Source organism: Flaviaesturariibacter aridisoli, assembly GCF_004343705.1.
GTDB classification, from domain to species: Bacteria; Bacteroidota; Bacteroidia; order Chitinophagales; family Chitinophagaceae; genus Flavisolibacter; species Flavisolibacter aridisoli.
On the sequence record NZ_SKFH01000030.1, the window covers coordinates 1 to 45,704 of the forward strand.

At 58.6% G+C, this 45,704-nt stretch carries 35 protein-coding genes and 1 tRNA gene; 16 read left to right on the forward strand and 20 right to left on the reverse strand.

The window, feature by feature from the left end:
• Positions 1 to 243 (forward strand): BON domain-containing protein (locus E0486_RS14655; protein ID WP_131853095.1); only part of this gene is annotated, 243 nt, incomplete at its 5' end.
• A 6-nt stretch (positions 244 to 249) separates the two neighbouring features.
• Positions 250 to 669, forward strand: a complete 420-nt coding sequence (locus tag E0486_RS14660) for an SH3 domain-containing protein (RefSeq protein ID WP_131853097.1) — start codon at positions 250 to 252, stop codon at positions 667 to 669.
• 99 nt (positions 670 to 768) lie between these two features.
• On the opposite strand, the gene E0486_RS14665 is transcribed toward E0486_RS14660, so the two are convergent.
• The 3 genes from E0486_RS14665 to E0486_RS14675 form a co-directional block, all read right to left on the reverse strand.
• Entirely contained in the window at positions 769 to 1,830 is a 1,062-nt protein-coding gene (locus tag E0486_RS14665) for a formimidoylglutamase (RefSeq protein WP_131853099.1), read from the reverse strand.
• Between the two features lie 38 nt (positions 1,831 to 1,868).
• Positions 1,869 to 3,107, reverse strand: a complete 1,239-nt coding sequence (gene hutI / locus E0486_RS14670) for an imidazolonepropionase (RefSeq protein ID WP_131853101.1) — start codon at positions 3,105 to 3,107, stop codon at positions 1,869 to 1,871.
• 510 nt (positions 3,108 to 3,617) lie between these two features.
• On the reverse strand, positions 3,618 to 4,067 hold the full coding sequence (locus E0486_RS14675; protein WP_207906270.1) for an endonuclease domain-containing protein: 450 nt from the start codon (positions 4,065 to 4,067) through the stop codon (positions 3,618 to 3,620).
• Between the two features lie 260 nt (positions 4,068 to 4,327).
• Here E0486_RS14675 and treS point away from each other — a divergent pair, with 260 nt between their 5' ends.
• Entirely contained in the window at positions 4,328 to 7,645 is a 3,318-nt protein-coding gene (treS, locus tag E0486_RS14680; protein ID WP_131853103.1) for a maltose alpha-D-glucosyltransferase, read from the forward strand.
• Here treS and E0486_RS14685 read toward each other — a convergent pair.
• From E0486_RS14685 to hutH, 4 genes are all read right to left on the reverse strand, one after another.
• Positions 7,625 to 9,850 (reverse strand): bifunctional alpha,alpha-trehalose-phosphate synthase (UDP-forming)/trehalose-phosphatase, encoded by a 2,226-nt coding sequence (locus tag E0486_RS14685; RefSeq protein WP_131853105.1) that lies wholly within the window; start codon positions 9,848 to 9,850, stop codon positions 7,625 to 7,627. The two genes, treS and E0486_RS14685, sit on opposite strands and share 21 nt — an antisense overlap.
• 152 nt (positions 9,851 to 10,002) lie before the next feature.
• Positions 10,003 to 10,488, reverse strand: coding sequence for a DUF1648 domain-containing protein (locus E0486_RS14690; protein ID WP_131853107.1), 486 nt, complete (start codon positions 10,486 to 10,488; stop codon positions 10,003 to 10,005).
• A complete protein-coding gene (hutU, locus tag E0486_RS14695; protein WP_243697451.1) occupies positions 10,488 to 12,170 on the reverse strand; it encodes a urocanate hydratase in 1,683 nt (560 codons plus the stop codon). Before hutU ends, E0486_RS14690 begins: the two co-directional genes overlap by 1 nt.
• Positions 12,171 to 12,285: 115 nt before the next feature.
• Positions 12,286 to 13,851, reverse strand: a complete 1,566-nt coding sequence (hutH, locus tag E0486_RS14700) for a histidine ammonia-lyase (RefSeq protein ID WP_131853109.1) — start codon at positions 13,849 to 13,851, stop codon at positions 12,286 to 12,288.
• A gap of 64 nt (positions 13,852 to 13,915) precedes the next feature.
• On the opposite strand from hutH, the gene E0486_RS14705 reads away from it, so the two are divergent.
• From E0486_RS14705 to E0486_RS14715, 3 genes are all read left to right on the forward strand, one after another.
• Positions 13,916 to 14,446 (forward strand): hypothetical protein, encoded by a 531-nt coding sequence (locus tag E0486_RS14705; RefSeq protein WP_131853111.1) that lies wholly within the window; start codon positions 13,916 to 13,918, stop codon positions 14,444 to 14,446.
• A 59-nt stretch (positions 14,447 to 14,505) separates the two neighbouring features.
• Positions 14,506 to 14,577, forward strand: a tRNA-Arg gene (locus E0486_RS14710).
• Between the two features lie 81 nt (positions 14,578 to 14,658).
• The gene (locus E0486_RS14715) at positions 14,659 to 15,042 is read left to right on the forward strand and encodes a response regulator (protein WP_131853113.1); all 384 of its coding nucleotides are present in this window, start codon (positions 14,659 to 14,661) and stop codon (positions 15,040 to 15,042) included.
• Between the two features lie 5 nt (positions 15,043 to 15,047).
• Here E0486_RS14715 and E0486_RS14720 read toward each other — a convergent pair whose 3' ends face one another.
• Positions 15,048 to 15,812, reverse strand: coding sequence for a DUF3307 domain-containing protein (locus E0486_RS14720; RefSeq protein WP_165917353.1), 765 nt, complete (start codon positions 15,810 to 15,812; stop codon positions 15,048 to 15,050).
• Positions 15,813 to 15,816: 4 nt separating this feature from the next.
• Positions 15,817 to 16,422: a hypothetical protein gene (locus tag E0486_RS14725; protein ID WP_131853117.1), complete on the reverse strand. Its 606-nt coding sequence runs from the start codon at positions 16,420 to 16,422 to the stop codon at positions 15,817 to 15,819.
• A gap of 102 nt (positions 16,423 to 16,524) precedes the next feature.
• On the opposite strand from E0486_RS14725, the gene E0486_RS14730 reads away from it, so the two are divergent.
• Positions 16,525 to 17,589 carry a winged helix DNA-binding domain-containing protein gene (locus tag E0486_RS14730; RefSeq protein ID WP_131853119.1) on the forward strand — a complete coding sequence of 355 codons (1,065 nt, stop codon included), beginning with the start codon at positions 16,525 to 16,527 and terminating at the stop codon, positions 17,587 to 17,589.
• A 48-nt stretch (positions 17,590 to 17,637) separates the two neighbouring features.
• Here E0486_RS14730 and E0486_RS14735 read toward each other — a convergent pair whose 3' ends face one another.
• Positions 17,638 to 19,854, reverse strand: a complete 2,217-nt coding sequence (locus tag E0486_RS14735) for a T9SS type A sorting domain-containing protein (protein ID WP_165917354.1) — start codon at positions 19,852 to 19,854, stop codon at positions 17,638 to 17,640.
• Between the two features lie 560 nt (positions 19,855 to 20,414).
• On the opposite strand from E0486_RS14735, the gene ung reads away from it, so the two are divergent.
• Both ung and E0486_RS14745 read left to right on the forward strand, forming a co-directional pair.
• Positions 20,415 to 21,086: a uracil-DNA glycosylase gene (gene ung, locus E0486_RS14740; protein WP_131853123.1), complete on the forward strand. Its 672-nt coding sequence runs from the start codon at positions 20,415 to 20,417 to the stop codon at positions 21,084 to 21,086.
• 88 nt (positions 21,087 to 21,174) lie between these two features.
• On the forward strand, positions 21,175 to 21,915 hold the full coding sequence (locus E0486_RS14745; RefSeq protein ID WP_131853125.1) for a lysophospholipid acyltransferase family protein: 741 nt from the start codon (positions 21,175 to 21,177) through the stop codon (positions 21,913 to 21,915).
• A gap of 31 nt (positions 21,916 to 21,946) precedes the next feature.
• Here E0486_RS14745 and E0486_RS14750 read toward each other — a convergent pair whose 3' ends face one another.
• Positions 21,947 to 24,409 carry a putative LPS assembly protein LptD gene (locus E0486_RS14750; protein ID WP_131853127.1) on the reverse strand — a complete coding sequence of 821 codons (2,463 nt, stop codon included), beginning with the start codon at positions 24,407 to 24,409 and terminating at the stop codon, positions 21,947 to 21,949.
• Between the two features lie 334 nt (positions 24,410 to 24,743).
• Between E0486_RS14750 and E0486_RS14755 the strand changes: the two genes are divergently transcribed.
• The 3 genes from E0486_RS14755 to E0486_RS14765 all read left to right on the forward strand — a co-directional run bounded on the left by E0486_RS14755 (position 24,744) and on the right by E0486_RS14765 (position 28,610).
• Positions 24,744 to 25,748 (forward strand): N-acetylmuramoyl-L-alanine amidase family protein, encoded by a 1,005-nt coding sequence (locus E0486_RS14755; protein ID WP_131853129.1) that lies wholly within the window; start codon positions 24,744 to 24,746, stop codon positions 25,746 to 25,748.
• A 121-nt stretch (positions 25,749 to 25,869) separates the two neighbouring features.
• Positions 25,870 to 26,880 carry an MlaD family protein gene (locus tag E0486_RS14760; RefSeq protein WP_165917355.1) on the forward strand — a complete coding sequence of 337 codons (1,011 nt, stop codon included), beginning with the start codon at positions 25,870 to 25,872 and terminating at the stop codon, positions 26,878 to 26,880.
• Positions 26,880 to 28,610, forward strand: coding sequence for an OstA-like protein (locus tag E0486_RS14765; protein WP_131853133.1), 1,731 nt, complete (start codon positions 26,880 to 26,882; stop codon positions 28,608 to 28,610). The genes E0486_RS14760 and E0486_RS14765 overlap by 1 nt, the downstream gene beginning before the upstream one ends.
• Positions 28,611 to 28,848: 238 nt before the next feature.
• Here E0486_RS14765 and E0486_RS14770 read toward each other — a convergent pair whose 3' ends face one another.
• Positions 28,849 to 30,336, reverse strand: a complete 1,488-nt coding sequence (locus E0486_RS14770; RefSeq protein WP_131853135.1) for a nucleoside recognition domain-containing protein — start codon at positions 30,334 to 30,336, stop codon at positions 28,849 to 28,851.
• Positions 30,337 to 30,513: 177 nt separating this feature from the next.
• Here E0486_RS14770 and ychF point away from each other — a divergent pair, with 177 nt between their 5' ends.
• Entirely contained in the window at positions 30,514 to 31,611 is a 1,098-nt protein-coding gene (ychF, locus tag E0486_RS14775) for a redox-regulated ATPase YchF (RefSeq protein ID WP_131853137.1), read from the forward strand.
• A 374-nt stretch (positions 31,612 to 31,985) separates the two neighbouring features.
• Positions 31,986 to 32,462, forward strand: coding sequence for a GNAT family N-acetyltransferase (locus E0486_RS14780; RefSeq protein WP_131853139.1), 477 nt, complete (start codon positions 31,986 to 31,988; stop codon positions 32,460 to 32,462).
• Between the two features lie 104 nt (positions 32,463 to 32,566).
• Here E0486_RS14780 and E0486_RS14785 read toward each other — a convergent pair whose 3' ends face one another.
• Positions 32,567 to 36,055 (reverse strand): hypothetical protein, encoded by a 3,489-nt coding sequence (locus tag E0486_RS14785; RefSeq protein ID WP_243697452.1) that lies wholly within the window; start codon positions 36,053 to 36,055, stop codon positions 32,567 to 32,569.
• 490 nt (positions 36,056 to 36,545) lie between these two features.
• Complete coding sequence (locus E0486_RS14790) at positions 36,546 to 37,085, reverse strand: helix-turn-helix domain-containing protein (RefSeq protein WP_243697453.1); 540 nt, start codon at positions 37,083 to 37,085, stop codon at positions 36,546 to 36,548.
• Positions 37,086 to 37,676: 591 nt separating this feature from the next.
• Between E0486_RS14790 and E0486_RS14795 the strand changes: the two genes are divergently transcribed.
• Entirely contained in the window at positions 37,677 to 37,967 is a 291-nt protein-coding gene (locus E0486_RS14795) for a hypothetical protein (RefSeq protein WP_131853143.1), read from the forward strand.
• 114 nt (positions 37,968 to 38,081) lie between these two features.
• Here E0486_RS14795 and E0486_RS14800 read toward each other — a convergent pair whose 3' ends face one another.
• The 5 genes from E0486_RS14800 to E0486_RS14820 all read right to left on the reverse strand — a co-directional run bounded on the left by E0486_RS14800 (position 38,082) and on the right by E0486_RS14820 (position 43,431).
• On the reverse strand, positions 38,082 to 38,831 hold the full coding sequence (locus E0486_RS14800; RefSeq protein ID WP_207906271.1) for a succinate dehydrogenase/fumarate reductase iron-sulfur subunit: 750 nt from the start codon (positions 38,829 to 38,831) through the stop codon (positions 38,082 to 38,084).
• Between the two features lie 44 nt (positions 38,832 to 38,875).
• Complete coding sequence (locus E0486_RS14805) at positions 38,876 to 40,849, reverse strand: fumarate reductase/succinate dehydrogenase flavoprotein subunit (protein WP_131853147.1); 1,974 nt, start codon at positions 40,847 to 40,849, stop codon at positions 38,876 to 38,878.
• Between the two features lie 70 nt (positions 40,850 to 40,919).
• Positions 40,920 to 41,645: a succinate dehydrogenase cytochrome b subunit gene (locus E0486_RS14810; protein ID WP_131853149.1), complete on the reverse strand. Its 726-nt coding sequence runs from the start codon at positions 41,643 to 41,645 to the stop codon at positions 40,920 to 40,922.
• 211 nt (positions 41,646 to 41,856) lie between these two features.
• Positions 41,857 to 42,423, reverse strand: coding sequence for a hypothetical protein (locus E0486_RS14815; protein ID WP_131853151.1), 567 nt, complete (start codon positions 42,421 to 42,423; stop codon positions 41,857 to 41,859).
• Between the two features lie 159 nt (positions 42,424 to 42,582).
• Positions 42,583 to 43,431 (reverse strand): N-acetylglucosamine kinase, encoded by an 849-nt coding sequence (locus E0486_RS14820; protein ID WP_131853153.1) that lies wholly within the window; start codon positions 43,429 to 43,431, stop codon positions 42,583 to 42,585.
• 53 nt (positions 43,432 to 43,484) lie between these two features.
• Between E0486_RS14820 and E0486_RS14825 the strand changes: the two genes are divergently transcribed.
• On the forward strand, positions 43,485 to 45,077 hold the full coding sequence (locus tag E0486_RS14825) for a S41 family peptidase (protein WP_131853155.1): 1,593 nt from the start codon (positions 43,485 to 43,487) through the stop codon (positions 45,075 to 45,077).
• A 96-nt stretch (positions 45,078 to 45,173) separates the two neighbouring features.
• Here the strand turns inward: E0486_RS14825 and E0486_RS14830 are convergent, their stop codons facing one another.
• A complete protein-coding gene (locus E0486_RS14830) occupies positions 45,174 to 45,512 on the reverse strand; it encodes a DUF6249 domain-containing protein (protein WP_131853157.1) in 339 nt (112 codons plus the stop codon).
• Positions 45,513 to 45,704 lie beyond the last annotated feature (192 nt).

Below are 45,704 nucleotides of genomic sequence, written 5' to 3' on the forward strand. Positions count from 1 at the left end.
TACCCGGGCCAGGAGACCACCACGAATCCGCCGGTGAACCAGCCGGTGACCATCTCCGCCGATGATTCGCTGCGGCAGCGGCTCCCGGCAGTGACGAAAGATTACCCGAACGTGCAGGCGACCGTCAGCAACGGCGAGGTAACGCTTACGGGCACGGTTGAGCGCGAACGTCTACCCCGCCTCATGCAGGCCGTACAGGCGATGAACCCGCGCAAGGTCAACAATCAGTTAACCATCAAATAAGCAGCTATGGCAGTACAGGAGAAATACGGGCGCCTTGTGCAGGCCGCTCAGCAGGCCGGCGTGCGCAACTTGGCAGTACGCGAGCAGAACAACGTTTTGTACATCGACGGGGAGGCGCCGAACGGGCAGGTAAAAGACCAGCTCTGGCAGATCTACAACGAGATCGATCCTGACTTCCGCGCCGGCGACCTCGTGCTCGACGTCAACGTGGGGGCGTCGGCTGCGGGCAGCCGTGCCAAGGTGACCACGCAGGAGTCGAACCTCAACATCCGCAAGGGCCCCGGCACCGACCAGCAGGTGGTGGGCAAGGCGGCGCACAATGATTACGTGACCCTCATCAGCAAGGCCAACGAACAGTGGTGGCTGGTGCGCACCAGCAACGGTGTGGAGGGTTATGCGTCGGCGCAGTACCTGTCGCCGGAGTAAGAAGTTTGTAGTGGGTGGTTTGTAGTTTGTAGTTCCGCAATGCGGCGTCCGATTCTTTTCGTTCGCCAGCCAACTACCAACTACAAGCCTCCAACTATTTTATTGCTTCTCCGCGGAATGCATCTTGATGAAATCCGACACGAGGTAGGCGATCAGCTTCCCGGTGGACTCATCTGTTCTTCCATTCGAAAGACGTACCGCCCCTTCGCAGATGTGGAGGTAGGCGCATTTGGCGTTGCCGGCGCAGAGGTTAATAAACTGGCGCGCATGTAACGGCAGCAGTCCCGATGGCGTAGCCGCACTCGTGAGGGCGCCCTGCACGGCGTCGAGGTCGACCTCGATGCCGCACCAGGTGTCGTCGGTAAACTCAATGGCGTGCGCAATGGCTTGCTGGAACGTGCGTTTGCCGTGGATAAAAATGTCCTCGTACGTAATGCAGTCGAAAAACGGGTTGTTGACGATGTCGACCCAGACATTTTGCTGCAGGTAATTTTCGTGTATCCCCACCACGCAATACTTCTGGAGGAATCCGTCGTCTTCGGCATAACGGAATCCATTGCCGCTGTGGCGTCCTTCGGCGGGCCTGTAATCGGTGTGGGCATCGAGGTTGATGGCGTTGATCTGGGGCAGGCCGATCTGCAGGTCCTGGTGCAGGCCTTTGGCACTGCCCTTCAATAGCGGGTATGCATTATTGTGACCGCCACCAATCACCACCGGCACCTTTCCGGAACTCACGATCGCCTTCACAATTTTTTCCACCTCTTCATCGATGGTATTGACGGCATGGCGAAACGCCTCGATGCGCTCGTCCTCGCTTTGCGCGTTTGCCTCGATCAGCTTTTGCATATCGCTGAAGTCGAAGTGACCGGCCACGCAGATGTCGTCGCCGGTGAGGAAGTCGTTGCTCTGGATATTGAGGAAGGAGTGCAGGAACGCCGTCCAGCCGGTAGCTGCGCCGCCGGTGCCTGCATTGGCCTGAACGCCGATGTCTTCGGGAATGCCGAGCACCACGTAGCGTGCATCGATCTTCTGGAACGCTTCGGGGCCGTGGTCTTCGGTGAGCACGTGCACCTGTTCGCCCAGCTTTGTTTCAAAGCGGCGGATCTTTGTGAGGGCCAGGATATCGTTCTTGGTATAGAAGCGGAAATGAGGTGTTTGCATTGTTGTAGATGGCTTTGCGGTCAAAGTTTGTTCCTGTATCATATGGGTGTTCCGTTCAGCAGCACGGTTTCGATGAGGTTGCTGCCGAAGGCGTAAGGAAGGTACGCCAAAGACGGTATCGGTTGCGTTAAAATGAGCTGTGCTTTTTTCCCCACCGCGATCGAACCGACCTCACGGTGCAGCTCCAACGCAACCGCCGCGTTGACGGTGGCGGCGTTGATCGCTTCTTCGGGCAGCAGCTTCATGCCGATGCAGGCCATTGATACTACGCCGTTCATATTTCCCGAGGGCGAAGAGCCAGGGTTGAAGTCGGAAGCGAGGGCGATGGCGCAGCCGGCGTCGATGAGACGGCGGGCCGGTTGGAACGGCATGCGGAGAAAATAGGCGGCCGTGGGCAGCAGGGTGCCGATGGTGCCGGAAGCAGCGAGTGCTTGCGTGGCTGCATCGTCCATGCTTTCGAGGTGGTCTACCGACAGGGCGCCGACGGCAATGCCGGCCTCCACCCCACCCGATACGGCGAGCTGGTTGGCGTGCAGCCGCGGCTTCAGGCCGAGCGCTTTGCCGGCCGAACAAATACGGATCGTCTGCTCCGGGGTGAAAAAGCCTTCTTCGCAAAACACGTCGATATAATCGGCGAGCCCTTCGGCGGCAACACGTGGCAGCATTTCCTCTATGAGAAGGCGGATGTAGCCTTCGCGGTCGTCGCGGTACTCGGCGGGAAAGCTGTGGGCGCCGAGAAAGGTGGCGCGGATATCGATCCCGCTCTTTTCCCGGAGGCGCCGGATCACGCGCAGCATTTTCAGTTCGCCCTCCACCGTCAGGCCATAGCCGCTTTTGATCTCGAGGGTACCGGTGCCGAGGCGCGTTACCTCCTGCAGGCGGGTCCAGGATTGTCGGAACAGCTCGTCCTCGGAAGTTTCGTGGAGCACGCGGGCCGAGTTGAGAATGCCGCCGCCGCGGGCCGCGATCTCGGCATAGCTGAGCCCGCGGATCTTGTCGACGAACTCCGACTCCCGGCTGCCGGCGAACACGAGGTGGGTGTGGCTATCGACCCAGGCGGGCAGCAGGAAGCGGCCGGTGGCGTCGATATGGGTGCGGAAGTCTGCCGGTTTCTGGCGAAGCGCGCTCATCGGGCCGAACTCGGCGATGCGGCCGCCCTCGCAGACGAGGTAGGCGTCGTTGACAACCGGCAATTCGGATAAGGCCGCGCTGCGTAGCGGCCCGTCTATAGTGCGGGTATTGACGAGTTGCTTGATGTTGGTGATCAGTACATCCATGGGGGCTAATGTAGCCGATTATCGGCTATGGATCCATAGTAGGAGTCCTTCCTGGCCGTAAAAACCGGGAAGGGGCGCTACGGTGCGTAGGATGGTACCCGGTGTTTTCCGGGTGACCGGCTACGAGGCGTAGGATGCCGTTCGGCGTTTTCGGGTGGGGAGGCTACGGTGCGTAGGATGCCGTCCGGGAATTTCCGGGGGGCATCCTACGGTGCGTAGGGTGGTGTAGGGAGATTTCCGGGTGGCATCGTACGGTGCGTAGGGTGGTAGCCGGAGAATGGCGGTTGGTATGCTACGGATTTTATGGGGTTAAGAGGGTGGTAGTCAGGGGGTTGTGGAATGTGGGGCGTTGCCCCCTGGCGGACCCATCCCCCTAACCCCCTTCCCAAAGGGAAGGGGGAACCAACCTCACCCCTGGCCCCTCTCCAAAGGAGAGGGGAAAAAACCTCACCCCCTACCCCCTCTCCACCAGATGCACTGGCTTAACATCACGTACCGGGGAGTCGCCCTTTACAAAGGGGGGTGTCCTTTCAGCCGGTTCAGGATCCGGAAGCAGACCCATTCTGTCTGGTTGATCACTTCGTCGTTGGTGAAACGGATGACCTCGAACCCGGCTGCCTCGAGATCGGCCGTGCGATCCTTGTCCCGTTGCGGGTTTTCTCCTTCGTCATGCACCTCGCCATCAATTTCCACCACCAGTGCGCGTTGCAGGCAAACGAAATCAACAATGTAAATCCCGATCACATGCTGGCGGCGGAACTTGTAGCCGCCCAGGTGGCGGCCGCGGAGCTCCTGCCAGAGCAGATTTTCAGCTTCTGTCGGGTTGTGCCGGTTTTCGCGGGCAAAGGCGAGGCGATTCCGGTATTTCCGGTAGGAAGAATGATGGTAGGCGTAGTGGCGTCCGGGTGCTTTCATAGGGCAAAACAACCGCCTGCCTTGCCCGGAAACAAAGGGAAACACGCCGGTTTTCCGGGGATTTTTCTGGGGCTTTGGTGTTTAAAACATCAGGGCGGGCCCGTGCCGGACGTGTACCTTGGCCGGCGGATCATTGAATTTCCCGGAGAGGGGATAAAGGGGTGAGGGAAACTCCCCTCTCCTTTGGAGAGGGGTCGGGGGTGTGGTCTGCTCCCCTTCCCTTCGGGAAGGGGCTGGGGGATGGGTCGGCCCGGCCCGTCCCGGAACGATTTTTTCTACGCTCCCCCCAGCGACTCCATCTATCTATGCCAACACAAACCCCTAATGACCTCCTCTGGTACAAAGACGCGGTCATCTACGAACTCCATATCAAAGCCTTCCGCGACTCCAACGGCGACGGCATCGGCGACTTCGGAGGCCTCCTCGAAAAGCTCGACTACCTCCAGGAACTCGGCGTTACGGCCATCTGGGTACTCCCCTTCTACCCCTCACCCCTCCGCGACGACGGCTACGACATCGCCGACTACTATAGCATCAACCCCCGCTATGGCGACCTCGAACAGTTCAAATCCTTCCTCGACGAAGCCCACCGCCGCGGCCTCAAGGTCATCACCGAACTGGTGGTCAACCACACGTCCGACCAGCACCCCTGGTTCCAGCGCGCCCGCCACGCCCCCAAAGGCTCGCCCGAACGCGACTACTACGTCTGGTCCGACGACCCGACGCAATACAAAGACGTCCGGATCATCTTCCAGGACTTCGAGGCCTCCAACTGGACCTGGGACCCGGTGGCCCAGCAATACTACTGGCACCGCTTCTTTCACCACCAGCCCGATCTCAACTTCGATAACCCGCAGGTGCAGCAGGAGATCTTCAACGTCATGGATTACTGGTGCGCCATGGGTGTGGACGGGTTCCGCCTCGACGCGATCCCGTATTTATACGAACGGGAAGGCACCAACGGCGAAAACCTCGCCGAGACCCACGCCTTCCTCAAACGCCTGCGCGCGCATGTGGATCAAAAATTTCCCGGGACGCTCTTTCTGGCCGAGGCCAATATGTGGCCCGAAGAAGCCGCCTCCTACTTCGGCGATGGCGACGAGTGCCACATGAACTACCACTTCCCGGTAATGCCCCGCATGTTCATGGCCGTGCAGCAGGAAGACCGCTACCCCATCACCGATATCTTTGAGCAAACGCCCGCCATCCCCGAGAATTGCCAGTGGGCGATGTTCCTCCGCAACCACGACGAGCTGACGCTCGAAATGGTCACCGACGAGGAGCGCGACTTTATGTACAAGGTGTATGCAAAGGATCCCAAAGCGCGCATCAACCTCGGTATCCGCCACCGCCTCGCGCCGTTGATGGACAACAACCGCCGCAAGATCGAGCTGATGAACTCGCTCCTCTTCTCCCTGCCCGGCACGCCCGTGCTGTATTATGGCGACGAGATCGGCATGGGCGATAACTTCTACCTCGGCGACCGCGATGGCGTCCGCACACCGATGCAGTGGTCGGCCGACCGCAACGCCGGCTTCTCGGAGGCCAACCCACACCAGCTCTACCTCCCCGTGATCCTCGATCCGGAGTATTCCTACGAATCCGTGAACGTGGAGATGCAGCAGCGCAACACCTCTTCGCTGTTCTGGTTCATGAAGCGGCTCATCTCGCTGCGCCGTTCCTTCAAGGCGTTCAGCCGCGGCGACATGCAGTTTCTCAACGTTGAAAATCCCAAGGTGCTGGCCTTCACCCGCACCTTCGAGGAAGAGACGATCCTCGTGGTGGTCAACCTCTCGAAATACGCGCAGCCGGCCGAGATCGACCTGCGACCGTTCAAAGGCTATCAGCCCGTGGAGCTGTTCAGCCGCAATAAGTTCCCGGCGGTGAAAGAAGACGTGCCTTATTTCTTCACAATGGCGCCGCACTCGTTCCAGTGGTTCCAGCTGGAGAAGGTGCGTACCCGCGCCGACGAGGAGCGCACCATTCCAACCCTGGAGATCCAGGGCAACGGCATCCTCGATGCCTTTGAGCGGACGCAGCTCGAGCAGGACATCCTGCCGGCCTACGTGTTCAGCCGCCCTTGGTTTGCCGGTCGGCACCGCACTGTGTACAGCCTGACCATCACGGATCACTACGTGCTGGAAGAGAATGGCCGGCGTGCCTGGTGGCTCCTGCTGGAGGTGGCTTATGAAAGCGGTTTGCCCGAATGGTACCAGCTGGCGGTGAGCATCGTGTCGCCGGATACGGGCCGCGAGCTGGCGGCGACCCATCCCGATGCGGTCATTGCACACGTGCAGGGTGCCGGCGAAGGCTCCATGCTTTGTGATGCCTTCTACCTCAAAGGACTCCAGCGTTCGCTGCTGCGGCGCTTCGTGCAAAGCGAGCAATTGAAGCTCGATGACGGCACCGTGTTTTTCGACGCGGTGGAAGAACTGTCACGTTACAACTGGGAAGAATCCACGCCCCGACTGTTTGAGCAGAATAAATTCAATACATCGATCGTATACGACAACCGCCTGTTCCTGAAGTGGTACCGGAAGGTGGAGTTCTTCACCAACCCCGACGTGGAGCTGAACCGCTACCTGTCGCTGGAGGCCGGCTTCCCGTATACGCCAACGTACTTCGGGTCGGCGGAATGGCAATCGGGCCGCGGACGCATGGTGCTGGCCATCGTGCAGGAGCTTGTGGACAATCATGGAAACGGCTACGATTACATGCGTGAACGGGTCAACAACTTCATTGAGCGCCTGCTCGCACGGCCCAATGCGTCGGTACTGCTCGAATACGAACTGCAGCCCTGGTCGAAGCCCGTTGCGATCGACGAGTTGCCCGAAGTGATGCAGGACCTGCTGGGGGGGCGTGGTGCGGAGCTGATGCGCCTGCTCGGTGAGCGCACTGCCCAAATGCACAAGGCCTTTGCCCGCAACCACGCCCAGAAAGAATTTGCACCGGAAGACTTCTCCCTCCATTACCAGCGCTCGCTTTTCTCCTCGATGGTGTCGCTGGTGCGGGATGCCTACCACCAAATGAACCGATCGGAAAACCTCCCGGAGCCGGCAGCCGTAAAAATACGGACGCTGCTCGGGCGTCGCACCGAACTGCTCGGACTGCTGAAGCGGGTGTATGACCACAAGCTCGACGTGGTAAAAGTGCGTACGCACGGTTCGTTCGACCTGTACAAGGTGCTGCTCACCGGGAAAGACATTGTCCTGTACGACTTTGGCGGAAACATATTCAAAAGCTTCTCCGAACGGCGCATCAAACGCTCGCCCGTGCGCGACCTGGCACAGATGGTGGCCGGCATTTACAACGCCACCTTCGACGGTTTCGCCAACAGCGGGCACATGACCGGCGACGGGGAAGCGTACCTGCCCTATGCCGAGCGCTGGGCCTACCTGATGAGCGGCTTTTTCCTGCGCGCTTATTTCGATTGCGTAAAGGAGGAAGCCTTCCTGCCCAAAGACGCCGAAGACTGCACGATGCTGCTGCACACGTTCCTGGTTGAACGCTCGCTGCGCCACCTGGCACAGGACCTCCAGTCCGGCGGCGACCGGGTGCTGGGACCGCTGTACCTTATCGACTCGGTATTTGCGCAAACCGCCTCAACGGTCGGTGACGGCTGAGGAGCGCGGCTGCAGGAACTTTCTTAACAACGGCAGCACGGCACTCTGCGCCCAGAGGTTGTACCGGGCGGCCGTTTTGTTTTTCCCTACACGGATGGTTACGGCTTTGTCGCGCAATACGCGGAACATATCCTCGTCGGTGGTGTCGTCGCCGATACACAGCATGAAGTCGGGGGCGAAATGGTCCAGCACCTTTTGCGAAGCCGTTCCCTTGTCGATGCCGATAAGCCGCACCTCCAGCACTTTATTCCCATCGATCACCTGCAGCGCTGTGTTGGTGGTCAGCTGCAGCAGGCTGTTGCGCAGCTCGCGCGAACGGCTGAAGCCCAGGTCGGGGTGCGTGTTGCGGTAGTGCCAGGCGAGCGTGTTGTGCTTTTCTTCAATGAACGAGCCCACGCAACGCGTGACGAACAGTTCCATCAGCGGGCGGATCTCCCCTTTCCATTCCGGCGACATTGAGACCTGCGATTGCCAATCGGCGTCACCCCGGTAGCGGATGTAGGCGCCGTGTTCGGCTACAAGTCCCAGCGGCAGCTTGCCCAGCCAGCCATGCAGCGTTTCCGGGTCGCGGCCGGAGATGATCACTACTTCGGTGTTCGGCAGGTTACCCAGCTCTTCGAGCAACTGCAATACTTCCTTGCTCGGAACGGCCATCGAAGGCAGCTTGGCATAAGGGGCCAGCGTTCCGTCGTAATCCAGCAGGATGCAGCGCTTCGACGCGGCGCCGAATTCTTCCAGCAGCAATTGCGTTGTCGGTCCATCGAGGAAGTTGGACTGTTCCTGCTCCTGTTCTTTCTTTACTTCAAATAAGCTTTCAAGGTTATCGTCGATCCAGTGCTGCACGTCGTAAGCGGCGAGGCGCCGCTGCATAAAGCTCAGGCGGTTGCGCTGCTCGGTGAGCGGCATCGTCAGCGCCAGATGAATGGCTTCGGCCACCTCGGTGGTATCGGTGGGATTCACCAGCACCGCTTCACTCAGCTCGGAAGCGGCCCCGGTGAGCTCGCTCAGGATCAACACTCCCTTGTCGAGGCAGGAGGCGACGTATTCCTTCGCCACGAGGTTCATACCGTCACGCAGCGGGGTGATGAGCGCCACGTCGGCCGATTGGTACAGGGCGCACAACTCCTCGAAGCTGAGGTGGTTATAACGGTACATCAGCGGCTGCCAGTGCAAGGAGGAAAAAGTCCCGTTGATGGTACTCACCTGCTGTTCGATCTGGCGACGCATTTCCGCATACGAGGCAATGTTGGCGCGCGAGGGGATGATGTTGAAAATGAACACCACCTTGCCGTGCCATTCAGGATAGCGCTGCAGGAATTCGTGAAAGCCTTCGAGCCGGTAGCTGAGGCCCTTGGTATAATCAAGTCGGTCTATCGAAAAAATGATCTTCTGCCCCCGGAACTTTTCCTCCAGCCCCGTAGAAATACGGGTGGACAGCTCGTTGAGCAGGGCATCGCGGAACTTCTGGTAGTCGATCCCGATCGGGAACATGTCCACCCGAATAAGCCGGTTGTCGTAGTACAGTACATTGAACTGGTTTTCGAGCTTCAACACCATTTTGGCTGACTGGATGAAATGCTGCACGTAATCGTAGGTATGAAATCCCAGCAGGTCGGCGCCAAGAAGGCCCTGCAGCAGCAGTGTCTTCCAGGCCGTGGGCAGCAGGCGGAAGATCTCGTAGGACGGAAACGGGATGTGCAGGAAAAAGCCAATCGTGGCATCGTTGAGGCGGCGGCGCAACAGTTGCGGCAGCAGCATCAGCTGGTAGTCGTGCACCCACACCACGTCGCCGGGACGGTAGATTTCCGCGATCCGTTCGGCAAAGAGCGCATTCACCTGCAGGTAAGCGTCGAAATCGTCGCCGTGGAACTCTGCCAGCTGCGGAAAATAGTGAAACAACGGCCAGAGCGTGGCATTCGAAAAGCCGTTGTAATAGCGGTCGTATTGTTCCCTGGGCGGAAACACGGCCTCGATGCCGAATCCAGGCGGGAAGGCGCCTTTATCGGTCGCTTCCTGCCAGTCGGCGCGTGCGGCATCTACACTTCCCACCCAAATACGGGCATCGAAATCCCGGTGCTCTTCCTTCTCGAAAAAACTTTTGATCGCCGATACCAGTCCGCCTGAGCTCTGGCGAACCTGCAGCCGGCCCTCTACGCGTTCCAACGAATAGGGCAGCCGGTTGGAAACCACAATCAGTCTTGCCATGCCAAAGCTCGTCCAAAAATTACGCCACCGCACCTGGCGCCGGGCAATGCTAAACCGGTATGGCCCGCTCCGTCTTTTTTTGCAGAAACGTATGAAAACGACCGATTCGCTGACGCTGATGGTTGCTTTCGGACCCTCAGGCGCTCCGCGGCCTACCCCTTCTGGGCAGGCTTCCGGGGCCGTGTACGGAGCATGCGAAACAGCAGCAGCAGCGTCGGCGCCAGCAACACCAGCGTGATAAACGGCACCAACCCTCCTGGTTCTGTGCTGGCCTTTCCCAAGGCTGCCTGCAGACTGTAAAAAATGCCGAGCGCCATCACCAGCACGATCGCGAAACGTAACTGCAGGAAGAATGCGCGGAGTAATCCCAGGTTTGCCTGCCGGTCGCCGGTGCCGGCTTTTTGCGGCAGCCGATCGGCATAGCGGTACAACAACGAAAAGAGGCCATAGAGCGCGCTGGCCAGCACGGGCAGCACCCAGATGCCCGCCTTTGGCGCCCAGTTGTCGGGCTTCCCGGCACCATCGAAATGTATCGGGATCGTTGTTGGCAGCGACTCAAAGCTGCGGATGACCATCAGCCAGCAAAAAAGGAGCAGGCCGCCCGAAAGCCAGCCCAATAAACGCGTGGATGCCGCCATCAGGATTGAATTCTGGTTTGAAGATCAAGACCGTGCTCGGCGGCGGTGCGGCGGGCGATCTCGTAGCCGGCGTCGGCATGGCGGATGACCCCCATACCCGGGTCGTTGCGCAGCACCCGTTTGAGGCGCTCGTGGGCGTCGGCAGTACCATCCGCCACAATGACCATCCCCGCATGAATGCTATAACCCATGCCAACGCCACCCCCGTGGTGAAGGCTCACCCAAGAAGCCCCGCCGGCGGTGTTCACCAGCGCATTCAGAATCGGCCAGTCGGCAACGGCGTCTGATCCGTCCAGCATTGCTTCGGTTTCGCGGTTGGGCGAAGCCACGGAGCCGGTGTCCAGGTGGTCGCGGCCGATCACGATCGGGGCTTTCACCTTACCCGTGCGAACAAGCTCGTTGAAGGCCAGTCCCGCTTTTTCGCGTTCGCCCTGCCCCAGCCAGCAAATGCGGGCGGGCAGCCCCTGGAAGGCGATGCGCTCTTTGGCGAGTTTCAGCCAGCGTTGCAGCGAGGCATTCTCGGGAAACATGTTGGCGATGAGTTCGTCGGTGACGGCGATGTCGGCGGGGTCGCCGCTCAGCGCCGCCCAGCGGAAGGGGCCTTTGCCTTCGCAGAACAGCGGTCGGATATAGGCGGGCACGAAGCCGGGGAAATCAAAAGCGTTTTCGAGACCGCGCTCCTTGGCGCGGGCGCGGATGTTGTTGCCGTAATCGAAGGTGATGGCGCCGCGCTTCTGCAACTCGAGCATCAGTTCTACGTGGCGGTACATCGAGTTGTAGGCATAATCGGTATACAGCTGTGGGTTTTCGGTGCGCAGCACACGGGCCTGCTCTTCGCTCAGTTGGTGCGGCCAGTAGCCGATCAGCGGGTCGTGGGCCGAGGTTTGGTCGGTGAGCGTGTCGGGAACGACGTCGCGGGCCAGCAGCCTTTCCAGTAGTTCTACGGCATTGCAGTGCACGCCGATCGAAAGGGCTTCGCCGTTGCGCCTGGCTTCGAGTGCGCGATCGATGGCTTCGTCCACGTTCTCGATCATGACGTCGAGGTAACGCGTTTCAAGGCGCTTTTCAATACGCCATTTTTCCACTTCCGCCACGAGGGCCACGCCTTCGTTCATGGTGATGGCCAGCGGCTGGGCGCCGCCCATGCCGCCGAGGCCGGCGGTAACGTTGAGCGTTCCTTTCAGGCTGCCGTTGCAATGCTTGTCGGCCAGCGCCGCATAAGTTTCATAGGTGCCCTGCACGATACCCTGCGAGCCAATATAGATCCACGAGCCGGCGGTCATCTGCCCGTACATCATGAGGCCCTTGCGCTCCAGTTCCTCGAAGTGCTTCCAGTTGGCCCAGTTGGGCACAAGCTGCGAGTTGGACAGCAGCACGCGCGGAGCGTCTTTATGTGTTTTGAGAATGGCTACCGGCTTGCCGCTCTGGATCAGCAGGCTCTCGTCGTTTTCAAGCACCTTGAGGCCGGCGATGATGTTGTCGAGGGCTTCGAAGTTGCGGGCGGCTTTGCCGCGGCCACCGTAGACAATAAGGTCGTCGGGGCGCTCGGCCACTGCCGGGTCGAGGTTGTTGAGCAGCATGCGGAGGGCCGCTTCCTGTATCCAGCCTTTGCAGGAGAGCTGTGTGCCGGTGGGCGTCTTGTATTTAATCGGGTCGTATTTCGATTGGGTCATTTGCGGCATAGAGCAAGCATTTAATTAAGTGCTGAAGTTTCCGATAGTCCTGATTGTTTTTGGGTTCGGGCTCCCCGTAGAGCCCAACATTTAGAACCCTAAAAACTTTAAGAACCTTAAAAACCTATTTCAAAGTAAAGTTATCGAAGCCTTTATTCAGGTGAACTTCCTGGGCGCGGGCGCATTCATTCACATGAGAAACAAGGCTGCCGTCCGCAACGATGCGGTGGGCCTTCTGAATATCGTCGGCGAAGATGCGGTCTTCCTCGGCGAAGCCCACGGTGCGCCGCAGGTAGTCGTGCGCACATTCGAGCAGGACGCTGCTTTTCAGTGGCCGGCGAAACTCGATCGCCTGGGCCGCGCTCACCAGTTCAATGGCAAGAATATATTCGAGGTTATCGAGCACTTTGCCCAGCTTGCGTCCGCTGATGGAGCCCATGCTCACATGGTCTTCCTGCCCGAGCGAAGTTGGTATACTGTCGGCCGAGGCGGGGAAGCAAAGGGTCTTGTTTTCGGTTACCAACGCTGCGGTGGTATACTGCGGTATCATGAAGCCGCTGTTGAGGCCTACGTTCTTCATCAACAGCAGCGGCAGGCCCCACTTGCCCTCAAGCAGCAGGTAGCAGCGGCGGTCGGAGATGTTGCCGATCTCGGCGGCGGCGAAGCAGGCGTAGTCGAGCGGCAGCGCCAGCGGTTGCCCGTGGAAGTTACCACCGCTGATGGTATCGTCTTTTCCCAGCACGATCGGGTTGTCGGTCACTGAGTTGGCTTCGATCGTGGTGAGGTCTTTCAGGTGTAGCCAGGCATTGCGCGAAGCGCCGTGTACCTGCGGCATGCAGCGTAGCGAATAGGGATCCTGCACACGGCCGCAATCCACGTGGCTTTGCATAATGTCCGATCCGCCGAGGAGACCGCGGAGGCGTTGCGCCACCAGCAGATTGCCGGCATACGGGCGCAACCGGTGCAGGCGTTCATCGAACGGCGCCTTCGTGCCGGTCAGCGCTTCCAAACTCATCGCACCAATGATGTCGGCGGCTTCCAGGCAATTGTGCAGGCGCTGTACGCCCTTAAGCGCAAAGGCCAGGATAAACTGTGTGCCGTTGATAAGGGCAAGACCTTCTTTGGGGCCGAGCGCGATGGGCTCGAGGCCTTCGGCCTGCAACACTTCCGCCGACGGCTTGCGCACACCTTTATGATACACCTCGCCGAGGCCGATCAGCGGGAGGCATAGGTGCGCCAGCGGGGCCAGGTCGCCGGAAGCACCCACCGATCCTTTTTCGGGCACCACCGGGATGACGTCGTTTTCGATATGCCAGATGATGCGCTCGAGCGTGCTGAGCTGCACGCCCGAAAAGCCCTGCACGAGGGCCTGCACCTTGCAGATGAGCATCAGCTTGGCCACTTCGGCGGGAATGGGATCGCCCACGCCCACGCTGTGGCTTTGCAGGATCTTATGCTGCAGCAGGCGTGTGTCTTCTTCGTTGATGGCCGTATCGGCGAGGATGCCAAAGCCGGTGTTGATGCCGTAAACGGTGCGGCCTTCGCGCACGATGGCCTGCACGTCGTTCTGACTTTGCAGTACCCGCCGCGTGGCTGCTTCGTCCAATCGGCCGATAGAGTGGCCTGCGGCCAGCGAAAGAGCGCTTTCGACGCTTAAAGCGTCCGTTCCGTAGAAAAATGGAGTTCTCATAACAGTGGGTAGCGAAAATAACGTTTAACTTAGAGCGACAAGCTTTTACCACATAATCCGCCCTATGAGCAACCTGTTTACCGCACTTACGTCGGCTCTTTTCGGCCGCTTTGCCCCGCAGAACGATACACCCCGCCGCTTCCGCTGCAGCAGCAACGGCGCCACTCTTCAATTCTATAAAGCGCCTTTTGTGCACCAGTCGTACGACGCGGAAGGTAATGAGCTGTTTACGGGCCAAAGCATCGATGGCAAGGCTACGTACGGCTTCGTCACCTGCCGCCTGGCCTGCCCCCTTTCGGACCGGATGCTGGCCGAGCAACGCCTCTTCCTTTTTATGGAGCACCTGCACCCGCACTACGGCATCGAATGCACCACCGGCCTCGATACGGGCCTGGAGCACCGCGCCTGTCGCGACGCCGTCGGGATGAGCGAATACTGGCAGGATGCGGATGGAAAAGACTGGAAAGTCATGGGCTGGACCGACGGCACGCTGGTGACGGTCCTTTATATCCGCAACATCTCCATAACCGACTTCCGCCGCCAGGACGCTTTCTTCGAATCTTTCCGCTTCGCCCCCGCCCGAAAGTTGGCATAATGGCGTCGTAGCCTATCTTTGCTGCCTTTCGGCAGGAATGTGCGCATTCTTGCCGTTTGGGCTCCATAGCTCAATGGATAGAGCGCCTGCCTTCTAAGCTGGTGATCTAGGTTCGATTCCTAGTGGGGCTACGACCAATAGAATTACCCCGGCCAACGCGCCGGGTTTTTTTTGTGCTATATTGTAGGATAACTGCCCACAAAACATTCCACATGAGTCCTTCCAAAATCTATTACGTCGAAGACGATATCGATGATGCGCAGCTGCTCTCCGAGGTCTTTTCTGAAAAGGGCTATGAGATACGCATCTTCCCCGACCCGGTGGAACTCTTTCACCAGCTGCATGCCGACGAGCTCCTGCCAACGCTGATCATACTCGACCTCAACCTGCCCCGGATGACCGGTGCCGAAGCATTACGTTTGCTGAGCCAGGAGCCGAAATTTTACCGCATCCCGGTCGCCATTCTTTCTACCAGTCCCCGCTCGGGCCAAAGCGTGGACGAGAAACAATTGTATTTTATGAAACCCGCGGAATACGGCGATTATGGCGCAATCGTGTCGCGCCTGCTGGCCTACGCGGGTCATGTTCCTTCGTGATCCGTTCAGCCGAGCAGCTGGAGCGCTTTCAGTGTCAGCAGCCCCGTGCCCAACGCCAGCAAAACGCTGCTGAGTGTGCCGATGAGCAGGTATTCGGTCTTCGCCTCCGTGCGCTGCGAATCGGAAAAGCGGATGATGCTCTTCGCCGCCAGCAATAATCCAAAGGCTTCGTATTGCCCTTTCAGTACAAGGATCAGGATGATCACGCGCTCCGCCATTCCGATCCAGGAGCCTGCCGTGGCCAGCGAGTCGTCACTGACCGCTTTCGCGCCGAATGGATCTTCCGTATTTTTTGCGGGCACCACCTCCATCGTCAGGCGGGCACGCCACTTTGCTGTGAACAGGCCGATAAAAATACCTAAAGGTTTTGTGACGAATACAAAAGCAGTAAGCAGCACAACGTTGCGGGTCGACAGTATCCGGTCCCAGTCGGGCAGCAGTGAGCCTTTGTAATTCCACACCGCGAACCAGCAACCGACAAGCACGAGCAGGTGCGCCAGTTGGTCGGCGAGGAAATAGCCGATCTTTTCGGGCAGGTAGGATTTGATGCCGTCGATAGCGGTATGCGACAGTAGGATTACGGGTGCTACCCACCAGGGATTGAACCCGATGAGCAGCCCGGCGACCGCGGCCGTTACCAGTCCGTGCGCATAGAGTTGCGGCGCACGGAAATGCATCCGGCTTCGTGCGGCGATCCAGCTTTTGGGCTGAAGCAGGAAATCGGTGAGCAGGTGGGCGAGCAGCAACTTGCAGAGCCAGGTAAGTTCCATACGATCAGTTTTTGAGCGAAGCGCAGAGCGCCTCGTATTCGGAAAGCAGGTATTCGATCTCCGTCCAGCCGGCCGATTGCGCATGGCTGCTGACGGTTGCTTGCGTCACATGCAGGGTTGCGGCGGCCTCGGTTTGCGTGCGCCCCGACAGCAGCTCGAATACGACGGAAGCCTGCTTGGCGGTCAGTTGGCGGAACAGCCGGTCGGCATAAGCGGCCAGGAGCCGTAGCGCCGTGTTGTGCTCTTCCACGGCGCTCACAATGGCCAGGCGCCGCTCCTCGCCGAGGTTGTCGAACGCGCGACCTGAGAGCACAAAAGCTTCGTCGGAAGCGGTTGCCAGCCGGCCGGCGGCGCCAGCCACCCGACCGAGCCCAATGCTGCAGCGTACGTCGTGCGAGATGCCAAGCCCCCGCGCGAGGCTGCGCGCCTGCAACGCGGCGCGTAGGGCTTCGCCCGGTTTCGCGATCAGTGCCTGGAAGGAGTCGCCGCGGTAAAACTCGAGGCGTTGCTTGTCGAAGATTACCTCCAGCGTGCGCCGCAGTTCCGACGACTGGTCGGGCGGTAGTTGCGTGGAATTGACGATGTCGGCGGTGAGAACGGCTGCGGTCATAAAAGTCTTATAGATCAAAAAGGCTATAAAAAGGCAATATAGGTTTTTTTGTCTATAATCTGAACCTATAGACAATAGCGTCTATACTCCGTATTTTCGGCCATGCCTGTTTCCAGCTTGTCCCAACAACGACTGACTTCCTTACACCTGCTCCAAAGCGTTGCGTCCGGACCGGCTGAGCTTGTCAGCAGCCTGGCAGCGCTGCAGGCGCAGGACTATGCGATGTCGCTCTGGGCCGTGGGAAGGCGTACCGGGAACACGCGTGCGCAGGTCGAAGCCGCACTGGATGCGGGTCAGATCATCCGCACCCATCTCCTGCGGCCGACCTGGCACTTAGTGGCCGCCGCGGACCTTCGCTGGCTCCTTCGCCTCAGCGGGCCGGTAGTGTTGCGCGCCATTACTGCTACAGGGCGACAGTTTGGCCTGGAAGCAACACAAGTGCGCCGGGCTGCGAACATTTTTGAACGGGAACTGGCCGGCAACGCGCTCACCCGCGAGGAGCTGCGCATCCACCTCACGGCGGCCCGTATTTCTACGGACGAACACCGGATGGCTCACCTTCTGATGCACGCCGAGCTGGAAGGGTTGATCTGCAGCGGCCCGCGCCGCGGGCGCCTCGGCACCTACATGCTGCTCGACGAGCGGGTGCCCGATGGAACGATCCGCTTTGGAGCCGATGAGGCCTTAGCCGAGCTGGCGCGCCGTTTCTTCAAAACGCGCGGCCCGGCATCGGCGGCCGATTTCCAGTGGTGGAGCGGGCTACCCGCCGCATCAGTGCGCAAGGCCCTCCTATTCCTGGAAAAGGAGCTCGAACCATGGCCGGGCGGCAGTACCCCGCTTTACTGGATGCCCGCAGCGCCATTGCCGGCGTCCGCCCCGCTCCTGCTTCCTGCTTTCGACGAGTTTCTGATCTCCTACCGCGATCGCAGTGCCCAGCTCGACGACGCCCACCGCTCCCTGGCGCTGACGGTAAACGGCATTTTCCGGCCGGTGGTCGTGGCCGATGGGCAGGTACGGGGCACCTGGAAGGCAGGCACCGGCCGAAGCGGTACGCAAGTAACCGTTCAATGGTTTCCGGGTGCGAAGCCGCCTGGCCAGCGGGCCCTGGCGGCGGCGCTTAAAGCCTACGCCGGTTTTCTCGAAAGACCCGTGGCGCTCATTCCATAAAAAAGCCCCTCGTCGATGACGAGGGGCTTTTTATTTTCCAGAAGTAGCTTACAGCTTGATGAAGTTGCGCTGCACTACCGTGTTCCTGCGCTCGTCTACGAGCTGGATCACGTAGTTGCCGGGGCGCAGGTCAGCCACGTTGACCGTGTTGTTGCTGCTGAAGCCGCGCACCGTTTTCACCGGGTTGCCGTTCACGTCCAGCACACGCAAGGTTACCGAGTTGCTGCCTTTGTAGCTCACGCGCACCTGGCTGCGGGCCGGGTTGGGCGAGGTTACCATATCAGGGCTGGCGGGATGCTCGGTCTCCGTGGTCACAGCTGCCGGGCGGTTGCGGCCCGTAGCGTTGTCGCCGGTGGTGCCTGTAGCGGTCGTGCGGCAGGCGTTCACGTTATAGGCGAAGCCGATAGGACCGCTGGTGCAGCCGAAGCTGTTGGTCACACGTACCAGGATGTTGGCAGTGCCTACGTTGGGCGTGAAGCTCGGGATGTTGCCGGAGCCGGAAGCTGCCAGGCCAATGCCCGTGTTGTTGTTGAGCCAGGTGTAGGTCATGCCCGTATTGGAGCCCGTGCTGTTGGTGAAGCTAATCGGAGCCGTAGCGCCGGCGCTCTGGCAAACAGCCTGGTTGCCTACGGGGTTAACCGTTGCCGAAGGATATACGCGGATGCGGAACACCATTGTGCGGCCAACGCAGGTAGTGCCGGACTTGGTGATGCTGGCCGTTACGCGGATGAAGGCGTCGATCGGGGCGTTCGTGTTGTTCGTCACCATGAAGGGCGCGATGTCACCGTTGCCACTGGCAGCGAGGCCGATGGCGGGGTTGTCGTTGGTCCAGGTGATGGAAGCACCCGGCTCGTTGGCCGAGATGAAGTTTAACGGGGCCGTCATGCTGCCGTTGCAGAGGGCCATGTTGGGCATGGCATTCAGTACGGGTGTTTCGATGATGGTTACCTGCGTTTGCACCAGCACGTTACCGCAGCTCGGTGTATTCACTGTGTAGCTTACATTGTAGTTGCCGGCAGTGCTGGAAGCCAGGTCGATAGCGCCGGTGCTGGCGTTGATCGCAAGACCCGCGGGAGCCGAGAAGGTGCCGCCTGTTTGACCGGTGATGGTCGGGAACAGGGTACCCACCGTCCCGTTGCAATAGCTGGCGCTGGCGTAACTGATGGCAGCCGATGCGTTGTTGATCGTAATCGTCGTGCTGTTAATGAACGAGCAGCCACCGGCGTTGCCGTACGTGTAGAATACGGTGTAAGTGCCAGGCGTGCTCAGCGACGTATTCACGTTACCGGAAACGGGGCTGATGCTCAGTCCGGGTGCGCTGGCTGTAAAGGTGCCGCCCGTGGGGCCGGTGAAAGTCGGCGACACCGAGCCTACGGGGCAATAGGGCGTACCGGCGTAGGAGAAGGAGGCTGTGCCGGCGGGGCTGGGGTTTACCGTGATGGTGAAGGTAGTGGGGTTGCCGGAGCAACGGGCGCCGCTGTTGTAGTAGGGCGTCACCGTAACGGTAGCTACCATGGGCGCGCCGCTGGCGTTGAGGGCGGTAAACGAAGGAATCACATCCTGGCCCGACTTGGGCATACCGATCATCGGGTTGTCGCTGGTCCACACATAGCGAACACCAGGGCCGGTGGTCGGTCCGGTGATCGTGAAAGGAGCCGTCGTCTCACCGCTGCAAAAGGTCATGTTGCTGATCGTATTGACCGCGGGGACCGGGTTTACGGTGATGGCGAAACGCGTCGGCCGGCTGGTACAGGAAACGCCGTTTTCCGTATACGTAGCGTATACGGCGATGTTGGCGCGCTGCGGCTGGTCGGTGCTGTTGGTAGCGGTGAACTCGCCGATGTTGCCCGTGCCGGATGCCGGCAGGCCGATCGACGGGTTGTCGTTGGTCCAGGTGAACGTAGCACCCGGCATGTTGCTCGCGAAAACGTTCGGTGTCACCTGGGTGCCCGAGCAGATGGCGTAGTTAGGCAGCGCCGTTACGGTAGCCCGGGGCATAATGGTCACGTCAGTGGTGGCATCTACCGCGGGGCAGGAACCGGCTGCCGGGATCATGTAGTGCACCGTGTAGGTTCCTACGCTGGAGGCGGCGGGATCGATCTCGCCGCTCATCGGGTTGAGGCGCAGACCGGCGCTCGAGCTAAAGGTACCACCGGGCGTTCCGCTCATCATGGCAATGTGGCGGCCGTCGGAACCACAGATCGAGGACTGGTCATACGAGATGCTGGCGGAGGCGCATCCCTGTCCGTTTGCAGTTTGGGTCACAGCCAAACAACACGAAAAAGCAAGCAGTCCCAGGAAGCGGCTCCTGGAAGCTTTCATAAACCGGGTAACTGCGTAACGAGTGTTCATATGAATCTATTTGAGTTAAGAATGAACGTGGGGGGATATGAAAATGACCCCGGGAACTCCGGAGTCGGAACAGGCAAGTAGGGACACAGGGAAGCAGGGTAGGTCATACAGAAGGAAGTCACCGACTTTTGGGGGTTGTAGTCAGGTGGCTTTCGTAGGAGGTTGGATGGTAACGGTCCCGCGTATGTGGAAGTACCAGGTGCACGTTTCCGGGTGGGGTTGTATGCAATTCGGGGACCAGCAGAGCCGGCTTGCGGCGCCAGCTCAACCGTATAAACACGGTAGGCGCGTCCGTCCCGCCAGCAGTGCTTTCCAGCGGCTGAGCTTTCCAGGTCCTGCATCGAGGTACCGGGCACAATTATGCCCCGATTTTCTTTGCCGTAGCACGAACAGACCGGCGAAAAGCCTCCTTCCTGTGGATGACGTTCCCCAGTTTTGTTTTTGCCTACCTTCCCGCAAAATCCTACGGAGGCATGAACGTAAAGATCGAAGAAAGCTGGAAGGAAGTACTGGCGCCTGAATTCCGCCAACCCTATTTTAAACAGGTGGTGGAGCACCTCAAAACCGAGCGTACGCAGGGCAAAACGATTTACCCAGCCGGCCAGCAGATCTTCCACGCTTTTGATGCAACGCCGTTTGCGGAAGTGAAAGTGGTCATCCTGGGGCAGGACCCCTACCACGGTCCGAAGCAGGCCCACGGACTCAGTTTCAGCGTGCAGCAGGGCGTTCCCGCGCCGCCGTCGCTGGTCAACATCTTCAAAGAATTGCACGAGGATGTCGGCGCCCCCATCCCACGCCACGGCAACCTGGAGCATTGGGCGCAGCAGGGTGTTTTGCTGCTCAACGCCTCGCTCACAGTGCGCGCGCACGAGCCCATGAGCCACGGCAAGATCGGCTGGCACCACTTTACCGATGCCGTTATCCGCACCGTATCGGAAGGCCGCCCCCACGTCGTGTTCATCCTGTGGGGTAAGTTTGCGCAGCAAAAAGAAGCGCTGATCGATACCAGGAAGCATCTCGTGCTCAAATCGGCCCACCCCTCTCCCCTGTCGGCCAGCAACGGTTTCTTCGGCAGCAGGCCCTTTTCCAAAACCAATGAATGGCTCATGAAGCACGGTGAGCACCCGATCGATTGGGCGGTATGACTGTTGGTTCTGCCCAATTACCTCTGTATCCCTATGTCCGAGATGCTGGAATCCGCGATAACCAGATTCCCTATTTTATCTTAGCGCCATGTCCGTCATAAAAAATGTTTTGGGCCGCGTGTTCGCGTTGTGGGCGGCCCTGGTCTTTTGCGTCACGCTGCTGATCGTGCTGCTCCCGCTCTGGGCGCTGGGATTCGTGGCGGAGCCGCGCCGCTCGCAGTTGATGCAGCCCATCTTCCGCGGCTGGATGGCCATATTCTTTACGCTGTCGGGGGTGCGCCGCAGCTACCGCGGCCGCCAGCATTTTAAAAAAGGCGAGAACTACGTGGTCGTTTGCAACCACCGCTCCTACCTTGACCCGCCGCTGTCTACGCCGGGGATCATCGGCGGCAACAAAACGATCGCCAAGCACGAGATGGTCAAGATCCCGCTGTTCGGTATCATTTATCGCCGCGGCAGCGTGCTGGTGAACCGCAAAAGCGAGGAAAGCCGCAAGCAATCCTATGTGCGCATGCGCGACGTGCTGCTGCGACTCCGCCTGCATATGTGCATCTACCCAGAGGGCACGCGCAACCGCGGCTCCGAGCCGCTGACGCGCTTCCACGACGGTGCCTTCCGCCTCGCTGTGGAAACCGGCAAGCCGGTCATTCCCGCCCTTCTTTTCAACAGCGATAAAGTGCTCCCCAACGACAAGGGATTTTTCTTCTGGCCGCAGCGCGTGGCGATGCATTTCCTCGCCCCCGTTTCTCCCTCCGGTAAAACCACCGAGCAACTCCGCGACGAAGTGTTCGCCATCATGAACACCTATTACAAGGAAACGAAAATTTGAACAAGAAGAACGCTGACCTCGAAGCCAAAGTTTAGAAGTCCGTGAAATACCGCGTGCGGTTCACTTTCAGGTTCTGCAGGATGCCCGATTTGGGGCTGATGCTGATGCTGAAATAGCGCTGCTGCCCGAGCGGCGACAGGCCGATGGACATTTGCCAGCAATGCAGGTCGCGGTTGATCGATAGGTTCAGTGCCTGCAGTTTCATCGTGTTCAGGTCGTAATAGCCGTAGGTACTAAAGTTCCATTTTTCCGTCAGGCTGAAGGAGCTGTGGAAGTTGAGGCCGGAGTTGAGCTCCGAGCGGACCTTGAAATCTTTTTCAAAACGACGCGAGATGCCCAGGGCGAAGTCGAGGCCCAGGTCATACGGAATGTTGAAGTCGACAAACTCCGAGGGATTACGGCGCATGTAATCGGCGAGCCGGGCCTGGTCGGCCAGCAGCGTCGGGTCGGAAATGCGGTTGTTGTTGTTGGCCGACGTGACGGTGTTGGTCTTCGACGGGTCGCGGGGCTCGCTGCGGAACTGGGTGGACAGCGATACAGACAAGTTCTCCAGGCGGCCGATACCGAAGCCGCTTTTCCAGGCGTATGTTTCTGTTTCGCGGCCATTCTCGTCTACGCCGTACGGCGAGAGATTGCCCTGCACGTTGAGGTTCACTTTGTCAAACAGCGTGCTCCGCAGGTGCACTTCGATGTTGCCCAATTTCTTGATATCCGCGAGGAAGTTGTAGCTCAATGAAAAGCCGAAGCCGTCGATCAGGTGGATCTTTTTGATGGCGTTGTCGCCCGTGTCTTTTTTGGAGCGCCACTTTCCTTCGAGCACGTTTTCCACGCCGAAGCTCATACCGCCAAATTCACCATTTTGATAGTATTGAACACCGTTGTTGTAAAAAGAAGCGGCCTGGAAAATATTATAATTCGTGATGGTGCCCAGCGAGTCGCTCTGGAAGTTGCGGTAATAGCTCCGTGCAAGGTTGGGTGTGTAGTTGATCGCGAACGTGGGACGGATCGTGTGGCGGATGGCCATGAGCCGCGAGTGGCGGAACTGGAAGGTGCCGAAGATGCTCGTGTTCACGCCCAGGCCGAAACTGGCGAAGCTGGCGGTGTACAGGCCTTTCTCCGTCACCGTGTCCACCTTGTTCTTGCCGGGGTTCCAGTTGTAAAACGTACGGGCGCGCATCCATTGCTGGCTGAAGTTGATGCCCGGCGTTACCATCACGGGACCAAGCGCCGGCAGGCTTACGGAGAGCGGCACCGAATGCGAGGCGCCCCAGCTGGCCGAGTCGAGGATGCGCGGGATGTTGAAGTTGGTGTCGAGGAACGACAAGCGGTTGCGGAAGGATCCGTTGTAGCTCACGCCCAGCTTTTCGTACCAGCGTGCCGCGCCTACTACCTCGCGCCGCTGCAGCGGGTAAATCGTATTGACGTTGAAATTCGCGTCGGGCAGCGACAGGTCGATGCGGCGCGTTTCGGCGTTTTGGTTGTGGTTGGCCGACAGCGTCAGCTGGTAGGGTTTGTCCTGCCAGTTTTTCGAATAGGTGATCGACGAGTTGAGCTGGTTATTGAGGTTGTTCCGGAGGTTGCCCTGCTGCAGCTTGTTGTACTGCGTGGATCCCGCATTCACGTTGGCCGAGAAGGTTACCCCGGGACGCGCCTTCGCATTGGTGGCGTGGCGCCACTGGATGTTGAAGGTCTTGCTGGAGCTGTAATCGGGATCGCCGCGGAAGTTCTGCTTGTAGGTCAGGAAGCTCAGGTTGAACCCGCCCTCGAAGCGGTAACGTTTGCGGTAGTTCACCACCGAGCTGGCATTCCAGCCGCCATAACTATAGATGCTGCCACGGGCCAGCACATCCCAGTAGTCGTTCAGCACCTGGTAATAGCCCAGTCCTTCCAGGCCGATGCCCTGGGTTTCGGTAGCCACGAACTGTGGCGCGATGAGCCCCGAGTGGCGTCCCTTGCTGAGCGGGTAATAACCGAAGGGCAGGTAAATGGGAATCGGCACTCCTTCGAACTCGGGGTGCATCGGCCCGGACACGGCCACCTTATTGTTGATGATCTTCAGCTTATTCGCTCGGAAAGCGAAGTGCGGCTCGTCGAGGTCGCAGGTGGTGAAGCGGCCTCCACGTATATATACGGTGTTGGAATCGACCTTTTTCGACACTTCGGCGTGAATGAACATCTCGCTTTGCTGCGTGATGGTATTGGCCAGTAGACCCTTCTGTGATTTGAAGTTGTAGCGGATCGTGTCGCTCTGGAATTTGTTGTCGCCTTCCTGCATTCGTGCACGGGTCAGCGTCTCGCCAAGGCTGTCCTTTTCGCCGGTGGCCACCAGGACGTTGGACTTCTGGTCCAGCTCCACGCGGGGCGCATCGAGGGTGACGTTCTTATACGTTGTGTGGGTCTTGCCGTAGAGGACGATCTTCTTCTCCGGTACCATGATAACGGCGCTGTCCTCGGCCTCGTAATTCACGGGCGCATCGAGGCTGTCTTTCGACATCTTTAATTGAAAGGTATCGGTGCGCGGTGCGCGGCGGGTTGAATCGCCCGTGGTGTCGGCACCGGGGCGGGCTGGAAAGACGGGAACGCGGCGGGCTGTGGAATCACCCGGCTTGCTGGTGTCGGCTGTTAGAACGGTGTTAATCTGTGCGCCGGGTACACCGTTGGCCCTGATGCCCCACGTTAAAACACAAAACAATGCGAATAGTGCCGGTACCGGATAGCGTTTTTTTAAACTAAATTTGTGCGGACCGATCATATAAGACGAACAAAAGTAGCCTTTTAGGAATTAAACGATATGTGAAGATTCCTGTAACAGAAAGTGAAAATCCACTATGCTAAAGAAAACGTTCACCGTCCTCTGCTGCGCCCTTTTCGGCCTTGCGCTGATGGCCTTGCGCAAGCCCCAACCTGTGAAAACTGTCGTCATCGATGCCGGCCACGGCGTGATGCCAAGCGGGGGTTATAATGGTGCCCGCGGCTCCTATTCCTACGAAGACGATATCTGTTACGCCATCGCCAAAAAGCTGGTGGCCCAGATCCATAAAGACCACCCCGAGGTACGCGTTGTCGAAACCCGCCCCACGCGCAACATCACCAACCTGCACGAGCGTGCCGACATCGCTAACCGCGAAAAGGGAGACCTCTTCATCTCCATCCACGTCAACGCTATGGACCCCATCCGTAAGCGTGAGCTCGTCGGCTACGAAACGGAGACCTATTATACCGGCAAGGGTAAAAAGAAAAAAAAGCATACCCGTAAGGTACCCCAGTACCGCACGTACAGCATTCCTTCAGCCGCCAAGGGCACCCAGACCTATATCTGGGGGGCACACAAGTCGGGCCAGAAAGAGCTGGCAGTACGGGAAAACGCCCAGATTCAGACGGAAACCAACCAGGCTGCCTATGGTGATGTAGACGTAAACTCCCCGGAGTTCATGGCCATTGCCGCGGTGCAGACCAAGCAATACTGGATGCGCTCTTCCCGCATGGCCGACTTCGTCGAATCGGAGTTTGCGCGGGTGGGCCGCGTCAGCCAGGGCTCCTACCAGCGCCAGGTGGGCATCTGGGTGCTGCAGGCGACGAACATGCCGAGCGTGCTCGTGGAAACCGGTTTTATCACCAACAAGCAGGAAGAAGATTACCTCAACAGCGAATCGGGCCAGCAGGAAGTGGCCGAGTGCCTATCCCGCGCGATGGGCAACTACATGAGCTGGGTGGATAAGAACGGCAAGGGCTCGAAGAGCACTACCGCGCTGCCGGCTACCGATGCCGCATCGACCGCCGCCTTCCTCGAAAACATCGAAAAGCAGGAACAGGCCGCCCGCCACGGTCGCTAAACCCGGGTGGCACTGTTTTTTAAGCCTTGCTGTGGCAGCACAGCCATTTTAAGCCGCGTAGCCGTTTTTGTCGTTATTTTGGCGGCGAATGACCGCTGCGCGGATTCGTAAACAACAAGGCATGAAGATCACTAATGAAGCCAAGGTGGGCATACTCGCGATTGGGGCCATCCTGGCGCTGGTAATAGGCTTTAATTTTCTGAAAGGCAAAAAGTTATTCGGCAAAAGCCCGACCATCTACGCGGTCTTCAACAACCTCGGTGCGTTGCAGAAATCCAACGAGGTCAAGATTGCCGGCTACGGCGTCGGCACCGTGTACAATTTTACACCTTCCGACAAAGAGATCAGCAGCATCATCGTCGAGATCCACCTCAAGGAAGAATTCCACATTCCCAAGAACTCCACCGCCTTTATCGACGGCTCGCCCCTCGGCGCGTCGTACATCACCATCGCCAAAGGAAACTCCAACGAATTCCTGCAGATGGGCGACACCATCGCCACCAACCAGAGCGGCGGCCTCCTGGCCGACATCAAGCAGCAGGTGCGCCCCACCATCGAAAAGGTCAACATGACCCTCGATTCGCTGCGCCAGACCATCGGCAACCTCAACTCGATCTTCGACCCCCGCACGAATAACAATCTTCAGTCGCTCATCGCCAACCTGGCCACGGCGTCCAACAACCTGCTCCGCCTCACCGATGCGCAGACCGGCGCACTGGCCGCCACGCTGGGCAACCTGAACTCGGTTACGGGTAACCTCGCCCGCAATAACGAAGCGGTGACGCATTCGGTGCGCAACATCGAAACGCTTACCGGCAACCTGGCCAATGCCCACGTAAAAGAACTGGTGGGTGCGCTCGAAGCTACTGTGAACGAACTGAAAGGCGCAGCCGAAGGGCTGAAAGGCAGCATCAACAAGATCCAGGACCCGAGCGGCTCACTGGGTGCGCTCATGACCGACCGCAAGTTATACGACCAGCTGAATAAGGCGGCCCTGTCGCTGGAGATTCTCCTCGACGACGTGCGCGTTCACCCCAAACGCTACGTTAATGTTTCCGTATTCGGGGGCAAAACGAAAACCGACGCGCTAACTTCACCGGCACTAAAGGATACCATTCCGCTCAAGCAGTGATGAAGCGCCTCCTCCTTCTTTTTCTTCTGATCTACAGCGCCCTCATCGGCGACGCACAGGTGATACCGGCGCCCCCGGCGACCGGCGGCGACAGCACGCAGCCTGTGCTCATCCTGCCCGGAACCCAGCGCCAGCGCTACTTCCGCCTCGACGACGGCACCGAGCTCCAGGTGCTCGCGGGCACCGTAGGACTACGGCAAGGCAACACGCTTTTTTACTGCGATTCGCTCGTGCTGAACAGCGTCACGAAAATCTTCGAGGCGTACGGCCACGTGCACATCATCGACGACACCACGCAGATCTACTCCGACTACCTGCGCTACCATACCGACATCCGGATGGCCTACCTGCAACGCAACGTGCGCCTCACCGACCGCCGCAGCACCGTTACCACTAACGAGCTCGAGTACGATGTAGCCACCAAGATCGCGACCTATAAGAATGGTGGCCGCGTCACCATCGGCAAGTCGGTGCTCACCAGCGAGGAAGGCGTTTATAACCAGGATACGAAAGACATTTTCTTCCGCCGCAAAGTGGAGCTAAAAGACCCCGGCACTTACCTGCGCACCGACTCGATGATCTACAACACGCAGACAAAGCTGACGCAGCTCATCACCGAGACCTATATCCGCGACAGCAGTGGCCGCGTGATCCGCACCCGCGAAGGCACCTACGACATGGTGACGCGGCAGGCCACCTTCACCCAGCGTACCTCCATCGATGACAAATGCCTCCGCGTAGTGGGCGACCGCATTGCCAACGACGACGCCACCGGCACCGTGCAGATCGAAGGCAACGCCGTGCTGATTGATACCTGCCAGGGAGTAAATATCCTCGCCAACCGCATTTTCGCCAACAAGCGCACTGAAGCCTACCTGGCCACGAAAAAGCCGCTGATGATCATCCGGCAAGACAAGGATTCCATCTTTGTTTCCGCTGATACGCTGTACTCGGCGCGCCTCTCCGATCTCGTGAAGTCGGCGCCTGTGCGCGCGGTGGATTCGTCGGTAGCAGTGCCTGACTCTATGGTCGCCCTGCGCGACACGCTGGCACTTAAAGACAGCAGCAAGACAGCTGTGGCGGTGACGCCCGTAAAGGGCAAAGCGCCTGCCCGACCGAAGACGCCAGCGCGCACGCTGAAGACACCACCGCCGGCCAAAGACAGTACGGACCGTTACTTCGAGGCCTACCGCAACGTGCGGATCTTTTCGGATTCGCTGCAGGCCGTGGGCGACAGCATGTTTTATTCGTTCAGGGATTCCGTATTCCGCCTGTTCAAAGACCCCGTCGCCTGGAACAAGAAGAACCAGGTCAGCGGCGATACGATCTACCTGTACACAAAGAATAAAAAGGCAGACCGCATCCGGGTATTCAACCACAGTTTCGTGGCTACCGAAGTGGCGCCGGGTGTGTACAACCAGATCAAGTCCACGCGCCTCGACGGCTGGTTCTTTGACGGAAACATCGATTCGGTGCGGTGCCGCGGCTTTGCCGAGTCCATCTACTTTATGCAGGACGACGACAGTGCCTTCACCGGCGTCAACCAAACGAGCGCCGATATCCTCGACGTGCGCTTCCTGAAGGGCGACCTGCACCGCGTCATCTACCGCAGCGCCGTGAAAGGCACGCTGTGGCCTATCCGCCAGAAAAACCCGCTGGAAATGCGGCTGCCCGGCTTCGGCTGGTTCGACAACCGGAGGCCTAAGTCAAAATACGATCTCTTCCAATGACCCCACCCCGGCAGCGCTTCGCGCGCATCCATCGTTGCGCTCGGATGTCCGAAGGGGGGGCAGGTAGCACATTCCTTGTGGTCCTGAAGTTTACTTATTTCCTTACTGCGTAAAAAGCCCGAATGCCAAAAGCATTCGGGCTTTGCATTCCACATTCCGGGGATTTGCTTTGCAGCGATATTTGCGTCGAACCGGTTACCAATTAACACATAGACCGATAAACTAATTAACCAGTCTACTAGCCGAAGAACAGGTAGCACAGTGCGATCGACGTTAAAATGCCCACCAGGTCGGCCAGGAGCATGAGCCCCACCGAGTAGCGGCTGTTGCGGATGCCGACAGAGCCAAAATACACCGCCACCACGTAGAAGGTTGTGTCGGAAGAGCCCTGCAGGATGCAGGCAAGCCGGCCGGCAAAGGAATCGGCACCGAAGGTCTTCATCGTATCGAGCATCATGCCGCGGGCGCCTGAGCCGCTGAGCGGCTTGATGAGCGCCGTGGGCAGCCCGTCTACAAAGCGGGTATCGGCGCCCAGGCCGGCAAAGAGGCTTTTGATGCCGTTGATCAGGATGTCGAAGCAGCCGCTGGTGCGCAGCATGCTTATGGCCACGAGCATGCCTACGATATATGGAATTATGCGCACGGCGATGTCGAAGCCGCCCTTCGCACCTTCTACAAACGCGTCGAACACATCGATCTTTTTATATACGCCGCCCAGCACCACCGCGATGATGATGGCCAGGATGAGGCCGTTGCTCAGGAGCCCGGAAAAGGTATCGGCACTGTCTTTATCAAGCCCGTGCACGTAAGCCACCAGCGCCCCGATAACGGCGGCGATGCCCAGCACCCACAGCAGCACTACGGGGTGCAGCAGGTTGATCCGCTGCTTCAGCGATACCAGCAGCAGGGCTGCCAGCGTGGCCGTGGCGGTGGCCACCATACAGGGAAGGAAGATGTCGGTGGGCGTTTGCGCACCGAGCCCGGCGCGAAAGGCGATGATGGTAGTCGGGATCAGCGTAAGCCCCGAGGCGTGGAGGCAGAGAAACATGATCTGCGCGTTCGACGCCCGCGTTTTGTCGGGGTTGAGCTCCTGCAGGCTTTCCATGGCCTTCAGGCCGAAGGGCGTCGCCGCGTTGTCGAGGTTGAGCAGGTTGGCCGAGAAGTTCATCATCATATGCCCGATGGCTGGGTGACCCCGCGGTACGTCGGGGAAGACGCGCGAAAAGAAAGGGCCGATAAGGCGCGACAGGAAGCGGATGCCACCGGCCTTTTCAGCGATCGACAGGATGCCCATGAAAAGGGCCATGACGCCGATAAGCGGCAGGATAATGTTCATCACCGCGCTTTTGGCCGTTTCCACGATGCCGTCCGACTTGCGCTCCAGCCGGCTCTGGATGCCGGTGAAGGTGTATACCTTAAGTTCCGGGTTTTGGGCCTGCAGCAGGCGCACCGAGTCCGAATTCAGATTGTCCGTCAGCACTACCGTGGCGGCGCCGGCCGAGTCGCGGCGCGTATAGCCGTATTCCCGCAGCAGGTCGAAGTATTTGGCCGACAGGCGCTGGCTTTGCGGCGAGCCTACGGCCACGTAGGCTACGCTGTCGTAGGCGTCGGACGACTTTCCGGTGACCATCCGGTTGAAGATGGTGCTGTCGCCCCGCAGCGCGCGGAAGCCCGCCACGAGCACGGCGATGATGATAAATGCCGACCAGATCCTGCTTAGGGCCATAGGGGGAGCGTTTGTGCCGGGAAGATACCGGAAGATGGCAGATTTCAGAATCCGGATTTCAGATTTGAACGATAGTATCCTCGCGCCGACAAACTGAATGGGCTATCTTTGCGGGCCGATTTCGGGTAGGTTCCGAATTCTGAAATCCGAAATCAGACATCTTCAAATTCTCTCCTTATGGCATTACAAGCAGGCATCGTGGGGCTTCCCAACGTAGGTAAATCCACTCTTTTCAACGCCGTGAGCAACTCGGCGAAGGCGCAGGCGTCCAACTACCGCTTTTGCACCATCGATCCCAATGTGGGCCTGGTCGACGTACCCGATACGCGCCTGAGCAAGCTGGCCGAGCTGGTGCAGCCCAACCGCGTGGTGCCCACGCAGATCGAGATCGTGGATATTGCCGGCCTCGTGCGCGGTGCCTCCAAAGGGGAAGGCCTTGGTAACAAGTTCCTCGGCAACATCCGCGAGGTGGACGCCATCATTCACGTGATCCGCTGTTTTGAAGACGAGAACGTACTTCGCGAAGAAGGCGCCATCAACCCGATCTCCGACAAGGAGATCATCGATACCGAGCTGCAGCTGAAAGACCTCGAGAGCGTGGAAAAGAAGATCCAACGCACCGAGAAGCTGGCCAAGACCGACCCGAAGATGAAGGCTGAGCTGGAAGTGCTGCTCCGCTGCAAAGCCCACCTGGAGCAGGGGCGCAGTATCCGCGAGTTGGACATCGCCAAAGAGGAAATGGCCGCTATCGCCGACCTGTTCCTGCTCACCATCAAACCGGTGCTGTACGTTGCCAACGTCGACGAGCCTTCGATGCACACGGGCAACAAGTTTTCCGAAGCGCTGCGCGAGGCTGTCAGGAACGAAAACGCCGAGGTGATTATCATGAACAATTCCATCGAGGCCCAGATCTCCGAAATGGAGGCCCCGGAAGACAAGCAGCTGTTCATGGAAGAGTATGGCATGACCGAGCCCGCCCTCGACCGCCTTATCCGCTCCGCCTACAAGCTCCTGAAGCTCTATACCTACTTCACCGCCGGTGTGCAGGAAGTGCGTGCCTGGACGATCCAGGAAGGCTGGAAAGCGCCCCAGGCGGCCAGCGTCATCCACACCGATTTTGAAAAAGGCTTTATCAAGGCCGAGGTGATCGCCTACGACGACTTTGTCAAATATGGCTCCGAAGCCGCCTGCCGCGAAGCCGGACGCCTCCGCATCGAGGGAAAGGAATACATCGTCAAGGACGGCGACGTGATGCACTTCCGCTTCAACGTGTAAGGGGCCATTCGTTTATTGGTCTGTTGGTAACCGTTACGGTACCGGTCTTTCGTCATAACTAACTTACCCTAGAATCGGCCGTACCAATAAACTAATAGACCAATACACCAAACTGGGCAGGAATTCCCCAAATCGTCCATCTGTGACCGGGGCATCTCTACCGGCCGCGCTTTAGGCTACCGTGGCCCGTGAATTTTATAAATAGCGGTAACCTAACGCGGCAGGCAACCGTCCGAATTTTGAGTGTTGTCAATCAAAATAAGTAACCTGCCGCAACGGGCGCCCGACCAGGGCGCCCTTTTTTGGCCCTGTTTGCCTGCCCAACAACGCAACGCTACCCGGGCTGCCCTCCCGCAGCGCCGTAACTTTGCCGCATGACCGATACGCCCGCCACTATTGTGCTTGCCGATTACACACCTGCCTATGCGCCCGCTTTTCGCGCGCTCAACGAGGAATGGATCAGCCGGTACTTCCGGATGGAGGAAGAAGATTACAAAGCTCTGGAGCATCCGCAAGAAAAGATCCTGGCTCCCGGCGGCGCCATCGTGGTGGCCCTGCTCCGCAACGAGCCGGTCGGTGTTTGCGCATTGGTTCGCCACCCCGACGGCAGCTGGGAACTCGCCAAGATGGCCGTAGCACCGCACGCCCAGGGCCTCGGCATCGGGCGCCTGCTTGGCGAGCGGGTCCTCGCTATCGCCCGCGGGCGGGGCGCCGGAACGGTTTTCCTCGAAAGCAATACGATCCTCGCGCCCGCCATGGCCCTGTACCCGAAGCTTGGCTTCCGCGAAGTGCCCCACCGCTCCTCCCCTTACCAGCGCAGCAACATCCGCATGGAGGTATCCTTACGGTAACTGCCTGCCGGTGATGGCAAGGAATACCCGGTAAATACGTGCTCACAAGTCGCCGCGTAGCTGAAACCCATAGACCGATAAACGAATAGACGAATAACCACTCCTTAGAACAGTGCGCGGAGGCTAGCCCTCCCGATGTGCACCGTATTGGACGCTCCCGCCTTGCGCCCTTCATATTGCAGGTTCACTTCGATATTCCGGAAAAGGCGCTTCGTGAAGTCGGCCGACCACAGGAAATTGCGGCCGGGAAGAAGGCCTTCGAGCATGATGTAGCTCACGGTGCTGTTGGGTGCGAAGGGGTAATCGATATTGCTGTACGTAAAGCGGGTGCTCACCGAAGCGTTCTGCAGCACGCTGTATTTCGAATCCAGGTTCAGCGAATGAGCCGTGGAGCGCTCGCCGCCGTACCCGTTTTCGTTGCGGCGCAGGTCCAGCTTGTAGCCCGCCTGTACCCGAAAGGTGCTGCCTCGCAGGTAAACGAGCTGCGGCTCGGTGCTTTGCCCGCTGATTGCGTAGTTGCGGTTGTTGAAGCTGGGGGTAAACAGGCTGTTGCTTCCCAATTTCGTATTGAGATTGACGGTAAACGAAGGACTCAGGTTCCACCGCAGCTTCAGCAGCCAGTCGTTGAGCCGGCGGCTTTCGTAGCCGTAGGTGAGCAGCGATTTGCCGGTGTTTTGCAGGTTGCTCAGGTCGAGGCCCCACTTCTGTGAAAAGCGATTGAACGAAAGGGTGTTGTTAAGCGATGTGGCCGCCGTGATGAGCGCTGTATCCTGCAGGCTGTATTTAAAAGGATTGAAATCGACGTCGCCTTTCGCTATGCCCTTCTTGGTTTTTTGCAGGGCCGTTTGCCAGGTGAAGCGCTTGATGAAGCGGCCGCGGTCCGAGCCCGGGTACAGGTTGCGGGGCGTAAACTGGAACGAGTAGTTCAGCGTCGTGTAGTTGGCTTTCAGGAAGTCGGTGGTCGGAATAAAGATCCGGATCCACTTCGCCTGGTCGGGAAACTGTGCCGGCTCGAATTCATTAAGCTGCTGAATGCCGTCGCCGTTGTAGTCGTTCCAGGCGAACTCACCCTTTCCGGGCGGCACTTCGTAATACGTGATGTCGCGGCGCTGCTCCTGCCCCGCGCCCACTTCATACAGCAGGTTGCCCGTAACGAAGCCGCGCAGCTCATTCACCTGGTACTCCACACGGCCGAGGAAGGTGCGGTCCTTCTGCTGGCGCGACACCTTATTGTTGAACACATCCAGCTGGCGGTAGGTGGCGTTGAAGATCACCTGGTGGTGCTCGTTTGCCAGCAGCTCGGCTCCAAAGCTGGTATTATAGCTCCGGTCGCCCCGCACCAGGCCTTTTTCAAACGGGTATTTATCCGAGCGGGTAAAAAAGGTCAGCGTATAGCGGTTGCGCCGCGCTTCGTCCGTCTTCAGGTAGGCGGTCCATTGTTCGAAGGAGAAGCTGGTCGCCGTAACCGTATCCAGCGCCTTGTTGCGCACCTCATTGTCTTCGAGGCTGTAGCGCAGGCCCAGCTTCACGTTGCGCAACGACTCCAGCGTGCGGCTCACGTCGATCACGGGACGCAGGAAGCGGCCTTTGTCCCGGCTGTTGCGGAAGGCCGTCACGGCCAGCTCGTTGGCAAAGGTCCAGCCGCCCAATACGAAGCCGTGCTGAATGATCTGCTGCAGGCCCTGGTAGTCCGTATTTCTACGGTACGACATCAGCTGGTAGCTGAAGGAGTGCTTGCGGTTGTCCTGCAGCGCAGCCGACAGGCGGGCGATGGTTTCGTCGGCGGGCACGGCCACAGCTTCCAGCGGCAGCCCCCATTCGCGGGAAAACTCCACGTAGCGCAGCCGCTCCAGCGGGCGGAACTGTGCCTGCTCGTGCTCGAAGTCCACCGTGGTCGTGAGCTCCAGGCCGCGGGCTTTCGACAGACGCGCGCGGTTGGTATACTGCAGGCGGCCGGCGAAGCCGCGGTCGTCGGCGGCGTCGCGCATGGAGAAGGTGTTCGCGCTGTAGTTGCTCATGCCCATTTCGGCATGCAGTGTATTGCGGTCGTTGAAGCGGTAGTCGGCGGCCATGCTGACCACCTGCTGCTTCTTTGGCGTCACAAGGCGCACGACGGGCTCGAAGGAGCCCTGGCGGAGGCTGTTCACCGGCGCCACGTATTTATACACCTTGCCGTTCGCACCGTTGAAGTCGGGCACGTAGTTGCCGCGGCCGGCGCCGACATCGGTAAACGACAACGAGTAGCGCGCGTTGATCGAGTCGGTGGAATACCGGTAAAAGGAATCGGGCACCGTTCCGCCGGTCACGTACACTTTTTCATACAGGATCCGGTTGCGAGCAAAGGAGTCGAACACAATATTGGGATAAAATGCCTGGTCGATGCTGTCGCCTATGTTCGCCAGGAAGCGGCGCTGCGGCTCGTCGATGGTCTGGTTGATCGAGGAGTTCTTCGCATCCGCATTCTGAAAGGCGCCGATCTTCAGCGACAGCTTCGGACCCAGGTCGAGCGTCTGGAACGCATAAAGGTTCGAGTTGAGAAAGTTGCGGTCGGCGTATTCAAACTCGATCTGGATCCGCGAGTCTTTCGAAATAAGGTGCTTGGGCGTGAAGGTCACCTCGGCCGTATTGTAATTGATCACGTAGTCCTGGTCCTCCCCCCGTTGCAGCAGCACGCCGTCGAGAAATACGCGCTCCGAGTTGGCCAGCACGATGAAGAAGTACTCATTGTTGGCGCCGTGTAGCCGGAAGGGGCCCTGGTTGCCTTCCAGCTGCAGGTCGGGGCGGGAGACGGCGTCGATGATGTTCCGGAAAAACTTGCCCTTGGCGATGGAGCAACTTACAAGCGTGGACCCCTTGCTGCCGCCGCCGAGGCCGTAATTTGTTTGAAAGGTGACCCCCTGCAGGCGCTTGTAGAAGTTGAGGAAATACAGGTTGTTCTGCCGAAGGTCGATATCGCCCAGGTTGAGTTTCCAGTTCTTCTTGCTGAATTGCAGGAACACCTGGTCGAACTCGTTGAGTTGCTGGGTGGTGCCGTCGGGTTGGATGGGCATGTTGTTGTCGGTAATGGCGGCGGCGATCTCGATGGAATCGGCCAGCATACCGGAAAGCTGCAGGTTAAAGTTGGAGTTGACCACGGCGTCCTGCGCGTTACCGAAGGCGATGCCCCGCCCAAAAGAACCGTTGTACTGCAGGTTGCCGAAGTTGAATAGCCCGCGGCTGCTCGCGGGATCCTTGCCGTCGTCGGGCTCAAAGGGCCGCAGGTAGGAAAAAAGCCGGATGCTGTCGTAGCGCATGCGCTGTGCTACGGCGCCCAGGCGGAAGGGAAACACACGGTAGCGGACCCTTACGCTGTCACCGGCAGGCCGCTGCTTCCAGCGCAGGAGGCCGCGGGCCGGATCGACGGTAAAGAGGGAGTCGGGCACCCCCTCCACCTGCACCGTGCCGGGCACGAGGCTGAGGCTGTCGAGCTGCAGGGAGTCCGTCCGCAGGGCCAGCGTCTTTACCCGCCCGTTCGACCCGGGCAGCTGCGCGCCAGCACGCACGGCGGCGGTCAGCAACAGGAACAACAGCATTATCCGGGAAAGGAAGGGCAACAGGTGGGCAGTTTAAGCCCGGTAAAATTCCGACTTTTAAACGAGGAATAGGCCTGCATTTGGGCGGTTGGGCTTCGGAAATCGTTAAAATCGGGAAAAGGCAAAGTCGTACGAGGCCACCGTCAACGGGCGCCTGCCCGGCTTCAGTTTGTTAATCTCCATCCAGCTCCGGACTACAGTCATAACCATTTGAAAAGTTCTTTCGCCTGGGTGATGTCCGAGCGCTACGCGGGTAGAATAAGGCCCCTGACCCGCAGGAAGGTTGCGAGGCCTCCCTGTCGATAACGATCTCTGCCGTTCCTTCGATGACCGTGTGACGGTGTTGAACCGGCCGCTCTTCACCGGTACGCCTTCACCAGGGTCGAGCGCCATGACGCTCACGTGTGCCGTACTCTTATTCAGGATCGTTTTGTTTAAATAGAATTGGGTTGAATTCGATGATTTCGACAATCATATGGGTCGTAAGCCGCTGTCTTCCTGGTGGTACCGTCTATTGTTCGATAGTATCGTCGAAACGGATTCGTTTGATTTTTTTAAAATGGGAAGCCGTGAAGCCGGTTACTTTTTTGAACTGGCTGGAAAGGTGGGCTGCGCTACTGTAGTTCATCCGAAAGGCGATCTCTGAAACAGTCAACTCTTCATACACGAGCAGCTCCTTCACTTTTTCGATCTTGTTATTGATGACATACCGTTCCAGCGTCAGACCCTGGTTCACGGCAAACAGGTGCGACAGGTAGTGGTAGTCGTAATTCAGCATCCGCGCCAGAAACGTCGAGAAGTTTTCCTGCAACGGTTCTGTAGCATGATGTACCTGTTCTACGACAAGCTGCTTGATCTTTTCCACCAGCTTGCTTTTGTGGTCGTCAAAGATTTCCAGGCCGGATTTTTTCAGGGCCAGCCTCAATAGCGTCTGGTCCTGCTCCGAGACCGGTTCAAAAATAACCGCCTCACCCAGCTTCACGTCCTGCCATACCAGTCCCAGGCGCTCGATCTCGTCTCTCACCACCATAATGCAGCGCAGGGTGACCATATTTTTTATGTACAGCTTCAAATAGCGGGTTAAAGGAGAATCGAAAATGCCGCACCCGGCCTGAAAGGCACTCCTTACCGTAAGGGAACAGTAAACCTAATCAATATTGGAGCCGATCGGCGCGATTTGTTGTATAAAGACGGCAAAAAACGAATTATGTAGCATTAAACAGGAATTCTATAGCGGGTGATGAGGCTGGGATCGGTAGTTTTATAACTGTCTTCCGAATACCAACCGTCCCTAAACCAAAAGAGTTCCGTACCAGGAAATGAAAAAGCCGGGCCTGCCCGCTGCTGGGTACCCCGCCACCGGCATCGGGGCCTTGTACGACCGCTATACGGTGCCCTGCGCCTCCTGGCCCACCTGACCGCCAACAAGCGGAATACATGCAGCAAGGTAGCTTTCTCAACGGGGGTACGCCACGGTCCAGCCAGGGGTTGGCGGAAGGCAGGCGCTGCGCAACAATTTGCGTGAGGCATCGGAAGTCGGAAACTCTCCAAAGACGATTGGCTACACAAAATAACAGCGATTCTTCCCGGCTTGCCGGCTGATGGAGTCTGTAATCATCCTCGAATTCAAAATCAAATAACCATGATGAAAACCGACCTCACCTTTATTTTCTCCGGATATATCTATACCTGCGAAGCGCAAGTCGACATTTCAGCCTTTCCACTTCTTGTCTTCGTACGCCTGCATGAGCAGGCGCTTACGGATCGGTTTGGTGAGGTATTGACGATCAAAACGAATTTTGACGGACTGCTGCCCCGGCAAGACGACCGGCCCGAACTCACCATGCTGCGCCAGGCTATTTTGGATGCCTTGCACCTAACTCCGGCATGGCAAACGGAACGGCTGCTTCGGAAACCTCCGCTTGCCTATTGATGCAGTGCCCGATTATCCGTGCCCTTTTACCAAAGCCGTCGTTGCGGGAAGCAATGGAAGGCTTTCCGGCTGCCTCAGAAAGTAAAAGCCCCGCGAAGTGCGGGGCTTTTACTTTTATTTTTCGGTTGTTAGTCCGGCCACCAGGTATTCTTTGTGCATCATGGAGATGTTGGTCACGGAGATCTCCTTCGGGCAAACGGCTTCGCAGGCGCCGGTGAAGGTGCAGGAGCCGAAACCTTCCTTGTCCATCTGGTCTACCATGCTCATCACGCGTAGCTTGCGCTCCGGTGCGCCTTGCGGCAGCAGGGCCAGGTGGGCCACTTTGGCGGCGGTGAACAACGAGGCGGAGGCGTTCTTACAGGCCGCAACGCAGGCGCCGCAGGCGATGCAGGAAGCAGCGGCGAAGGAAGCATCGGCAGCCGTCTTGTCGATCGGCAGGGCGTTGCCGTCCTGCGCGTTGCCGGTGTTGACCGAGATAAAGCCGCCGGCCTGGATGATGCGGTCAAAGGCGGTACGGTCTACGGCGAGGTCCTTGATCACCGGGAAGGCGTTGGCGCGCCAGGGTTCCACCACGATGGTGTCGCCATTCTTGAAGGCGCGCATGTGCAGCTGGCAGGTGGTGGTGGCGTGCCAGGGGCCGTGCGGGCGGCCGTTGATGTGCATGGAGCACATGCCGCAGATGCCCTCGCGGCAGTCGTGGTCAAACGCGATGGGGTCTTTGCCCTGCTCGATGAGGCGCTCGTTGAGCACGTCGAACATTTCCAGGAACGACATTTCCGAAGAGATATCGGCTACCTCGTAGCTTTCAAAGCGGCCCGCTGCGTTATTGTTTTCCTGACGCCATACTTTGAGGGTCAGATTCATATTGTAGTGTTCCATTCTTCCTCTTTTTAAGAATGCTGATTGGATTATTTGTAGCTGCGCTGGCTGGGCTTCACCACATCGTAGCGCAATTCTTCTTTATGCAGTTCCCACTCGTGCTCGCCTTTGAGCTGCCAGGCGGCCACGTACATGAACTTGTCATCCTGGCGCATGGCCTCGCCTTCCTCGGTCTGGTATTCCTCGCGAAAGTGACCGCCACAGCTTTCTTCGCGTTGCAGGGCATCGAGGCACATGAGCTCGCCCAGCTCGATGAAGTCGGCTACGCGGCCGGCTTTGTCCAGCTCGGGGTTGAATTCCTTGATGTTGCCGGGGATGCGGATATCGCTCCAGAATTCTTTCTTCAGCTGCCGGATCTCGTCGATGGCTTCACGCAGGCTCTGGGCATTGCGCGCCATGCCGCACTTATCCCACATGATCTTGCCGAGGCGCTTGTGCATGCTTTCCACGGTATGCTTGCCCTGGATGTTCATGAGGTGCTCAATGCGTTCGCGCACGTTCTTCTCGGCCTCCTCGAAAGCCGGGTGGCTGGTGGGGATGGCGTTGACGCGGATCTCGTCGGCCAGGTAGTTGCCGATGGTATAGGGGATCACGAAGTAGCCGTCGGCGAGGCCCTGCATGAGGGCGGAGGCGCCGAGGCGGTTCGCCCCGTGGTCGGAAAAGTTGGCTTCACCGAGGGCGTAAAGACCGGGGATGGTGGTCATCAGTTCGTAGTCCACCCACAGACCACCCATCGTGTAGTGCACGGCGGGGTAAATGCGCATCGGCACTTCGTAAGGGTTCTCGCCGGTGATTTTTTCATACATGTCGAAGAGGTTGCCGTACTTCTCCTTCACCACCTCTTTGCCGAGGCGGATGATGGTGTCGGTGTCTGCACTGGCCAGGCCCTGCTTCGACGCTTCGATCTTTCCGTAGCGCTGGATGGCGTCGGCATAATCGAGGTAAACAGCCTGCTTGGAGGAACCTACGCCATAGCCGGCATCGCAGCGTTCCTTGGCGGCGCGGGAGGCCACGTCGCGGGGCACGAGGTTACCGAAGGCCGGGTAGCGGCGCTCCAGGTAGTAGTCGCGCTCCTCTTCCGGGATGTCGCCCGGACGACGGTGGTCGCCCTTTGCTTTCGGCACCCAGATGCGGCCGTCGTTGCGCAGCGATTCCGACATCAGCGTCAGCTTCGACTGGTGCTCGCCCGTTACGGGGATGCAGGTCGGGTGGATCTGCGTCATGCACGGGTTGCCGAAGAAGGCGCCCTGCTTATGGGCTTTCCAGGCGGCGGTGACGTTCGAGCCCATCGCGTTGGTGGAGAGGTAAAATACGTTTCCGTAGCCGCCGCTGCAGAGCAGAACGGCGTGTCCGAAGTGGCGCTCGAGCTCACCCGATACGAGGTCGCGGGCAATGATGCCGCGGGCCTTGCCGTCGATGGTGACGAGCTCCAGCATTTCGTGGCGGGTGTACATTTTCACGTTGCCGAGGGCCACCTGGCGCTCCAGCGATTGGTAGGCGCCGATGAGCAGCTGCTGGCCCGTCTGGCCGGCGGCGTAAAAGGTGCGCTGCACTTGTGTGCCGCCAAAGGAGCGGTTGGACAGCAGGCCGCCATATTCGCGGGCAAAGGGAACACCCTGGGCCACGCACTGGTCGATGATGTTGCGGCTGACGTCGGCGAGGCGGTATACGTTGGCTTCGCGGGCGCGGTAGTCGCCGCCCTTGATGGTATCATAAAAGAGGCGGAACACGGAGTCGCCGTCGTTCTGGTAGTTCTTGGCGGCGTTGATACCGCCCTGTGCGGCGATGGAGTGCGCGCGGCGGGGCGAGTCCTGGAAGCAGAAGGCTTTCACCTTGTAGCCCAGCTCACCGAGCGAGGCGGCTGCCGAGGCGCCGGCGAGACCGGTGCCCACCACGATGATCTCCAGCTTGCGCTTGTTGGCGGGGTTGACCAGCTTCACATGGCTTTTGTAATCTTCCCATTTCTTCTCGAGAGGTCCGGCAGGGATTTTTGCGTCGAGCATACTACTTGTTTCTGGGTTCGAAAGATTGTTCGGAATAGGTACAGCTATCGGGCGAAATTGTTCACCGATATCAGTTGTAAGGATTCACCCACTGGAAATACATCGCGATGGGCATAAGCGCAAACAGCACGCAAACCACGATCGTGAAGACGTAGCCCAGGCTGCGGAGCATGGCCAGGTATTTCCTGTTGTGCACGCCGAGCGAGCGCCAGGCGCTGTGGAAACCCTGGAACAGGTGAAACGTAAGGGCGCCGACACCGAGCAGGTAAAGGATCACGACCCACTCTTGCTGGAACACTTCGTACATGCGGAGGAACAGGTTGTGCACGTGCACCGTGTCGTTGCGGTAAGAAGCTTCCTGGAGCATGCCGGGCGCAAGGCGCGAAGGATACCAGAACTGGGCGATGTGTACTACGAGGAAAAGCAGGATCAGGGTGCCGAGCAAAGCCATGCTGCGGCTGTACCATTTGGAGCCGCGGTTGCCGAGCGACACCTGGTAGCCCTGGCTGCGGCGGCTGCGGTTCTTCAGTTCAACTGCATATCCCTGCACAATGTGCAGCAGGAAGCCGGCGAAAAGCCCGAACTCGAGGATGCGGATGACAATGGAATTACCCATGAAGTGGGCCGCGCGGTTGAACATCGATCCGTTGTCGTTCGCGTTGAAAAACGTAAGGTCATTGAACAGGCAAGCGTTGAGCGCAACGTGGATCAGCAGAAAAGAAATGAGGAAGATGCCCGTCAGCGCCATAACGAATTTCCTACCTACAGCAGACGTGAAGAAGTGTGACCATTTCATAATCAGTCGGAGGGGATTGAAAATTTGCGCGAAGGTACACCCGGATTGTCAAAAAAGCGTCTGCTTCAACAAATTACAACCGGCTCCAAATGTGTCCTCCGGACACGAAGAGAGGGAACGCATGGTTCGACTTCGCTCACCATGACACGTAACATTCTGACTCAATAGTGCTGTCACCCCTGAGCGCAGTCGAAGGGTGCGTTCTTGCTCTTCAGAGCGTGAGGCGCTTCCCGAGCTCGTCGTCGATTTTCTTGAACAGGTGAAAGGGTTTGTAGGTGCGCCAGTTGGCAAGCTCCATGAGCTCTACGTAGTAATTGATCTTTGCTTTCCGGAAGTCGTGTTGCGTAGCCTCGGGCATGTTGAGACAAACGATCCAGCCAGCCTCGTCGCTCACTTCTTCGTGCCACTCCTCGTAGTAATCGCGGTCGCTGCTATGAAAGTTGAGCACGTTCTCGGCGATGAGGATGAACTTGTAAATACCTTCCTTTTCGAACTTGTCGATGACGTCGCGCTTCAGTGTCATGATGTCGTTCTCGATGGCGTCGTTCCACTCTCCCAGCAGCTCCAGCACGACGTATTTTTCCTCGTAATCGGCCTGCAGCACTTTCATGTAGAGCGTGCGGCTGCCGAACTCATCCCATTGCGGGTGGATGTAGTAATTGTACACGGTCTGGCTGAACTCGAATTCCGAATACTGCCGCTGAAAAAACGGCGAGCGTTCGTCTTCCTCGCTCACGTAAATGTGCCGCCAGTTATAAAAGGGTTCAATGTCGTGCATGTATTCTAATCTGCTTATTGGCTATTGTGCTGATCTGCTAACGATTTTCGAGGCAAAGTTCTGATATAGCTTGTTTCGCCGTCAAGGCTCGTCAGGCTTTAACTTTTACCTGCATTCATTGGCAGATCAGAAGGTTTCACAAATAAGCAGATTACATTTTTATGCCAGTTCCTTATGGTATGTGACCAGGCCGTCCATAGGCTTCTGGAGCACGGGCCCGAGGTCGAATTCGTAAGAATGGCAAAGTTCCGCGAGCTTGTCGCGGAAGCCGGCTGCCACCGATCCAACAAAGCTCACCGGGTATTTCCATACCTCGGGAATCTTGCACAGGTGCTGGTAGAAAAAGTCGTTGAGGCCGTCCTCGATGATGTTTTCGATCATGAAATGCCCGCGGTTTTCGGCGAGAAAGAGGGCAAAGCCGGCGAGGTAGCGGTTGGGGAAAGGCTGTTTGTACACGCGGTCGAGGATCTCCACGGGTGTTGTCAGGAAGCGGGCGTCGAAACGGGCGCGCAGCTCCTCGTCGAAGGTGTTATAGAGGTAATACTGCAGCACCTTGCGGCCCAGGTAGGCGCCGCTGCCCTCGTCGCCGAGCACGTAGCCGAGCCCGGGGCTGTTGCGCAGGATGGTCCGGCCGTTGTAATAACAGGCGTTGGAGCCCGTGCCCAGGATGCAGGCGAGCCCCTTTTCGTGGCCGCAAAGCGCGCGGGCAGCCGCCAGCAGGTCGGTGGCCACTTCCGACTTCGCCTCGGGGAACACCCGCTTGAGCGCCCGTTTGACTGCCCGGGCATTGTCGGGGCTGGCGCAGCCCGTACCGTAATAAAACACGCGTTCGATCGTTACATTCCTGAGTTTTTTCCCCAGCTCGTCTTCCAGCACCCGCACGATGCCGTCGGTGTCGAGGAAGTAGGGACTGATGCCTTGCGTCAGGATCGACTTGCTGCGACCTTCGTGCAACAGGCGCCACTCGGCTTTGGTTGCGCCGCTATCGGCGATCAGGGTTGTGAGCATGGGTGAAAAAGCGCTTATTTTGCGCCAATTTACAAATGTAACCGCTCCCCCCAATGAGGAATAAAAAACTGCAGGTATGGCTTCCCCTTCTCTTCTCCCTCGTGATGATCTCGGGGATGTTCTTCGGCTTCCGCCTGCACCAGCAAACCGGCACTGGTAAAGGGTTTTTCGCCCGCGAAGGCCGGAGCTCACTGCAGGAGGCCATCGACCTCATCCGCAGTAAATACGTAGACAAAGTACGGATCGATTCCCTGCAGGACAATGCCATGGAAGGGCTGATGAACCAGCTCGACCCGCATTCGGTGTACATCCCCAACCGCGAAGTGTCCGAGGCCAATGAAGACATTGCCGGCAATTTCGAGGGCATTGGCGTCGAGTTCAACATCTTTTCGGATACCGTTAACGTATTGTACGTGGTGCCCGGCGGTCCCGGCGAAAAGGCCGGACTGCAGATCGGCGACCGGATCATCCAGGTAAACGATGCCAACATCGTCAGCAAGACGCTCCCCAGCGACAGTATCCGCCGCATGATCCGCGGCCCCGGCGGCACCCAGGTAAAGCTCTCCATCGTTCGCAAAAACACCACCCAGTATTTCTACGTCACCCGCGGCACCATTCCCCTCCCCTCTCTCGACGCCGCGTATATGCTCGATGGCGCCAACGGCTATATCCGCCTCAACAAATTCTCCGAAACCACCTACCGCGAATTCATGCGCGCCATGGAGGACCTGCAGGCCAAGGGTATGAAGGCGCTCGTGCTCGACCTGCGCGGCAACGGCGGCGGCCTCGTCACGCAGGCGGTGAATATCGCCGACGAATTCATCGGGGGCAACGAGCTGATCGTATATACGCAGGGCACCAATTCCCAGCGTCACGACTACAATGCCACCAAGGACGGCGTGTTTGAAAAAGGCAAGCTCGTAGTGCTGGTGGATGAATTAACGGCTTCCGCTTCGGAGATCCTCGCCGGCGCGCTGCAGGACCTCGACCGCGCCACCATCGTGGGCCGGCGTTCCTTTGGCAAGGGCCTCGTTCAGGAGCAATACGGCCTGAGCGACGGCTCGGCGATCCGACTCACGGTGGCCCGCTATTTTACACCGCTGGGACGAAGCATTCAGCGCCCCTACGACAAGGGCAAGAAAGTATACCTCGAAGAAGTGCTGGAGCGCTACCGCAACGGTGAAGTGATCCACCCCGACTCGGTGTACCACGCTACCGGGCAAGCCTACAAGACGAAAGCCGGCCGCACCGTGTACGGCGGCGGTGGCATCATGCCCGACGTGTATGTGCCGGTGGACACGAGCTCGCTGACGGCCAATATCTCCAAGCTTTACCTGGATGGCAAATTCAATAATTACGTGTACCTGTATTATATGAGCCACCGCAACGACGTCAACGCCTTCAAGGCGCCGGCCGACTTTGCCCGCGGCTTCGTCAATACCGATGCGGCCTGGCAAGGCCTGGTTGACTTCGCTGAAAAAGACAGCGTCAACCTGCGCAACATCCCGGAGAAAGACAAGCGCGAAGTGCAGGCCCGCATCCGGGCTTACCTCGCCCGCCTGCGCTGGCGTACCCAGGGTTTTTACGAGGTGTACAACCAGACCGACCCCGTGGTTCTGCGCGCGCAGCAGGTGGTGAAGTCGTGATGTCGGAATCGGGAGTCGCTGATTCCTGAATATGAAGAAAGGCAGTCCGAAGGGCTGCCTTTCTTATTGCGGCTTAGCGATTGCCGATTGCCGTCCTCATCGGAACAGGTCCGGGTTTTTGTCCATCGCTTTCTTCTCGATGCTGTACGAGGCTAATAGCCCGCCGCCGCCGCCGAGGGCCACCAACGCGAAGTAAAGCGGCTCCACGTCGCCGCGGGGCGCACCGAAATTACTGATCAGGTAGGCCAGCAGCAGGCCGAGGCCGGCGCCCATAATGAGCAGGCCCGCTTTGAGGCTGTTGAAGGGCCGTGGCGAGCGCGGGTCTTTGCCCTTTTCGAGGATGGCGAGGTTCTCGCGGGTGCGGAGGTAAAAAATACCGAAGGTCATGGCCGTAGTGCTCAGGAAGAGGGTGATCGGCACGAGGTTATGGTCCATTGTCAAGCTTTTTTGAGGTTTCTGAAGCGGTTTACCCATCATCAGACGCCGCCCGGAAGGTACGGGTTACCGGAAAACCAGGATTATTCTTCACTTGTGCAGGCCGGTAATCAATGGGATCGGGAGCCGGATAAAAAAAGCGCGCAGGGCAGAATTTCAAAAATTCCGCCCTGCGCGCCGGCGCGGCAAGCC

Bases quoted from the DNA above. Each gene is read 5' to 3' on its own strand.
- ychF (WP_131853137.1), top strand. From the start codon at position 30,514: ATGGCATTACAAGCAGGCATCGTGGGGCTTCCCAACGTAGGTAAATCC.
- hutU (WP_243697451.1), bottom strand. From the start codon at position 12,170: ATGCCGCAAATGACCCAATCGAAATACGACCCGATTAAATACAAGACG.
- E0486_RS14760 (WP_165917355.1), top strand. From the start codon at position 25,870: ATGAAGATCACTAATGAAGCCAAGGTGGGCATACTCGCGATTGGGGCC.
- E0486_RS14715 (WP_131853113.1), top strand. From the start codon at position 14,659: ATGAGTCCTTCCAAAATCTATTACGTCGAAGACGATATCGATGATGCG.
- E0486_RS14790 (WP_243697453.1), bottom strand. From the start codon at position 37,085: ATGGTCACCCTGCGCTGCATTATGGTGGTGAGAGACGAGATCGAGCGC.
- E0486_RS14685 (WP_131853105.1), bottom strand. From the start codon at position 9,850: ATGGCAAGACTGATTGTGGTTTCCAACCGGCTGCCCTATTCGTTGGAA.
- E0486_RS14810 (WP_131853149.1), bottom strand. From the start codon at position 41,645: ATGAAATGGTCACACTTCTTCACGTCTGCTGTAGGTAGGAAATTCGTT.
- E0486_RS14720 (WP_165917353.1), bottom strand. From the start codon at position 15,812: ATGGAACTTACCTGGCTCTGCAAGTTGCTGCTCGCCCACCTGCTCACC.
- E0486_RS14725 (WP_131853117.1), bottom strand. From the start codon at position 16,422: ATGACCGCAGCCGTTCTCACCGCCGACATCGTCAATTCCACGCAACTA.
- E0486_RS14765 (WP_131853133.1), top strand. From the start codon at position 26,880: ATGAAGCGCCTCCTCCTTCTTTTTCTTCTGATCTACAGCGCCCTCATC.
- E0486_RS14820 (WP_131853153.1), bottom strand. From the start codon at position 43,431: ATGCTCACAACCCTGATCGCCGATAGCGGCGCAACCAAAGCCGAGTGG.
- E0486_RS14755 (WP_131853129.1), top strand. From the start codon at position 24,744: ATGCTAAAGAAAACGTTCACCGTCCTCTGCTGCGCCCTTTTCGGCCTT.
- E0486_RS14690 (WP_131853107.1), bottom strand. From the start codon at position 10,488: ATGGCGGCATCCACGCGTTTATTGGGCTGGCTTTCGGGCGGCCTGCTC.
- E0486_RS14830 (WP_131853157.1), bottom strand. From the start codon at position 45,512: ATGGACCATAACCTCGTGCCGATCACCCTCTTCCTGAGCACTACGGCC.
- E0486_RS14705 (WP_131853111.1), top strand. From the start codon at position 13,916: ATGAGCAACCTGTTTACCGCACTTACGTCGGCTCTTTTCGGCCGCTTT.
- E0486_RS14780 (WP_131853139.1), top strand. From the start codon at position 31,986: ATGACCGATACGCCCGCCACTATTGTGCTTGCCGATTACACACCTGCC.
- E0486_RS14750 (WP_131853127.1), bottom strand. From the start codon at position 24,409: ATGTCGAAAGACAGCCTCGATGCGCCCGTGAATTACGAGGCCGAGGAC.
- E0486_RS14660 (WP_131853097.1), top strand. From the start codon at position 250: ATGGCAGTACAGGAGAAATACGGGCGCCTTGTGCAGGCCGCTCAGCAG.
- E0486_RS14800 (WP_207906271.1), bottom strand. From the start codon at position 38,831: ATGAATCTGACCCTCAAAGTATGGCGTCAGGAAAACAATAACGCAGCG.
- E0486_RS14730 (WP_131853119.1), top strand. From the start codon at position 16,525: ATGCCTGTTTCCAGCTTGTCCCAACAACGACTGACTTCCTTACACCTG.
- E0486_RS14745 (WP_131853125.1), top strand. From the start codon at position 21,175: ATGTCCGTCATAAAAAATGTTTTGGGCCGCGTGTTCGCGTTGTGGGCG.
- treS (WP_131853103.1), top strand. From the start codon at position 4,328: ATGCCAACACAAACCCCTAATGACCTCCTCTGGTACAAAGACGCGGTC.
- ung (WP_131853123.1), top strand. From the start codon at position 20,415: ATGAACGTAAAGATCGAAGAAAGCTGGAAGGAAGTACTGGCGCCTGAA.
- E0486_RS14825 (WP_131853155.1), top strand. From the start codon at position 43,485: ATGAGGAATAAAAAACTGCAGGTATGGCTTCCCCTTCTCTTCTCCCTC.
- hutI (WP_131853101.1), bottom strand. From the start codon at position 3,107: ATGGATGTACTGATCACCAACATCAAGCAACTCGTCAATACCCGCACT.
- E0486_RS14770 (WP_131853135.1), bottom strand. From the start codon at position 30,336: ATGGCCCTAAGCAGGATCTGGTCGGCATTTATCATCATCGCCGTGCTC.
- hutH (WP_131853109.1), bottom strand. From the start codon at position 13,851: ATGAGAACTCCATTTTTCTACGGAACGGACGCTTTAAGCGTCGAAAGC.
- E0486_RS14815 (WP_131853151.1), bottom strand. From the start codon at position 42,423: ATGCACGACATTGAACCCTTTTATAACTGGCGGCACATTTACGTGAGC.
- E0486_RS14795 (WP_131853143.1), top strand. From the start codon at position 37,677: ATGATGAAAACCGACCTCACCTTTATTTTCTCCGGATATATCTATACC.
- E0486_RS14805 (WP_131853147.1), bottom strand. From the start codon at position 40,849: ATGCTCGACGCAAAAATCCCTGCCGGACCTCTCGAGAAGAAATGGGAA.
- E0486_RS14665 (WP_131853099.1), bottom strand. From the start codon at position 1,830: ATGCAAACACCTCATTTCCGCTTCTATACCAAGAACGATATCCTGGCC.